This window comes from Blastococcus sp. MG754426, from assembly GCF_021699055.1.
Lineage (GTDB): Bacteria > Actinomycetota > Actinomycetes > Mycobacteriales > Geodermatophilaceae > Blastococcus.
This window is the reverse complement of record NZ_SSXC01000022.1, coordinates 1-52,203: the sequence shown is the minus strand read 5'-3', so window position 1 is coordinate 52,203 and position 52,203 is coordinate 1. Positions and strand designations below refer to the sequence as shown.

Annotated in this window: 45 protein-coding genes and 2 pseudogenes; 24 read left to right on the top strand and 23 right to left on the bottom strand. The window is 76.3% G+C overall.

Going from position 1 to position 52,203, the window contains the following annotated elements:
* The 4 genes and pseudogenes from E9549_RS09960 to serS all read right to left on the bottom strand — a co-directional run.
* A pseudogene (locus E9549_RS09960) lies at nt 1-286 on the bottom strand (MCP four helix bundle domain-containing protein); the annotation flags it as partial.
* A gap of 143 nt (nt 287-429) precedes the next feature.
* Nucleotides 430-1,233 (bottom strand): HAD family hydrolase, encoded by an 804-nt coding sequence (locus tag E9549_RS09955; protein ID WP_236826383.1) that lies wholly within the window; start codon nt 1,231-1,233, stop codon nt 430-432.
* Nucleotides 1,234-1,244: 11 nt separating this feature from the next.
* Nucleotides 1,245-2,156, bottom strand: coding sequence for an HAD family hydrolase (locus E9549_RS09950; protein ID WP_236826382.1), 912 nt, complete (start codon nt 2,154-2,156; stop codon nt 1,245-1,247).
* Nucleotides 2,153-3,448: a serine--tRNA ligase gene (gene serS, locus E9549_RS09945; protein WP_236826381.1), complete on the bottom strand. Its 1,296-nt coding sequence runs from the start codon at nt 3,446-3,448 to the stop codon at nt 2,153-2,155. The genes E9549_RS09950 and serS overlap by 4 nt, the downstream gene beginning before the upstream one ends.
* A gap of 287 nt (nt 3,449-3,735) precedes the next feature.
* On the opposite strand from serS, the gene E9549_RS09940 reads away from it, so the two are divergent.
* The 3 genes from E9549_RS09940 (at nt 3,736) to E9549_RS09930 (ending at nt 5,929) form a co-directional block, all read left to right on the top strand.
* Nucleotides 3,736-5,169 (top strand): GuaB1 family IMP dehydrogenase-related protein, encoded by a 1,434-nt coding sequence (locus E9549_RS09940; protein ID WP_236826380.1) that lies wholly within the window; start codon nt 3,736-3,738, stop codon nt 5,167-5,169.
* Nucleotides 5,166-5,513: a metallopeptidase family protein gene (locus E9549_RS09935; RefSeq protein ID WP_236826379.1), complete on the top strand. Its 348-nt coding sequence runs from the start codon at nt 5,166-5,168 to the stop codon at nt 5,511-5,513. Before E9549_RS09940 ends, E9549_RS09935 begins: the two co-directional genes overlap by 4 nt.
* Before the next feature lie 86 nt (nt 5,514-5,599).
* Nucleotides 5,600-5,929 (top strand): co-chaperone GroES, encoded by a 330-nt coding sequence (locus tag E9549_RS09930; protein WP_236826378.1) that lies wholly within the window; start codon nt 5,600-5,602, stop codon nt 5,927-5,929.
* Here E9549_RS09930 and E9549_RS09925 read toward each other — a convergent pair.
* On the bottom strand, nt 5,920-6,408 hold the full coding sequence (locus tag E9549_RS09925; RefSeq protein WP_236826377.1) for a MarR family winged helix-turn-helix transcriptional regulator: 489 nt from the start codon (nt 6,406-6,408) through the stop codon (nt 5,920-5,922). The two genes, E9549_RS09930 and E9549_RS09925, sit on opposite strands and share 10 nt — an antisense overlap.
* A gap of 77 nt (nt 6,409-6,485) precedes the next feature.
* Between E9549_RS09925 and E9549_RS09920 the strand changes: the two genes are divergently transcribed.
* Together E9549_RS09920 and E9549_RS09915 are read left to right on the top strand one after the other, a co-directional pair.
* Nucleotides 6,486-8,648 carry an MMPL family transporter gene (locus tag E9549_RS09920; RefSeq protein ID WP_236826376.1) on the top strand — a complete coding sequence of 721 codons (2,163 nt, stop codon included), beginning with the start codon at nt 6,486-6,488 and terminating at the stop codon, nt 8,646-8,648.
* A gap of 37 nt (nt 8,649-8,685) precedes the next feature.
* Complete coding sequence (locus E9549_RS09915; RefSeq protein WP_236826375.1) at nt 8,686-9,573, top strand: ketopantoate reductase family protein; 888 nt, start codon at nt 8,686-8,688, stop codon at nt 9,571-9,573.
* Between the two features lie 6 nt (nt 9,574-9,579).
* Here the strand turns inward: E9549_RS09915 and E9549_RS09910 are convergent, their stop codons facing one another.
* Together E9549_RS09910 and pheA are read right to left on the bottom strand one after the other, a co-directional pair.
* Entirely contained in the window at nt 9,580-9,852 is a 273-nt protein-coding gene (locus tag E9549_RS09910; RefSeq protein WP_236826374.1) for a hypothetical protein, read from the bottom strand.
* Nucleotides 9,853-9,875: 23 nt separating this feature from the next.
* A complete protein-coding gene (pheA, locus tag E9549_RS09905) occupies nt 9,876-10,823 on the bottom strand; it encodes a prephenate dehydratase (RefSeq protein WP_236826373.1) in 948 nt (315 codons plus the stop codon).
* A gap of 107 nt (nt 10,824-10,930) precedes the next feature.
* Between pheA and E9549_RS09900 the strand changes: the two genes are divergently transcribed.
* The 3 genes from E9549_RS09900 (at nt 10,931) to larC (ending at nt 16,481) form a co-directional block, all read left to right on the top strand.
* Complete coding sequence (locus E9549_RS09900) at nt 10,931-12,604, top strand: GGDEF domain-containing protein (protein WP_236826372.1); 1,674 nt, start codon at nt 10,931-10,933, stop codon at nt 12,602-12,604.
* 101 nt (nt 12,605-12,705) lie between these two features.
* The gene (locus E9549_RS09895) at nt 12,706-15,279 is read left to right on the top strand and encodes a diguanylate cyclase domain-containing protein (RefSeq protein ID WP_236826371.1); all 2,574 of its coding nucleotides are present in this window, start codon (nt 12,706-12,708) and stop codon (nt 15,277-15,279) included.
* Complete coding sequence (larC, locus tag E9549_RS09890; RefSeq protein WP_236826370.1) at nt 15,276-16,481, top strand: nickel pincer cofactor biosynthesis protein LarC; 1,206 nt, start codon at nt 15,276-15,278, stop codon at nt 16,479-16,481. Before E9549_RS09895 ends, larC begins: the two co-directional genes overlap by 4 nt.
* 7 nt (nt 16,482-16,488) lie before the next feature.
* On the opposite strand, the gene E9549_RS09885 is transcribed toward larC, so the two are convergent.
* On the bottom strand, nt 16,489-17,547 hold the full coding sequence (locus tag E9549_RS09885; protein ID WP_236826369.1) for an MFS transporter: 1,059 nt from the start codon (nt 17,545-17,547) through the stop codon (nt 16,489-16,491).
* Between the two features lie 269 nt (nt 17,548-17,816).
* On the opposite strand from E9549_RS09885, the gene E9549_RS09880 reads away from it, so the two are divergent.
* Nucleotides 17,817-19,316 (top strand): diguanylate cyclase domain-containing protein, encoded by a 1,500-nt coding sequence (locus E9549_RS09880; protein WP_304505745.1) that lies wholly within the window; start codon nt 17,817-17,819, stop codon nt 19,314-19,316.
* Between the two features lie 87 nt (nt 19,317-19,403).
* Nucleotides 19,404-20,000: a TMEM165/GDT1 family protein gene (locus tag E9549_RS09875; RefSeq protein ID WP_236826368.1), complete on the top strand. Its 597-nt coding sequence runs from the start codon at nt 19,404-19,406 to the stop codon at nt 19,998-20,000.
* Between the two features lie 7 nt (nt 20,001-20,007).
* Here the strand turns inward: E9549_RS09875 and E9549_RS09870 are convergent, their stop codons facing one another.
* Both E9549_RS09870 and E9549_RS09865 read right to left on the bottom strand, forming a co-directional pair.
* Nucleotides 20,008-20,895, bottom strand: coding sequence for a haloalkane dehalogenase (locus E9549_RS09870; RefSeq protein WP_236826367.1), 888 nt, complete (start codon nt 20,893-20,895; stop codon nt 20,008-20,010).
* A gap of 45 nt (nt 20,896-20,940) precedes the next feature.
* Nucleotides 20,941-21,642, bottom strand: coding sequence for a class I SAM-dependent methyltransferase (locus tag E9549_RS09865; RefSeq protein WP_236826366.1), 702 nt, complete (start codon nt 21,640-21,642; stop codon nt 20,941-20,943).
* Nucleotides 21,643-21,719: 77 nt separating this feature from the next.
* On the opposite strand from E9549_RS09865, the gene E9549_RS24120 reads away from it, so the two are divergent.
* Nucleotides 21,720-22,472, top strand: a complete 753-nt coding sequence (locus E9549_RS24120) for a MerR family transcriptional regulator (protein WP_236826365.1) — start codon at nt 21,720-21,722, stop codon at nt 22,470-22,472.
* 10 nt (nt 22,473-22,482) lie between these two features.
* Here E9549_RS24120 and E9549_RS09855 read toward each other — a convergent pair whose 3' ends face one another.
* Together E9549_RS09855 and E9549_RS09850 are read right to left on the bottom strand one after the other, a co-directional pair.
* Nucleotides 22,483-23,118 (bottom strand): NAD(P)-dependent oxidoreductase, encoded by a 636-nt coding sequence (locus E9549_RS09855; RefSeq protein WP_236826364.1) that lies wholly within the window; start codon nt 23,116-23,118, stop codon nt 22,483-22,485.
* Entirely contained in the window at nt 23,115-23,996 is an 882-nt protein-coding gene (locus tag E9549_RS09850; RefSeq protein ID WP_236826363.1) for an NmrA family NAD(P)-binding protein, read from the bottom strand. The genes E9549_RS09855 and E9549_RS09850 overlap by 4 nt, the downstream gene beginning before the upstream one ends.
* 30 nt (nt 23,997-24,026) lie before the next feature.
* Between E9549_RS09850 and E9549_RS09845 the strand changes: the two genes are divergently transcribed.
* Nucleotides 24,027-24,488 carry a MarR family winged helix-turn-helix transcriptional regulator gene (locus tag E9549_RS09845; protein WP_236826362.1) on the top strand — a complete coding sequence of 154 codons (462 nt, stop codon included), beginning with the start codon at nt 24,027-24,029 and terminating at the stop codon, nt 24,486-24,488.
* Here the strand turns inward: E9549_RS09845 and E9549_RS09840 are convergent.
* The 4 genes from E9549_RS09840 to E9549_RS09825 are packed head-to-tail and all read right to left on the bottom strand — an operon-like array spanning nt 24,475 to nt 28,082.
* On the bottom strand, nt 24,475-25,452 hold the full coding sequence (locus E9549_RS09840; RefSeq protein WP_236826361.1) for a glycine betaine ABC transporter substrate-binding protein: 978 nt from the start codon (nt 25,450-25,452) through the stop codon (nt 24,475-24,477). The genes E9549_RS09845 and E9549_RS09840 overlap by 14 nt on opposite strands.
* Nucleotides 25,452-26,267 (bottom strand): ABC transporter permease, encoded by an 816-nt coding sequence (locus E9549_RS09835; protein ID WP_236826360.1) that lies wholly within the window; start codon nt 26,265-26,267, stop codon nt 25,452-25,454. The genes E9549_RS09840 and E9549_RS09835 overlap by 1 nt, the downstream gene beginning before the upstream one ends.
* Entirely contained in the window at nt 26,264-27,448 is a 1,185-nt protein-coding gene (locus E9549_RS09830; RefSeq protein ID WP_236826359.1) for an ABC transporter ATP-binding protein, read from the bottom strand. The genes E9549_RS09835 and E9549_RS09830 overlap by 4 nt, the downstream gene beginning before the upstream one ends.
* Nucleotides 27,441-28,082 (bottom strand): ABC transporter permease, encoded by a 642-nt coding sequence (locus tag E9549_RS09825; protein ID WP_236826387.1) that lies wholly within the window; start codon nt 28,080-28,082, stop codon nt 27,441-27,443. Before E9549_RS09825 ends, E9549_RS09830 begins: the two co-directional genes overlap by 8 nt.
* Nucleotides 28,083-28,343: 261 nt before the next feature.
* Here E9549_RS09825 and E9549_RS09820 point away from each other — a divergent pair, with 261 nt between their 5' ends.
* Complete coding sequence (locus E9549_RS09820; protein ID WP_236826358.1) at nt 28,344-29,429, top strand: aromatic acid exporter family protein; 1,086 nt, start codon at nt 28,344-28,346, stop codon at nt 29,427-29,429.
* Between the two features lie 4 nt (nt 29,430-29,433).
* Here E9549_RS09820 and E9549_RS09815 read toward each other — a convergent pair whose 3' ends face one another.
* The 3 genes and pseudogenes from E9549_RS09815 to E9549_RS09805 all read right to left on the bottom strand — a co-directional run bounded on the left by E9549_RS09815 (nt 29,434) and on the right by E9549_RS09805 (nt 31,874).
* The gene (locus E9549_RS09815; RefSeq protein ID WP_236826357.1) at nt 29,434-29,610 is read right to left on the bottom strand and encodes a hypothetical protein; all 177 of its coding nucleotides are present in this window, start codon (nt 29,608-29,610) and stop codon (nt 29,434-29,436) included.
* A 107-nt stretch (nt 29,611-29,717) separates the two neighbouring features.
* Nucleotides 29,718-30,269, bottom strand: a pseudogene (locus E9549_RS09810) (class I SAM-dependent methyltransferase); the annotation flags it as partial.
* Between the two features lie 108 nt (nt 30,270-30,377).
* Nucleotides 30,378-31,874, bottom strand: a complete 1,497-nt coding sequence (locus E9549_RS09805) for a glycerol-3-phosphate dehydrogenase/oxidase (protein WP_236826356.1) — start codon at nt 31,872-31,874, stop codon at nt 30,378-30,380.
* A gap of 38 nt (nt 31,875-31,912) precedes the next feature.
* On the opposite strand from E9549_RS09805, the gene E9549_RS09800 reads away from it, so the two are divergent.
* Nucleotides 31,913-33,565, top strand: coding sequence for an FAD-binding oxidoreductase (locus E9549_RS09800; protein WP_236826355.1), 1,653 nt, complete (start codon nt 31,913-31,915; stop codon nt 33,563-33,565).
* Between the two features lie 153 nt (nt 33,566-33,718).
* Here the strand turns inward: E9549_RS09800 and E9549_RS09795 are convergent, their stop codons facing one another.
* On the bottom strand, nt 33,719-35,167 hold the full coding sequence (locus E9549_RS09795) for an FAD-binding oxidoreductase (RefSeq protein ID WP_236826354.1): 1,449 nt from the start codon (nt 35,165-35,167) through the stop codon (nt 33,719-33,721).
* A 301-nt stretch (nt 35,168-35,468) separates the two neighbouring features.
* Between E9549_RS09795 and E9549_RS09790 the strand changes: the two genes are divergently transcribed.
* Nucleotides 35,469-38,789: an AfsR/SARP family transcriptional regulator gene (locus E9549_RS09790; RefSeq protein WP_236826353.1), complete on the top strand. Its 3,321-nt coding sequence runs from the start codon at nt 35,469-35,471 to the stop codon at nt 38,787-38,789.
* 117 nt (nt 38,790-38,906) lie between these two features.
* On the opposite strand, the gene E9549_RS09785 is transcribed toward E9549_RS09790, so the two are convergent.
* Nucleotides 38,907-39,674 carry an SDR family oxidoreductase gene (locus E9549_RS09785; RefSeq protein ID WP_236826352.1) on the bottom strand — a complete coding sequence of 256 codons (768 nt, stop codon included), beginning with the start codon at nt 39,672-39,674 and terminating at the stop codon, nt 38,907-38,909.
* Nucleotides 39,675-39,780: 106 nt separating this feature from the next.
* On the opposite strand from E9549_RS09785, the gene E9549_RS09780 reads away from it, so the two are divergent.
* The 3 genes from E9549_RS09780 (at nt 39,781) to E9549_RS09770 (ending at nt 44,080) form a co-directional block, all read left to right on the top strand.
* A complete protein-coding gene (locus E9549_RS09780; protein WP_236826351.1) occupies nt 39,781-41,007 on the top strand; it encodes an arginine deiminase in 1,227 nt (408 codons plus the stop codon).
* A 134-nt stretch (nt 41,008-41,141) separates the two neighbouring features.
* A complete protein-coding gene (locus E9549_RS09775) occupies nt 41,142-42,641 on the top strand; it encodes an MFS transporter (RefSeq protein WP_236826350.1) in 1,500 nt (499 codons plus the stop codon).
* Nucleotides 42,638-44,080, top strand: a complete 1,443-nt coding sequence (locus E9549_RS09770; RefSeq protein WP_236826349.1) for a M20/M25/M40 family metallo-hydrolase — start codon at nt 42,638-42,640, stop codon at nt 44,078-44,080. Before E9549_RS09775 ends, E9549_RS09770 begins: the two co-directional genes overlap by 4 nt.
* A gap of 127 nt (nt 44,081-44,207) precedes the next feature.
* On the opposite strand, the gene E9549_RS09765 is transcribed toward E9549_RS09770, so the two are convergent.
* Nucleotides 44,208-45,140 (bottom strand): DUF5926 family protein, encoded by a 933-nt coding sequence (locus E9549_RS09765; RefSeq protein ID WP_236826348.1) that lies wholly within the window; start codon nt 45,138-45,140, stop codon nt 44,208-44,210.
* Between the two features lie 91 nt (nt 45,141-45,231).
* On the opposite strand from E9549_RS09765, the gene E9549_RS09760 reads away from it, so the two are divergent.
* From E9549_RS09760 to E9549_RS09745, 4 genes are all read left to right on the top strand, one after another.
* Complete coding sequence (locus E9549_RS09760; protein WP_236826347.1) at nt 45,232-46,440, top strand: cytochrome P450; 1,209 nt, start codon at nt 45,232-45,234, stop codon at nt 46,438-46,440.
* Between the two features lie 134 nt (nt 46,441-46,574).
* Entirely contained in the window at nt 46,575-48,191 is a 1,617-nt protein-coding gene (locus tag E9549_RS09755; RefSeq protein ID WP_236826346.1) for a long-chain fatty acid--CoA ligase, read from the top strand.
* A gap of 78 nt (nt 48,192-48,269) precedes the next feature.
* Nucleotides 48,270-48,776 carry a SigE family RNA polymerase sigma factor gene (locus E9549_RS09750; protein ID WP_236826345.1) on the top strand — a complete coding sequence of 169 codons (507 nt, stop codon included), beginning with the start codon at nt 48,270-48,272 and terminating at the stop codon, nt 48,774-48,776.
* Entirely contained in the window at nt 48,773-49,543 is a 771-nt protein-coding gene (locus E9549_RS09745; RefSeq protein WP_236826344.1) for a hypothetical protein, read from the top strand. The genes E9549_RS09750 and E9549_RS09745 overlap by 4 nt, the downstream gene beginning before the upstream one ends.
* A gap of 38 nt (nt 49,544-49,581) precedes the next feature.
* Here the strand turns inward: E9549_RS09745 and E9549_RS09740 are convergent, their stop codons facing one another.
* Nucleotides 49,582-49,911, bottom strand: a complete 330-nt coding sequence (locus E9549_RS09740) for a rhodanese-like domain-containing protein (protein ID WP_236826386.1) — start codon at nt 49,909-49,911, stop codon at nt 49,582-49,584.
* A gap of 68 nt (nt 49,912-49,979) precedes the next feature.
* Here E9549_RS09740 and E9549_RS09735 point away from each other — a divergent pair, with 68 nt between their 5' ends.
* Nucleotides 49,980-50,519 carry a PH domain-containing protein gene (locus E9549_RS09735; RefSeq protein ID WP_236826343.1) on the top strand — a complete coding sequence of 180 codons (540 nt, stop codon included), beginning with the start codon at nt 49,980-49,982 and terminating at the stop codon, nt 50,517-50,519.
* A gap of 6 nt (nt 50,520-50,525) precedes the next feature.
* Nucleotides 50,526-52,070, top strand: a complete 1,545-nt coding sequence (locus E9549_RS09730; RefSeq protein ID WP_308191118.1) for a PH domain-containing protein — start codon at nt 50,526-50,528, stop codon at nt 52,068-52,070.
* Nucleotides 52,071-52,203: the final 133 nt, after the last annotated feature.

Below are 52,203 nucleotides of genomic sequence, written 5' to 3'. Positions count from 1 at the left end.
GGGTGGGGATGGCGGCCCGCGCCACGTTGGTGGAGAGCTTCCACCAGTCGGTCTCGAGCTTCTCCAGGGCGCTCAGGGGAACGGCGCCGCGGTCGTAGACCTGCTGCGCCTGGTCGCTGATCACCGACATCCGCTGGATGCCGAACGCGCCGACGCCCACCGTGGTGAGGGCGACGACGAGGATCGAGCCGAGCAGCCGGCCACGCAGTCCGATGCCGGACACCCCCCGCCGGGTCTCGCCGGTCCCCGGCTCAGCCGTCGCCGCGGGGTCGTGCGCGTGATCCATGCCTGCTCGCTTCCGTGAGGTCGGTCGATCCTCCGAGGACCGTCGTGCTCCCTTTCGGTAGGCGATCGGCCGGAATGCAGTCGAGCGGTGTACCGACTCCACCGACGGGCGGCGAGCGGGCGCGGGGCGAGCGGCGGGGCGGATCAGAGCGAGGCCAGGAACGCCGCGACGCCGTCGTCCTCGTTGGTGCCGGTGACGTCGGTGGCGACGGCGAGCAGGTCGGGGTGGGCGTGGGCCATCGCGACCGCCCGGCCGCCGCCGTCGCGCACCCACTCGAAGGCGGCGATGTCGTTGGGCATGTCGCCGAAGACGACGACGTCCTCCGGCCCGACACCGTGCCGGGCCGCGACCCGCGCCAGTCCTGTCGCCTTGGTCACCCCGGGAGCGGAGATCTCGGCCAGCGCGTCGGTCGAGGAGGTGGTGACCGTGGCACGGTCCCCGACGACCTCGTCGACGAGGCGGACGAAGGTGTCGCGGGTCATCGACTCGTGCCGGGCCAGCAGCTTCGCGACCGGCTGCGCGACCATCTCCGCCAGCGTCGCCTCGGCCACACCGGGCGCGTCGACGTCCCACCGCGGCCGGTAGATCGGCTCGTGACGGAACTCCAGGCCGTACTCGACCGCGAACCAGGTGTCGGGCTGGCGCCGCCGCAGCTCGGTGGTGACCGACTCGAGCACCTCGGGCCCGAGCGGCTCCTCGTGCACGATCTCGAACCGCTCGAGGTCCAGCAGCACCGCACCGTTGCAGCACACCGCGGTGCCGGTGCCCAGGACCTCGCGGATGCGGTGCATCCAGCGCGGCGGCCGGCCGGTGGCCAGGACGACCGGCACCCCGTCGGCCCGCCAGCGCGCGAGCTCGGCGACCGTCGCCTCGCTCACCGTGTCGTCCCAGCGCAGCAGGGTGCCGTCCATGTCGCTGGCGATCAGCCGCGGCTTCCAGTCAGACATCGCGCAACCGGTCAGACATCGCCCAGCACCGCCTCCAGGTAGCGGGCGACCCCGTCGACCTCGTGCCCGCTGGTCAGGTCCGCGGTCAGCGCCTTGACCGCCGGGTGCGCGTTGGCCACCGCGACCGCCCGGCCACCGGCGTCCTTGACCGCCGCGAGCATCGGCAGGTCGTTGGGCATGTCGCCGAACACCAGCACGTCACCGAAGCCGACGCCGTAGCGCTCCAGCGCCATCGCCAGCCCGCTGGCCTTGGTGATCCCCGGGGGCAGCACCTCGATGAAGCCCAGCCCCGCGTGCGTGAGCTCGGCGTCGGCCGGGTCGACGACGGAGCGGGCCCGGGCCAGCAGCTCGTCCTGGCCGAGCGCCGAGGAGCGGAGGAACACCTTCAGCACGGCGCGCTCGGGCAGCACCCGCCCCCGCGGCAGCAAGTGCGCGGGCTCCGGGTAGGGCCAGTCGAAGCCGTGCTGCACGCGCAGGCGGGCGTGCACCTCGCCCTGCTCGGCGGCGTCCTCGACGGCGAGGAGCAGGTCGCCGGCCACCGCCTCGATCTGCTCGACCACCCGCTCGGCCTGCCCCCGCGGGAGCGCGACGGTGCGCAGCACCTCGTCCCGCTCCAGGTCGACGACGAACCCGCCCTGCGAGAGGACGGCGATGCCGCGGCCGTCGAGCGCCACCCGCACGCTGTCGAGCAGCCGGGGCCCGCGGCCGGTGACGCCGATGACCGGGATCCCCGCGTCCCAGCAGGCATCCAGCGCCGCGCGGGTGCGGGGGCTGACCTCGCCGTCGGGGCCCAGCAGCGTGCCGTCGAGGTCGCTGGCCACCAGCTTGGGCCGCCAGGGGCCCAGGTCGCCGAGCTCGACGACGGTGTCGGCCCCCTCGAGGACACCGTGGGCGCGGACGGCCCGCGGCGTGGTGCCCGTCATGCGGTCGGCACCGGGGCCACCAGCGTCATGCCGGGGGTGAGCTCCGCGACCCCGCCCAGCCAGGGCCGCAGCGCGACCGGCACGTGCACCGACCCGTCGGCCCGCTGGTGCACCTCCAGCAGGCAGGCGATGGTGCGGGCGATGGCGCACAGCGTGCCGTTGAGGGTGGCGGCGGTCTGGTTGCGGCCCTCGGCGTCCTTGTAGCGGATGCCCAGCCGGCGGGCCTGGAAGGTGGTGCAGTCCGACGTCGACGTCAGCTCGCGGTAGGTGCCCTGGGTGGGGAACCAGGCCTCGATGTCGTACTTGCGGGTGGCGCTGGTGCCGAGGTCGCCGGCGGCGATGTCGACCACGCGGTAGGGCAGCTCCAGGGCCTGGAGGAACTCCTCCTCCCACGCCAGCAGCCGCAGGTGCTCGGCCGCGGCGTCCTCGGGCCGGCAGAAGCTGAACATCTCGACCTTGTCGAACCAGTGCACCCGGATGATGCCGCGGGTGTCCTTGCCGTAGGAGCCGGCCTCCCGGCGGAAGCAGGAGGACCAGCCGGCGTAGCGCTTCGGCCCGCCCGCCAGGTCGAGCACCTCCCCGGAGTGCATGCCGGCCAGCGCCACCTCGGAGGTGCCGACGAGGTACAGGTCGTCCCGCTCGATCCGGTACACCTCCTCGTCGTGCTCGCCGAGGAACCCGGTGCCCTCCATGGCGCTGGGCTTGACCAGGGCGGGCGCCACCACCGGGGTGAAGCCGGCGGCGACGGCGCGGCTGATCGCCAGCTGGGCCAGCGCGAACTCCAGCAGGGCGCCGGGGCCGGTGAGGAAGTAGAAGCGGGAGCCCGAGACCTTGGCGCCGCGCTCCATGTCGATCGCGCCGAGCTTCTCGCCGATCTCGATGTGGTCGCGGGGCTCGAAGTCGTAGGTGGGCACCTCGCCGACGGTGCGCAGCGTCACCGCGTCGTCCTCACCGCCGGGCGGGACCTCGTCGGCGACGACGTTGGGGATGCGCAGGTGCACCTCGCGCAGCGCGGCCTCGGCGGCGCGCTGCGCCTCCTCGGCCTCCTTCACCTCGGCGGCCAGCGCCTTGGCCCGCTCCAGGACGGCGGGGCGCTCCTCGGGGGTCGCCTTCCTGACCGCCTGCGAGGCGCTCTTCTGCTCGGCGCGCAGGTCGTCGCCCCGCTTCACCGCGTCGCGGCGGGCGGCGTCGGCGGCCAGCAGCGCGTCGACCAGGGACTCGTCGGCGCCGCGGGCACGCTGGCTGGCACGGACGACGTCGGGGTGCTCCCGCACCAGGCGCAGGTCGATCACGGAGCCATGGTGTCATCCGGGCCCGGGCGGCGTGCCCGGCAGCAGGGCGCGGCGGGCACGCAGGGCGTCGCCGGGCGTCCCCCCGTGCGCACCGGCTCGGCAGGACCTCGTCGTCGCCGGCGTCGCGGGGTCCCTACCCGACCGTGCCACCGCGGCGCTCCCGGCCGACCCGCCGGCGGGGCACCGCAGACCCCCGGGCAGTCGCGCTCTGCCCACACCGGCGGGGCAGAGCGCTACTGCCCCGGACTCACCCCGGGCGTTCCTGCGGATCGGGGACAATGGCCGCCATGCGCTTCCTGCAGCGGCCCTCGCACGACCTGACCTACGCCGACGTCTTCATGGTGCCGGCGCACTCGACCGTCGGGTCGCGGCTGGAGGTCGACCTGCGCACCCCCGACGGCGTGGGCACCACGATCCCGATCGTCGTCGCCAACATGACGGCGATCTCCGGCCGGCGCATGGCCGAGACCGTCGCCCGCCGCGGCGGCCTCGCCGTCCTGCCGCAGGACATCCCGGTCGACGTCGTCGCCGAGGTCGTCTCGTGGCTCAAGACCCGGCACCCGGTCTACGACACCCCGATCACCCTCTCCCCCACCTCGACGGTGGGCGAGGCTCTGTCACTGCTGACCAAGCGCGCGCACGGCATCGTCGTGGTCGTCGAGGGCGGCGCCCCGGTCGGCGTCGTCACCGACGGGCAGTGCCAGGGGGTCGACCGGTTCACCCAGCTCTCCGAGGTGATGACCCGCGAGCCGCTGACCATCCCGGCCGGCACCGATCTCACCAAGATCTTCGACGTGCTCTCCGGCGAGCGGGTCAGCGCGGCGCCCGTCGTCGAGGGTGACCGGCTGGTCGGCGTCATCACCCGCAAGGGCGCGCTGCGCTCCTCGCTCTACACCCCGGCCGTGGACGACCGCGGCCACCTGCTCACCTCGGCCGCCGTCGGCATCAACGGCGACGTCGCCGGGAAGGCCGGCGCGCTGCTGGCCGCCGGGGTGGACGTGCTGGTGGTCGACACGGCGCACGGGCACCAGGAGAAGGCGATCGAGGCGGTCCGCGCGGTCCGCGCGGTCCGCTCGGTGGCCGGTGCCGCGCCGGTCGTCGCCGGCAACGTGGTCACCGCGCAGGGCACGCGCGACCTGATCGAGGCCGGCGCCGACGTCGTCAAGGTCGGCGTGGGCCCCGGCGCCATGTGCACCACCCGCATGATGACCGGCGTCGGCCGGCCCCAGTTCTCCGCCGTCGAGGAGTGCGCCGCCGAGGCGCGCTCGCTCGGCAAGCACGTGTGGGCCGACGGCGGCGTGCGGCACCCCCGGGACATCGCGCTCGCGCTCGCGGCCGGCGCGGCGAACGTGATGGTCGGCTCCTGGTTCGCCGGCACCTACGAGTCCGCCGGCGACGTGCACGACGACGGCGGCCGGCTCTACAAGGAGTCCTTCGGCATGGCGTCGGCGCGGGCGGTCAAGGCCCGGACGGCGACCCAGACCGGGTTCGAGCGGGCGCGGGCCGGGCTGTTCGAGGAGGGCATCTCGTCGTCCCGGATGTACCTGGACCCCCAGCGCCCCGGCGTCGAGGACCTGATCGACCAGATCGTGGCCGGCGTGCGCTCCTCCTGCACCTACGCGGGCGCGCGCACCGTCGACCAGCTGCACGAGCGGGCGGTGCTGGGGGTGCAGAGCTCGGCCGGCTACGAGGAGGGCCGGCCGCTGCCGACCAACTGGTGAACGCGCTCCCGCTCCAGCAGTTCGAGGAGCTGGTCGCCGACGCGCTGGACCAGGTGCCGGTCGAGCTGATGGCGCTGCTGGACAACGTCGTCGTCCTGGTCGAGGACCGCAACCCCGACGAGCCCGAGCTGCTGGGCCTGTACGAGGGCTACGCGCTGACCGAGCGGGGCTGGGACTACGGCGGGGCGCTGCCGGACCGGATCATGATCTACCGCGAGGCGATCTGCGACGTCTGCGAGACCGAGGACGACGTCGTCGACGAGGTCACGATCACCGTCGTCCACGAGATCGCGCACCACTTCGGCATCGAGGAGGACCGCCTCCACGAGCTCGGCTGGGGCTGACTGCGGCGTTTTGTGCACATAACGCCCCGGGGGCCGATCACACGTCGGCCCCGGCCGCTCCGAGGGCCCTAGTAGCGTTCGAGGACGTGCCCGAGAACAGCGCCGGCCGGCTGCCCATCAAGATGCTGCACGACCGCGTCCTGGTGTCGCTGCGCAAGGAGGACGGCGAGCGGCGCTCGACCGGCGGCATCCTCATCCCGGCGACCGCCCAGGTGGCCAAGCGGCTGGTGTGGGGCGAGGCCAAGGGCGTGGGGCCGTCGGTGCGCCAGGTGAAGGTCGGCGACCAGGTGCTCTTCTCGCCCGAGGACCAGCACGAGGTCGAGGTGCACGGCGAGGACCTGGTGATCCTGCGCGAGCGGGACGTGCACGCCGTCGCCGCCGAGCGCATCGAGGAATCGACCGGCCTCTACCTCTGAGCCGCCCCGGGTTCGGGCCGGGTCTCGCGGGCGTGCGCCTCGATCACCCCGGTCATCCCGGTCAGGAACCGGCGGACGACGGCGAGCTCGTCGTCGGAGAACTCCTCCATCGCCACCAGCAGGTCCCGCTGCAGCCCGCCGAAGAACTCCGCCCCCGCGGCCATGGCCTCCGGTGACATCTCCAGGGTGACCCGGCGGCGGTCGGCGTCGTCCCGGACCCGGCGCAGGTGCCCGGCGCGCTCCAGGCGGTCCACCAGCGCGGTCACCGAGGCCGAGCTGAGCTCCACGGCCGAGCCGAGCCGCCCGGCGGTGAGCGCCTCCCCGCGGCGGGCGGCGTCCATGACCGCGACCAGCGCCCGGACGTCGGTGCGCCCCAGCCCGTGCAGCCCGGCGAACCGCTGGCCGACTGCATCCAGTTCCACGGTCAGCCGGCGAAGGAGCAGCGCCAGCTCCTGCCGCGCGGGATCGACCTCGCCCACCGCACCTCCGTTCGCGCGCGGCCCGGGACCGCTCTAATCTCTCGATCATCGAGATGATCGACCGTCAAGGAAACACGATGCCGCGCCGCACCTCAGCCCTCCGCTGGATCCTCCCCGCTCTCGTCGCCCTGCTGTGGCTGGGGCTGGCCGGCCCGCTGGGCTCGTTCAGCGGCAAGCTGGCCGAGGTCTCCGAGAACGACTCCGCCGCCTTCCTGCCCGACAGCGCCGAGTCCACCCGCGTCACCGAGCTGCAGCAGCAGTTCCGCACCGAGCGCACGCTGCCGGTCATCCTGCTCTGGGAGAGCGAGGACGGCGCCCTCGACCGGGCCGCGCTGGCCGAGGCGCAGCAGCGGGTCGACGAGGCGGCCGCGATCGCGGAGCAGGCGGGCGCCCTGGTGGGGCAGCCGTCCCCGCCGATCCCGTCCGAGGACGGCGAGGCGCTCCAGGCCGTCCTGCCCTTCGACCCGGACCTGGGCGAGGCGCTCCCCGAGGTCATCGGCGACCTGCGCGACCTGCCCGGGATCGACGGCACGACCGCGTACGTGACCGGCCCCGGCGCCATCTTCTCCGACTTCGCCGAGGGCTTCTCCGGCATCGACGGGCTGCTGCTGGTCGCCGCGTTCGGCGTCGTCCTGCTCATCCTGCTGGTCGTCTACCGCAGCCCGCTGCTGCCGCTGCTGGTCATCGGCACCGCCGGCCTGGCCCTGGTCGTCTCGCTCGCGGTCGCCTACTTCCTGGCCGACCAGGGCTGGATCACCGTCAACGGCCAGAGCCAGGGCATCGCCTCGATCCTGGTCGTCGGCGCGGCCACCGACTACGGGCTGCTGCTGGTCGCCCGCTACCGCGAGGAGCTGCGCCGCGAGCAGTCCCCGGCCGCCGCGATGCGGGTGGCACTGCGGCAGTCGTGGGAGCCGGTCCTCGCCTCGGGCGGCACGGTCATCCTCGGCGTCCTCTGCCTGCTCTTCTCCGACCTGGGCTCCAACCGCGCCCTCGGCCCGATCTCCGCGGTCTGCATCGCCTTCGCCATGCTGGCCGCCCTCACCTTCCTGCCGGCCGTGCTCGTGCTGCTGGGCCGCGCGGCGTTCTGGCCGTTCCGCCCGAAGTACGGCGAGGAGCACGCCCGCGGGCGCGGCTGGGAGCGGGTGGCCTCCTCGGTCGGCCGCCGCCCGGGCCGGTACCTCGCCGGCAGCGGCGCCCTCCTCGTCGTCATGGCGCTCTTCCTCCCGGCCTTCGACGCGGACGGCATCCCGCTGTCGGAGGCGGTACGCGGCGGCTCCGAGTCCGGCGCCGGCCAGGAGGCGCTGGCCCGCCACTACGAGGCCGGCTCCGCCAGCCCCGCGGTGATCATCACCCCGGCCGACGGCTGGCCCGCCGTCGCCGAGGCCGCGTCCCAGGTCGACGGCGTCGCCGGGGTGGCGCCGTTCACCGGCGAGCCGGGCGGTCCGCCCGGGGCCGGGGACGCCGAGCCGGTCGACGTGGACGGGCTGGTCCGGCTCGACGCCACCCTCGCCGACGCCCCGGACAGCGAGGCCGCGCAGGACACCGTCGCGCAGCTGCGGACGGCGGTGGGCGGCATCGACCCGGAGGCCCTCGTCGGCGGCTCCACCGCCCAGGACCTGGACACGCAGGAGACCGCCGCGCGCGACCTGGCGGTGATCGTGCCGCTGGTGCTGCTGGTGATCACCGTGGTCCTGGCCCTGCTGCTCCGGGCGGTCGTGGCGCCGCTGCTGCTGGTGGCGACGACCGCGCTGAGCACCGCGGCGACGGTGGGGGTCGCCGCGCTGGTCTTCGAGCACCTCTTCGACTTCCCGGGCAGCGACCCGCAGGTGCTGCTCATCGGGTTCGTGTTCCTGGTCGCGCTGGGGATCGACTACAACATCTTCCTGATGACCCGGGCCCGGGAGGAGTCGGTCCGGCACGGGGCGCGCGAGGGCGTGCTGCGGTCGCTGGCGGTCACCGGCGGGGTCATCACGAGCGCCGGGCTCGTGCTGGCGGCCACCTTCGGCGCGCTCACCGTGCTGCCGCTGGTCATCCTCATCCAGCTCGGCTTCCTCGTCGGCTTCGGCGTCCTGCTCGACACGTTCGTCGTCCGGTCGCTGCTCGTGCCGGCGGCCGTGCACCTGATCGGCGACACGGTGTGGTGGCCCGGAAAGCTCGCGCAGGGCCCCACCGCGCCGCCCCCGCGCGAGCACGGCGCCGTGACCACCGGTCGGAGCCCGCGAGCGGTCCCGGCACCGTGATCGCGGGGCGGGGGCGCCGGGGTGACAGGCTGGGGGCGTGACCTCTGCGGAGCAGCTCCGGATCGCGGTGCTCGGACCGGGCGGCGTCGGCGGGCTGCTGGCCGCCCTGCTGGCGCGGGCGGGGCACGCGGTCACCTGCCTGGCCCGGCCGGCGACCGCCGCGCACCTTGGCGAGCAGGGCCTGCACGTGACCAGCGACCGGTACGGCGAGCTGACGGCCCGGGTCCGCGGCGCCGAGCGGCTGGACGGGCCGGTCGACGTGCTGCTGGTGACGACGAAGGCCACCCAGCTGGACGAGGCGCTCGACCGCGTGCCGGCCGGGGCGCTGGGCGGCGCCGTCGTCGTGCCGCTGCTCAACGGCGTCGAGCACCTGGCCGCGCTGCGCGGGCGCTACCCGGCCGCGCGGGTGGTCGCCGGCACCATCCGTGTCTTCGCCTCCCGCCCCGCGCCGGGCGAGATCCGGCACGAGGGGCAGCTGTGCGCGGTGCAGCTCGCCCCGGGCGCCGAGCCGCTGGCCGCTGCCCTGACCGCGGCCGGGGTGGACGTCGCCGTCCGCCCGGACGAGGCCGGCCTGCTGTGGGACAAGCTCTGCTTCCTGGCCCCCATGGCGCTGCTGACCACGCGGCACGCGGCCGACCTGGGCGCCGTCCGCGAGCAGCACGGCGCGGAGTTCACCGCCGTCATCGCCGAGGTGGCCGCGGTGGCGCGGGCCGAGGGGGCCGCCGGCGACGCCGCGGCGACGCAGGAGTTCGCCTGGTCGCTGCCCGGCGGCATGCGCTCGTCGATGCAGCGCGACGCCGAGGCGGGGCTGCCCACCGAGCTGGAGGCGATCGGCGGCGCGGTGCTGCGGGCGGCCGACCGGCACGGCGTCGACGTCCCGGCCACCCGGCTGATCGTCGAGGAGCTGCGCGCCCGCCTGCACTGATCGGGCTCAGCCGGCGGTGGAGACCCAGGTCAGCACGGCACCGCCGACGACCACCCAGAGCAGCGGGACCCGGTTCACCCAGCGGGCGGCGACCTCGTGGCGGGTGCCGAACAGCACCCAGGCGGTGACCGCCGTCCCCACGGCGACGAACGGGTAGCCGAACCAGGCGTAGACCAGCAGCGCCGCGAGCGTGGTGCCCGCGCTGCCCGCCGCCATGACCCCGCCGACGGCGACCATCGACCACGGCAGCAGGAACAGCACGTACAGCCCCTGCAGCACGCCCAGCTCGATCGCGCCGCGGCTCAGCTGCCGCCGGCGCGGACCCCGGCCAGCCACTCCCCGGCCTCGACGAACGCCGCGTCGGAGGACCCCGGCGGCACCGCCCGGTTCTCCCGGCCGTCGGCGCGGGCGTAGGACCCGAGGAAGCGGACGTCGTCGCACACCCGGTGCAGCGCGGCCAGCGCCTCGCCCACCCGCGCGTCGGCGACGTGCCCCTCGCAGTCGAGGGAGAACGAGTAGACGCCGAGCCGCTGCCGGGTGGGCCGCGACTCGATGCGGGTCAGGCTGATGTCGCGGACGGCGAACTCGCGCAGCACGTCCAGCAGCGCCCCGGTGCGGTCCCCGACGACGACGGTCAGCGAGGTCTTGTCGTTGCCGGTCGGCGCGGGCAGCCGGCCGGGCGGCCGGACCAGCACGAACCGGGTGACGGCGCCCGCGGTGTCGGCGACGTCGTCGGCGAGGACCTCGAGCCCGTACCGCTCCGCCGCGATCGCCGCGCAGACGGCGGCGTCCACCTCGCCGGCGGCCACCGCCGCCGCGGCCGCGGCGGTCGAGGCGGTGGGCAGCGGCCGGATCCCCGGCAGCAGCCCGGCCAGCCGCCCGGTGGTCTGGGCGAGGGCGTGCGGGTGGCTGGCGACCGACCGGACGTCGGAGAGCGATGTCCCCGGCCGGACGGCGAGGACGAACGCCACCTCCAGGTACACCTCGCGGGTGATCACCAGCGGGTCGCCGTCGGCCAGCCCGTCCATGGTCGCCGGCACCGACCCCTCGACGGAGTTCTCCAGCGGCACGAGGGCGGCGTCGGCGTCCCCCGAACGGACGGCCGCCAGCGCCGCGGCGACACTCGGGTGGGGGTCCCGCCGTCCCCCGGCGGTGGCGATCGCCCTGCTCAGGGCCGCTTCGGCGAAGGTACCCTCGGGCCCCAGGTAGGCGAACCGCGTCGGCGGCGGACTGGGTGGCATCCCGGGCATCCGACGAGGGTAGTGCGCACGGAACGACGTGGTCGCCCGGCCCGGGTAGGGGTGCCGGGGACCGGTACCACCGGCCCTCCGGGGCCCCGCCGCGGAGGGAGGGATGCGTGAGCCCCGGACCGGCCCGCGTCGCCCCCGGCGACCTGCAGAGCGCCCTCTGGCGGCTGCTCGACGCCAGCGACCGGGAGGACCCCGCCCCGTTCCTCGCCCTCGCCGACCGGGTCGACGAGGCCTTCCCCGAGACCTCCTGGCCGACCTGGCAGGCCTGGCGGCACGCCTTCGGCGCCCGGCGCGCCCTGGTGGACGGCGACACCGCCGCGGCGTCGTCCGCGATCGCCGCGGCCCGCGAGCAGCTCGACGCCTGCCCCGTGTCCGCCGGGACGGCGCTGCTGATGGCCTACCTGGCGCACGTCGAGACGACCGCCGACCACCTCGACGCCGCGATGCTGCTCGCCGTCGACGCCAGCCTGCTCACCGACAGCCCGTCGCTGCCGCCCTCCCGCGCCCTGCTGCAGGCGCACCGCTGGCTGTCGCTGACCCTCTCCGCCCTGGACCTAGAGGAGCTCGCCGTCCACCACGCGGTCCGCGGGCACCAGGTCGCCGCGGCGCTGCCCGACGTCGGCGACCGCGGGCTGCTGCTCCTGCTCGCGGCCCGCCAGCACGTCGAGCTCGCCCAGACCATGCGCCGCCGCGGGGAGGCCGAGCGCGCCGCCGAGCTGGCCGGCGAGGCGATCACCTGCGCCACCGCCGCGCGCGAGCTGGACTGGTCCCCCGAGCAGGCCGACGCCGACCTGCTCGACGTCGTGCAGGCCTGGGCGCTGATGTGCAGCGGCGACCCCGACGCCGCGCTGGGGCCGCTCCGCCGGGTCCGGCGGGCGCTGCAGCGGGACGGCGGGCTGTGGCTGCGCGGGTACGCCGACCTGGCGCTGGCCCGCGTGCTCTCGGCCGTGGCCGCGCGCGACGGCCGCACCGCCCCCGGCGAGGAGGCCATCGACCTGCTGGTCGACGCGTCCGGGGCGTTCGCGGCCGCCGGCGACCGCCGCCGCTACCGGCAGAGCCTGCTGGAGCTGGGGCAGGGCAACGCCGACCTGGGCCGCCCCGCGGAGGCGCTGCACTGGCTGGAGGCCTACCGCGCCGACACCGGCCGCGCGCACGCCCGCAGCCGGGAGCTGTGGGCGGAGATGTTCGTGCGCCGCAGCCGGCTGCGCGAGGCCGAGCGGCAGGAGGCGGTGCTGCGCCGGCACGCGCTGGAGGACCCGCTCACCGGGCTGGGCAACCGGCGCAGCGCCGAGCGCCGGCTGGGCTCGATGCGGCTGGGCGAGGAGCCGCTGTCGCTGGCCGTCGTCGACGTCGACCGGTTCAAGAAGGTCAACGACGACACCTCGCACACCCACGGCGACGCCGTGCTGCGGCGGGTGGCCGACCTGCTGCGCGAGCACAGCCGCACCGGGGACGAGGTCTACCGCTGGGCCGGTGACGAGTTCCTCGTGGTGCTGCCCACCGCCACCGAGGCCCAGGCCGTGGTGGTCATGGAGCGGCTGCGGTCGGCCGTCGCCGGGGCCGACTGGGGCGACCTGGAGCTCTCGTCGCCGGTGACGGTCAGCATCGGCGTGGCGACGGCGCCGGCGGCGGCCGAGGGCCAGCCCAGCCCGGTCGCCGGCTGGCGGTCGCTGTTCGACACCGCCGACCTGCACCTGTTCTCCGCCAAGCGCCTGGGCCGCAACCGGGTGCGCGCGCACGGCCCCGCCGAGGCTCCCCCGGACCGGGGGGCGGGCGGGTGACCACGCTGCACGCGTGGGACGGGAGGGACGCGTCGGACGGGGGACGGCGCGTTTCCCGTGACGTCCTCGACACGCTCGGTGACGACATGCACAGTGCGCTCGTGCCACCGGGAGCCCTGCACCAGCGGGTGACCGCCGCCCTCAGCAACTGGCAGCTCGACGACGCCGAGCGGCTGCTCGCCGGGGTCGAGCGGGACCCCTCGCCCTACGTCGCCGCCACTCCTGCGCCCGACGCGCCCGAGGGCGCCCCGGCGTCGCTGGGCCGCGCGTGGGCCGACACGCTGCGCGCCGAGCTCCTGGTGCGCCGGCTGCGCGTCGCCGGGTTCACCCTCGTGGGTGAGCCCGTCTCCCCCGCAGGGCCCGCCCTCGACCTGCACGCCGGTGTCGCCGGGCTGATCGACGGCTCCCCCGACGACCCGGACGCCGACCCGCGCGCGGAGCAGGCCTCCCGCGCCGCCCTCGCGATCGCGCTGGTCCGCTCGGCGAAGGCCGCGTTCGACGCCGCCGACGACGCCCTCCAGCGGGCCGCGGGCCTCGCTCGGCACGCGCGCATCGAGCTGCTCTCGCGGCGCATCGACGCCGCGATGGACGAGGCGGTGGAGGCCGCGAGCCTGCTCGACCCGGAGCTCACCCCCAGCCCGCTGCTGGTCGACACGCTGGGCACGCTGGCCGGGGTGCTCGCCGACCTGGAGCTCATGCCGCTGGCGCTGGACTACCAGCGGCGCGCGCTGGAGGCCGCGCAGGCGGTCGCGGCCGGCCCCGCCGCGGAGCCCGACCGCGACGTGCTCGTCGCCGTGGCCGCCACCCGGCTCGGGGAGCTGTGCGCCGAGCTCGGCGAGGGGCTCCTGGACGACGGCGCCCCCGAGTCCGCCGCGCCCTACTTCGCCGAGGCACGCGCGCTGGCCGAGCAGGCGCTGGTGCAGCTGCCGCCGGAGTCGCCCGGCGTCGTGGCGGCCCAGGTCGTGCACGGGTGGGCCCTGGTGGGCATGGGCGAGCAGGTGGCGGCGGTCGGGCCGCTCCGCGCCGCCGTCCGGCAGGCGACCGCCACCGCCGACCGCGACCGCACCGCCTCCGCCGAGCTCGCCCTGGGCCGGGCGCTGCGCCGGCAGGGCGAGGGGCGGGCGGCCGACGAGCACCTGGTCGCCGCGCTCACCCTGGCCACCGAGCACGGACTGCCCCGGGTGCGCCGGGCCGCGCTCCGCGAGCTGTGCACCCTGCACGCCGACCTCGACGACGCCGGGCGGGCGCTGCCGTACCTGCAGGCCTACCTGGCCGACGAGCTGGACCGGGTCGACGAGCGGCGCACCCGCTGGGTGGAGCTGTTCGGCCGGCGCAAGAGCCTGCTGGAGACCGAGCGCGCCGCCGGGCAGCTGCGCCGGCAGGCCTACGAGGACCCGCTCACCCACCTGCCCAACCGGCGCTACGCCGAGGCGCGGCTGGACGGGCTGCTCGCCGCCGGCGACGTGCCGGCGCTGGCCGTGGTCGACGTCGACAACTTCAAGGCGATCAACGACACCGCCGGGCACCCGGCCGGCGACGCCGTGCTGCGCACCGTCGGCGAGCTGCTGGTCGCCGGCGTGCGCGACACCGACGAGGTGTGCCGCTGGGCCGGCGACGAGTTCGTCATCCTGCTGCCCGAGACCACCGCGGAGCAGGGTGAGCGGGCGCTGGAGCGCATCCGGGCCGCGGTCGCGCGCTACCCGTGGGTGGACCTCGGCCTCGACGTCCCGGTGACCATCAGCGCCGGCATCGCCTCGGCCACCCGGGGCGACGACCGCAAGACCCTGTTCGCCGCCGCCGACGGCGTGCTCTACGACGCCAAGCGCAGCGGCCGCGACCGCGTCGTCCGGCTCTCCGCGCTCACCCAGACCCGGGCGGCCGACGGCGCCGCCCCGGCCCCCGCACCCGGGACGCCGGCCCCGCGGACCACCCCGGACGGCGACGCCGCCCGCGCCGTCGCCGCCGTCCGCGAGGAGGCCGCCGGGTTCGCCGCGCTGCTGGGCGAGCCGCACCCCCCGCTGGGGCGTCCCCACCCGGGCGAGCCGCTCCTCGTGCCCGATGCGACCGTGCGCCGCCCCGCCGAGGAGGTCGGCCCGGCGGTGGTCCGGGCAGCCGGCCGCAGCACCGAGCAGGTGCTGGCCCTCGTCCGCGACGCCCGGCGCGACACCCCCGACCGCCCGGTGCTCGTCGTCCGGGCGGCACCCTCGACCCTGGTGGCGCTGGCCACCGAGCACGGCTCCGGCACCACCGTGGACGGCGCCGCGGAGGCCGCCGCCGTCGGCCCGCTGCCGCGGCCGGCCGGCCGCACCGCCGTGCTGCGCACCGACGGGGCCGACCCCGTCGCCACCGCGGAGGCCGCCTTCGTGGCCCGGGTCGCGGGCACCGAGGTGGTGCTGGTCGAGGGCGACCCGCTCCCGGAGGACGCCGACTGCCTGGTCGTCGTCGCCGGCGCCGACGCCGCGCAGGTCTCCTCGATCGCCGCCCGCACCGACGTGCCGGTGGTGGCGGTCCCGACGTCGGCCGCGCACCCCGGCGGGCTGGGCGGGCTGGGCGCGCTGGTGTCGATGCTGCACCCGGCGGGCTCCGGTGTCGTCGTCACCGCGGTGGACGACGGCTGCTCGGCCGGCATCTTCGCCGCCCGCGTCGCACGCAGGAGCGCGCGGACGTCGTCATGACCATCGGGTGGCTGGACCTGGCGGCGGGCGCCTCGGGGGACATGCTGCTGGGTGCCCTGGTCGACGCCGGGGTGCCGCTGGACGTGCCGGCGCGGGCGGTGGCCGCGCTGCCGGTCGAGCCGGTGCGGCTGACCACCGAGCAGGTCACCCGGCACGGCCTCGGCGCCACCCGGGTGCACGTGCACGCCCCGCCGTCGGACGTGCGGCGCACCTGGGCCGACGTCCGGGAGCTGCTCCGGTCCGCGGCGCTGCCGGCACCGGTGCGCGACGGCGCGCTCGACGTGTTCGAGCGGCTGGCCGTCGCGGAGGGCCGGGTGCACCGCGTCGACCCGGCGGAGGTGCACTTCCACGAGGTCGGCGCGCTGGACGCCCTGGCCGACGTGGTGGGCGTGGTCGCCGCCTTCGAGCACCTGGGCCTGTCGCGGCTGACCGCGTCGCCCGTCGCGCTGGGCAGCGGCACGGCGCGCGGGTCGCACGGCGTCGTCCCCGTCCCCGGCCCGGCCGTGCTGGAACTGCTCGCCGGGGCGCCGGTGCACGCCGGGGCGGTCCCGGCGGAGACGTGCACGCCCACCGGCGCCGCGCTGCTCGCCGCCCGGGTGGAGGAGTGGACGACGCTGCCCGCCCTCCGCGTCGAGCGGGTCGGCGTGGGCGCCGGCGCGCGCGACCCCGAGCAGCAGCCCAACGTCGTCCGGCTGGTCCTGGGCCACGCCGGCGACCCCGCGCCGGCCCGCCCGGTCGTGCTCGAGGCCAACGTCGACGACCTCGACCCGCGGGTGTGGCCCGGCGTCCTCGACGACCTCCTCGCCGCGGGCGCGTCCGACGCGTGGCTCACCCCGATCCTGATGAAGAAGGGCCGCCCGGCGCACACCCTGTCGGTCCTCTGCCGGCCCGAGGTCGTGCCCGCCGTGCAGGCCGCGGTCTTCGCGACGACGTCGACCATCGGGCTGCGGGTGGTCGAGGTCGGGAAGGTCGCCCTGGAGCGGGTGCAGGCCACCGTGGAGGTGCTCGGCGCCCCGGTCGGCGTGAAGCTCGCCGTCTCCGGCGGTGAGGTGGTCAACGTGAGCGTCGAGTACGAGGACGTCGCCGCGCTGGCCCGCGCCCGCGAGCTGCCGGTCAAGGAGGTGCTGCGGGCCGCCACGGCCGCCGCGGAGGCGGCCCACCCGGTGGGCCCGCGCGCCGCGCCGCCCCCGCTCTGGGGTTGATCCCGGCTCACCGCGCCCGCAGCCCGGCAGCCGCCACCGGTCCCACCGCGAGCACGAGCAGCCCGACGGCGCCCGCGCCGCCCACCGCCCACGCGGCGAACACCAGCAGCGAGGACAGCTCCACGCCCACCCCGGCCACCGAGGTGATCGTCGCCCGGTACGGCCCGCTGATCCGCCGCTGCAGCTCGGCCTCCGCGGCCACCAGCACCGCCAGGTAGACGCCGTAGGCCACGGCGAGCACGGCGACCACCAGCAGGCCCGCCGTCGCCGCGGCCAGCAGCAGCCCCGCGCCCGCCGCCAGGAGCAGCGCCCCCAGCAGCCGGCCCGGCGGCCGCACCAGCCGCCCGCCCGCCGCCGCGCCGGCGGCCCCGGCGAGCGAGACGGCCAGCACCGCCACCGGCACCGCCACCGCGGGCACGCCGCGGTCGGCCACCAGCACCGGGAAGTACTCCTCCACCCCGTCCAGCCCGCCGACCAGCGCCACGGCCACGACGGCGGCCAGCAGGGCGGGGCGGCGCAGCGCGACGCCCGGGCGCGCGGCGGGCTCCTCGTCGTCCGCGCCGCCGGCCACGGCCTCGGGGAACCGGAGGGCGAGGCCGGCGGCGGCCAGGCAGACGGCGGCGCTCGCCCAGCCGACCAGCGGGAAACCGCCGAGGGCGTGCAGGGCGGTCGCCGCCAGCGCCGTCGGCACCTGCACGAGCAGCTCGGCGGCGGTCATGGCGGCGTTCACCCGGGCGAAGCAGCCCGCCGCGCCGACCGCGGCCAGCCCGTCGTGCACGAGCGCCTCCGCGGTGCCCGACGTGCCGGCACCGGCCAGGCCCCACAGCACGAACCCGGCCGCGAAGGCGCCGGTCGAGGGGGTCGCCGTCCACAGGGCGAAGGCCGCCGCCTGCAGCACGCCCGCGAGGGCCAGCACGCCCCGGCGGGACCACCGGTCGGCGAGCAGCCCGGCCGGGACCTCGGCCAGCAGGCCGGTGACCGACCAGAGGCCGAACAGCAGCGACAGCTCGGCGGCGGAGACCCCGGCGTCGAGGAACAGCAGGGCGTAGAGCGGGTACAGCGGCACCCACTCCGACAGCGCGGCCCAGCCGATGGCCAGGCGGGTGAGCGGTCTGGCCGCCGGGGGCAGCGGGGGCGGTGCGGATCAATGTCGGCGCATGACCGGCACGGTAGACCCGGGACGGCCCGAGCGCACCGGTGTTCCACGGGAAACCGCCGGACGCGGATGACCCGTGCGGGGGAAGTGACACGCCGGGGCTCAACCGCCGTAGCGTGCGCGCCGTTGCGAAACTGGACGGACCGGAAGCGCCGGTCCTGCCCGCGGGGGGACACGAGATGACGAGCACGGCCGAGCCCGCGCCGGTGCCCACGCGTCCGGACGCCCGCGAGGCGGACTCCGAGCTGCCCGTCATGGACGCCGACCCCGCGCTCCAGGGCCTGGTGCGGGTGGCCGCCGCGGTCACCGGGACGCCCTGGGCCTCGGTGATCACCATGGACACCGCCGTCATGCACGTCCTGGCGGTGCACGGCTTCCGCGGCGCCTCCTGGCCGCGCGAGGGCTCCATGGTGGCGACCGTGCTCGAGCGGGGGCCGGGGGTGCAGACCTGCGACGACCTCGCGCTGGAGCCGGCGTTCGCCGGCAGCCCCTGGCTGGACGGGCGCCGCGCACGGATGCGCGCCTTCGGCACCGTCCCGGTGGTCGTGGACGGCCGCACGGTGGCGGCGGTCTGCGTCTTCGACGTGGTGCCGCACGCCTTCACCGACACCGAGCGCGCCCGGCTGGCCGACGTCGCCGCCGCGGTGGCCGCGCTGCTCCGCGCGGGGCAGCAGGCGCGCGAGCTCGCCGACCTCGCCGCCGCCAGCCAGCTCGCCCGGGCCGAGACCGCCCGGGCGCACCAGGAGCTGGCCCGCTCGACGGCCTTCACGCGGTCCCTTCTCGAGGTGCTGCCCGTCGGCGTGGTGGGCGCGGACGCCGCGGGTCGGGTGACCCTCTTCAACGCCGCCAGCCGCCGCTGGCACGGCCTCGACGCCGACCCGACGGTGGAGCCGGCGGACATCCCGGTCACCTTCGGCCTCACCGACGTCACGGGGCAGCCGCTGACCCCCGAGCAGGTGCCGCTGCGCAGGATCTACGCCGAAGGGCGGATCGACGACGCCGAGATGGGCATCGCCCTGCCGGGCCGGCCGTTCCGCCGCATCTCCTGCTCCGGCGTGCAGGTGCACGGCGCCGACGGCGACCTGCTCGGCGCCGTCGTCACGCTCTCCGACGTCACCGAGCAGCGGGCCCTCGAGGACGCGCTGCGCGACGCCGCGCTGCACGACCCGCTCACCGGCCTGCCCAACCGCAACCTGCTCCTCGACCGGCTGGACCAGACCCTCGCCGCCGCGGAGCGGGCCCGCCGTCCGATGGCGGTGCTCTACTGCGACCTCGACGGGTTCAAGCCGGTCAACGACACCGCCGGGCACGCCGCCGGTGACGAGGTGCTCGTGGAGGCCGCCCGCCGGCTGGCCGCGGCGATCCGCCCCGGCGACACGGTGGCGCGGATCGGCGGCGACGAGTTCGTCGTCCTCTGCCCGGAGGCCGGCTCCGAGCGGGCCGCCCAGGTCATCGCCGACCGGATCACCGCCGCGTTCGACGCCCCCCTCCGCCGCCCCAACGGCGATGTGCACGCCGTCGGCATCAGCATCGGGGTGGCGCTCTGCGGGCCCGGCGAGACCCCGGACTCCGCGCTGGCCGCCTCCGACGCCGCGATGTACCGGGTGAAGGCGGCCCGCCGGGGCGCCCGCGTCCCGGCGCCCCGCCCGGTGACCGATCCCACCGTCCCCGCTCCCTGACCCGGCCGTCCGGCGGCCGCTACCGTGGACCGCCGAGAGGTCGCCTGCCCGAGCCCCGCCCGGCAGAGCCGTGCGAGGAGGGTTCCCGTGATCTGGTCGGTCGTGCTGGCCGCCTTCGTCCTGGTGCTGCCGGTCGAGCTGCCCGACAAGACGCTGTTCGCCAGCCTGGTGCTGGCCACCCGCTTCCCGCCGCTGCCGGTGTTCGTCGGCGTCGGCACCGCCTTCGGCCTGCAGGTGGCGATCGCGGTCACCGCGGGGTCGCTGCTCTCGCTGCTGCCCGAGGCGCTGGTCACCGGCGTCGTGGCGCTGCTGTTCCTCGTGGGCGCGGTGATCCTCTGGCGCAGCGCCACCGCGGGCGCCGAGGACGCCGGCGCGGCCGCGGACGCCCGGGAGCGGACGTCGTTCCTGAGGGCCGCGGCGATCTCCTTCGGCGTGCTGTTCGCGGCCGAGTGGGGCGACCTCTCCCAGCTCGCCACCGCCGGGCTGGCCGCGCGCTACGAGGAGCCGCTGTCGGTGTTCGTCGGCGCCTGGGCCGCGCTGCTCGTGGTGTCCGGGCTCGCCGTGTTCCTGGGCAAGAAGCTGGCCGACCGGCTGCCGATCCCGCTGATCCGCCGGGTCGCCGCGGGCCTGTTCCTCGTGTTCGCCGTGGTCGCGGCCGTCGAGACGGTCCGCGCGCTCACCTGACCGGCGATCAGGGCAGCGTCGGTATCCAGTCGGCCACCGCGCGGCCGATCTCGTGCGGGGAGTCCTCCGGGACGAAGTGGCTGCCCGCGACGGTGACCTCGGTGAGCGCCGGCCAGGTGCGCACGAACTCCCGCTGCCGCCCGACCAGGATCGACCCCGGATCGGCGTCGATGAAGAGCTTGGGGACGTCGCTGCCGGCGAGCCACGCCCCGTAGCGCCCCACCACCTCGACGACCGCCGTCGGCTCCCCCTCGATCGGCAGCTGGCGGGGCCACTCGAGGGTCGGCCAGCGGTCCTCGCGCCGGGCGAACGGGGCCCGGTAGCGGTCGTGCGCCCCGGGGGTGAGGCCGCGGGCCACCGACGCGGGCAGCACGCGCTCGACGAAGACGTTCTTGTCCAGCACCGCGGCCTCGCCGTCCGGGCCGCGCATGACCTGGAAGACGTTGCGCGCCGCCGCGGGCCAGTCGTCCCAGGTCACCGGGGCGACGATCGCCTCGGTGAACGCGATGCCCCGGACCCGGTCCTGGTGGCGTTCGGCCCAGTCGAAGCCCAGGCCCGACCCCCAGTCGTGCAGGACCAGCGTGACGCGGTCGCCGACGAAGACCCGGTCGAGGAACTCCTCCAGGTAGGCCGCGTGCGTGGCGAACGAGTAGGTGCCGGGACCGGCGTCGGGCAGCTTGTCCGACTCACCCATGCCGACGAGGTCGGGGGCGATGCAGCGGCCGAGGTGCTGCACGTGCGGGATGACGTTGCGCCAGAGGTAGGACGACGTCGGGTTGCCGTGCAGGAAGACGATCGACTCCCCGGTGCCGACGTCGACGTAGGCCATCTCGGCGTCCCCGACGGTGATCCGCGTGCGGGGGAACGGGTCCTCGGGCGAGACGTCGTCGGCCATGCCGCCGATCCTCACACCGCCCGGCGATCCCCGCCGGTCGCCGTCTCAGGCCGGCCGTGCGACCAGCACGCGGAACAGGTTGCGCAGCCGGTAGCCGCCGTCGCCGGTGCGGTGGGGCGCCAGGTGCTCGAGCAGGCTGTCCCGCACCGCCTCGGGCTCGGCCCGGCGCGCCGCCGAGCGGGCGACCGGCGTGGCCATGAGGGGCCCGAGCAGCTCGTCGGCGTCCGCGTAGCCGAACGGCACGACCACCTCGTCGAGCCGCTCGACCACCAGCCCCGCCCGTCCCGCCATCGCGCGCAGCCGCGCCGGCTCGCTCACCGCGGGCCCCCGGCCGGGCCGGCGCGGCGCCAGGGCCTCCTGCAGCACCCGCAGGTCGCACTCCCGGTCGCGGCCCCAGACGGTCGCGACGACGACACCGCCGGCCCGCCCGGCCCGGTGCAGCACCGCGACCGGGTCGGCCACGTGCATGAGCAGCTGGACGGCGGTGACGACGTCGAACGGCCCGGGCGGCGGGTCCTGCGCGTGCCGCACGAGGAACGTCCCGCCGGGGACGGCGGCGGCCGCCTCCGCGACGGCGTCCGGGTCGGTGTCGACGCCGGTCACCCGGGCACCGCGGTCGGCCGCGCGCCGCGCCAGCCCGCCTGCACCGCAGCCCAGGTCGAGCAGCCGGGTGCCGGCGGCCACCGCGGCGGCGTCCAGCACCGCCTCGTGCAGCACCGCGCCCCAGCCGTCCGCTCCCCCGCTCACCGGACCGACCATAGAGGCTTGACCCTGACGCGACGTCAGGCCGCACGCTCGTCGTCGTCACGGAGAGGAGGGATCCGGTGAACGTGGGAGAGGTGGCCGCGCTGGCCGGCGTCACGGTGCGCACGCTGCACCACTACGACCGGATCGGCCTGCTGCGGCCGTCCGGGCGGACGTCGGCCGGCTACCGGCGGTACGCGCCGGCCGACCTCGACCGGCTGCACCAGGTGCTGCTGTACCGCGAGCTCGGGTTCCCCCTCGAGGAGGTCGCGGCCCTGCTGGACGACCCGTCCGCCGACCCCGCCGAGCACCTGCGCCGGCAGCACCGGCTGCTGCGGGACCGGCTGGAGCGGACGCAGGCCATGGTCGCGGCCGTCGAGAAGGAGATGGAGGCACGGGACATGGGGATCGACCTGACCCCGGAGGAGCGGTTCGAGGTGTTCGGCGAGCACGACCCGGAGCGGTACGAGGCCGAGGTCCGGGAGCGCTGGGGCGAGACGGACGCCCACGCGGAGTCGAAGCGGAGGACCGCGGCGTACGCCAAGGAGGACTGGCTGCGCATCAAGGCCGAGGGGGAGGACCTCGAGGCCCGTTTCGCGGCCGCCCTGGCCGACGGCGCCCCGGCCGACTCGGAGCGGGCGATGGACCTCGCGGAGGAGCACCGGCAGCACATCGGCCGGAACTTCTACGACTGCCCGCCCGAGATGCACGCCGGCCTGGGCCGGATGTACGTCGAGGACGAGCGGTTCACCGCCCACTACGAGCGGATCGCGCCCGGCCTGGCGCGGTACGTGGGCACCGCCGTCGAGGCCAACGCCGCGCGCCAGGGCTGAGCGTGTGCGGTCAGGCCTTGGCCGCGGCCACCAGCGGCGCCTGGCGCCGGTAGAGGTCCTGCTCGACGCAGTCGACGAGGAACGCCGCCAGGTCGGCGCGGTCGATCCAGGTCGCCCGCGCCGACCGGTGGGCGTCGTGGTCGACCGCGCCGGTCGGGCTGCCCTCCTTGAGCCGCGGCGGCCGCACCAGGGTCCACTCCCGGTCGCTGGCCGCCCAGCGGGCGTGCTCGGCCGGCTTGTCCTGCACCACCTCGCCGCCCAGCTTCTGGATGAGCAGGGAGATGATCCGCGCGGTGGGGGACTTCCGGTCGCCCGGCACGTCGATCCCGGCTCCGGAGACGCCGACGAAGCGTGCCACCCCGGTCCGTTGCATGACCGGGACCAGCGCCGCGGCGGTGTCCCGGTGCAGCGTGTGGTCTCCGCCCACCGGGCCCAGGGCGGAGACGACCGCATCCGCACCCGAGACCAGCTCGGTGAGCGCGGCCTCGTCCCGGCTGCTGCCGGGGACGAGGCGGACCCGCCCCGCCGTCTCCCCCAGCTTCGCCGGGTCGCGCACGAGCACGGTGACCTCGTGCCCGCGGCGGAGCAGTTCCTCGACCAGCGGGCGGCCGGTGCGCCCGGTGGCCCCCAGCACGGCGACCTTCACGACGACTCCTCCCGGGGGACGGTCTCCGGGCGGCGCCACGCCCCCGCCTCGCGCCGCACGGTCTCGAGCACCGGGCGCGGGTCGCGCCCGGTCACCTGCCGCACGTCACCGGTCAGGCCGGCGGCCAGCCCGAGCCGCGCGGTCGTGTAGATGCCGGCGGTCACCCACGCCATCCCGGCGCCCATCCCGAGCGCCGTGCGCGCGTGGCGGACGTACCGCAGCACGCCTGTCGGGCGGTAGGTGATGCGGCGGCCGAGGACCTCGGACAGCGCGTCCGCCACCTCGCCGTGGGTCAGCGCCTCCGGCCCGGTGACCGTCCACGCCCGCCCGCGGTGCGCCCGCGGCTCGGCGAGGACGGCGGCGACGACGTCGGCGACGTCCAGCGTGTCCACGAACGCCGTGCGCCCGTCCCCCGCCGGCAGGACCAGCTCGTCCCGGTCGCGGATGTCGGCGGCGTGGGTGGTCGAGAGGTTCTGCGTGGAGAAGGACGGGCGCACGAACGTCCACGACATGCCGGAGCCGCGCAACCAGCGCTCCACGGTCGCGTGCGGGACGACGGGGATCCGCTCGGCGCCCTGCAGCGACAGGAAGACGACGTGGCCGACGCCGGCGTCCCGGGCCGCGGCCACCGCGGGCAGCAGGTCGCGCCGGACGTCCCCGAGCGCCGGCGGGCGGACCAGGAAGACCGTCTCGACGCCGGCGAAGGCGGCCGGCCACGTGGACGGATCGGTGAAGTCGAAGCGGACGGCCTCGGCGCCGGGCCCGGCATGATCGGCGGGGCTGCGGTCCGCGCGGCGGACGGCGATCCCGCCGGCCACGAGGCGGTCGACGACGGGCCGGCCGACGTTGCCGGAGGCGCCGGTCACCAGGACGGTCATATGTGTACGGTACATGTGAAGGAGGGCGCCGTGTCCGATCTCGAACGCCTCGACCGGGCGCTGCTGCGGCTGCGGCGCGTCTGGGACGCCCCGGCGGGGATCGAGCACGAGGGGCGCACCGTGGAGGGCTCCACCCTGCTGGTGAGCCTGGCCGTCGAGGAGCACGGCCGGGCCGGCGCCGACGCCGGCGTCACCGAGGTCGCGGGCACGCTCGGCGTCACCCACTCGACGGCGAGCCGGCTGGTCGGCCGGGCCGTGGCGGCCGGCATGGTCGCGCGGCGGCCGCACACCGGGGATCCGCGGCGGGTGGCCCTGTCGCTCACCGCGGACGGGGAACGGCTGGTGGCGGCGTCGCGCGCCTTCCGCACCGCCCGGCTGCGCGGCGCGCTCGACTCCTGGCCGGAGGACGAGATCGGCACGCTGGCCGACCTGCTGACCCGCTTCGCCGAGGCGATGGCCCCCGCTCCGGGGGCGCGGGTCAGCCGCGGGTGACCAGCCCCTCGGAGACCAGCCAGTCCAGGGCGACGTCGGCGGGTTGCTCCCCGCCGACGTCGACGCGGCCGTTGAGCTCCACCATCACCTCGTCGGTGAGCCGCGGGGCGATCCGGGCGAACACGTCGGCGATCGCCGGGTTCTCCTCCAGGACGTCGGTCACCACCACCGGGGCCGCGTTGTAGGCGGGGAAGTAGCCGCGGTCGTCCTCCAGGACGGTGAGGTCCAGCGCCGCGATCCGGCCGTCGGTGGTGAAGACCTCGCCGAAGTTGCACGCCCCGTCGTCGGTCGCCGTGTAGACCGCACCGGTGTCCAGGACGCGGACGTTCTCCCGCGGCACGCCGTCCGGGTCGCCGAGCGGGATGCCGTACGCCTCGAGCATCGGCTCGAAGCCGTCACCGCGCGTGGCGAACTCCGACTCCACGCAGAACGTCCGCTGCTCCACCGGCAGCTCGGCGACGTCGGAGAGGCTGGCGACCCCACCGAGCTCCGGCACCGCCTCGGAGCGGACGGCGAAGGCGTACGTGTTGTTCAGCGGGGCCGGCGGCAGCCAGGTGAGCCCGTTGGCCGCATCGGCGTCGCGCACCGCCTCGTACTGCTCCTGCCGGTCGGGGATCCCCTCCGGCATCCCCAGGTAGTTCAGCCACCCGGTGCCGGTGTACTCCCACTGCACCTCGACCTCGCCGTCGAGCATCGCGGCCCGCGCCGGGGCGGCACCGGGGATGCCGCTGCGGTCGACGACGTCGAAGCCCGCCACCTGCAGGGCGATCACGGCGATCTTGCCCAGGAGCAGCGCCTCGGTGAAGTTCTTGGTGCCGACGACGACCTGCGCGCCCTCCTCCGCGACCGGCTCGATCGCGCCCGGCGCGGCCTCCGGGGTGAAGGTGTTGGCGCTCTCCAGGCCGCAGCCGGCCACCAGCGCGGTGGACAGGACGGCCGCGGCGGCGGCAGCGGGGGCGCGCATCACAGCCCCTTCGGCCGGGCGACGTGCTCGACGACCCTGCCCAGCCAGTCCACCGCCAGCGCGAGCAGCGCGACGAGCACCGCCCCGCTGATCAGCAGCGAGTCCAGCGAGAGGGTGATCCCGGTGTTGATCAGGACGCCCAGCCCGCCGCCGTCGATGAAGGTGGCCAGCGTGGCCGTCCCGACCAGCAGGACGAGGGCGGTGCGCACGCCGGCGAGCAGCACCGGCACGGCGAGCGGGAGCTCCACCCGCAGCAGCACCGCCAGCGCGCTCATCCCCATGCCGCGCCCCGCCTCGACCAGCCGTTCGTCGACCCCCTGGATGCCGACCATGGTGTTGCGCAGCACGGGCAGCGCCGCGTACACGACGAGCGCGACGACCGTCGTCCCGAAGCCGAAGCCCAGCCAGGTGGCCAGCAGGACGAACAGGCCGATCGCGGGGGCCGCCTGCCCGGTGTTGGCGATGCCGACGACCAGCGGGCTGAGCCGCCGCAGCGGGCGCCGGGTCAGCGCGATGCCCAGCGGCACCGCGATGAGCAGCACGATGACCGCGGCGACGACGGTCAGGGCCAGGTGCTCGCGGATGCTGTCGCCGAGCACGCCCCAGCCGAGCTGCCGGGCCTCGGTGTCGCTCAGGTCGGCGGTCAGCCGCCACACCAGGAAGGCGGCCACCCCGAGGACGACGAGCGCCGGCTGCAGCAGCAGCGCCCGCCAGCCACCGCCGCCCGCGGCGGAGGGGTCGGCGTGCCGCGCGGTCTCCTCGGCGGGGGCGGGTTCCGGTGCGCCGCCGGCGCGCACCTCGGGGGCGGCGGTCATCCGGCCGTCTCCGTGCGGGACCGCTGGATGGCGGCCATGACGGTCTCCACCGCCATCACCCCGGCGAGTCCGTCACGCCGTCCGGTCACCACGACGCCGCCCTGGCTGGCCGCGAGCATGGTGTCCAGCGCGTCGTTGAGCGTCGACCGCAGCCCGACGACCGGGAGCCGCTCGTCCACCGTGTGCGGCACCGTGGTCGTCCGGGTCAGCTCGGCCACCGTCGGCCAGCTGATCGGCCGCCCCCTCGAGTCCAGCACCACCACGAAGTCGTCGCCGGCGGCCTGCGCCGCGGCCACCGCCTCCGCGGACGGGGAGCCCGCGACCGCCGTCGTCACCTGCACGAGGTCGACGTCGCCGACCCGGGTCAGCGTGAGCTGCTTGAGGGTGGCGCCCGCGCCGACGAAGTCGGCGACGTAGTCCTCCGCCGGCTCGGCGAGGATCCGCTCCGGGGTGTCGTACTGGACCACCCGCGCCCCGACGTCGAAGACGACGATGCGGTCGCCCAGCTTCACCGCCTCGTCGAAGTCGTGGGTGACGAACACGATCGTCTTCCCCAGCTCCTCCTGGATGCGCAGCAGCTCGTCCTGCAGGCGCTGGCGGGTGACCGGGTCCACGGCGCCGAACGGCTCGTCCATCAGCAGCACCGGCGGGTCCGCGGCCAGGGCGCGGGCCACGCCGACCCGCTGCTGCTGCCCGCCGGAGAGCTCCCGCGGGTACCGGTCGCGGTAGACGGCCGGGTCCAGGCCGACCAGCTCGAGCAGCTCGTCGATCCGGGCGGCGGTGCGCTGCTTGTCCCACCTGAGCATCCGGGGGACCATCCCGACGTTCGTCGCGACGGTCATGTGCGGGAAGAGCCCGCCGGCCTGGATGACGTAGCCGATCCTCCGGCGCAGCTGGTCGGCGTCCTGGTCCGTGACGTCCTCGTCGCCCAGGTGGATGCGCCCGCTGGTCGGCTCGATGAGCCGGTTGAGCATCTTGAGCAGGGTGGTCTTCCCGCAGCCGGACGGGCCGACGAACATCACCGTCTCGCCGGCGGCGATCTCCAGGTCGACGTCGTCGACCGCCGGCCGGTCCTGCCCGGGGTAGCGCTTGGTGACGCCCTCCAGGCGGATCGGCACCCCGCTGATGCGCCGGTCGTCGCCCGCCGTCCCGGCGGCGGCTGCGGATGCGGTCTCAGGCACGGATCCCCCTGGGGGTGGTGAGCCGACCCACCAGCACGAGCAGCAGGTCGAGGACGAGCGCGAGCAGGACGATGGCGATCGTCCCGGTCAGCGCGGAGTTGAGGGCGTTCGCGCCACCCAGCCGGGAGAGGCCGGAGAAGATGAAGCCACCGAGCCCGGGCCCGAGCACGTAGGCCGCGATCGCGGCGATGCCCATGACCATCTGCGTGGCGACGCGGATGCCGGCCAGGATGACCGGCCAGGCCAGCGGCAGCTCCACCCGCAGCAGGGCGGCGGCGCGGGTCATGCCGATGCCCCGCGCGGACTCGACGGTGGCCCGGTCGACCCCCGCCAGCCCGACCACGGCGTTGCGCAGCACCGGCAGCGCCGCGTAGAAGGTCACCGCGATCACCGCGGGCGTGATGCCGAAGCCGAACGGCGCCAGGAGGATGCCCAGCAGCGCGAAGGCGGGGATGGTCAGGCCCACGGCCGACACCCCGTTGGCCAGGGCCGTCGCCGTGGGGTTGCGGTACACCAGGACCGCCAGCGCGACCCCGATCAGCGAGCCCAGCAGGACGCACTGCACGACGAGGCTGACGTGCTGGACCGCCTGGAAGGTGATGAGGTCGGCCCGCTCGGTCACGTACTCCCACATGGGCCGCACCTCCCCTGGCCCGCGTCGGGGCCGCGTCCTCGTCGTCCGGCAGTGCGAGCCGTCCCGCCGATCGGCGGGGCGGGCGATCTTCGGCGCTCCAGGCAGCCGGCGAGCCACGACACGCGGCCATCGACTCTCGCACAGCTCACCGGGGCCGGCGACCCGCCGCCCATGACGGTTCCGTGACATCGCGCGGCGGGGCCGCCGCCGGCGTCCCCACCCCGGGGAGGGGACGCCGGGAGGGGAGCGCATCCTGGCGGGGTGGGACAGGTGGTCGCGCGGCTGCAGCAGCCGTGGGTGCAGCGAGCGGTCCGGGCAGCGCTGGCAGCGGGCCTGGCGTGGCAGGTGGCCCTGCTGCTGCCCGGGAGCCTCTCCGACTACGCCTACTACGCCCCGCTCGGCGCGGTGATCGCCGTCAGCCCGACCGTCGCGGACTCCGCGTCGGCGGCGTGGCGGAGCCTGCTGGCCATCCTGCTCGGCTTCGCGCTCGCCGTCGGGGTGTACGAGCTCACCCGGGCGGTGCCCAATGCGCTGAGCATCGCGCTGATCGTGCTGCTGGCGATCGTCGTCGAGCAGTGGCGGGTCCTGAGGGAGCAGGCGAGCTGGGTCAGCTTCGCGGCCGTCCTGATGCTCACGGTGGGCACGGCCGACCCCGCCGACTACGCGGTCCGCTACGCCGGGCTGACCTTCCTGGGGGCGGCGATCGGCGTCCTGGTGACCACCGTGCTCTTCCCGCCGCTGCAGCTCACCACGGCGGTCCAGCGGATCCAGGCGGCCCGGGCGCTGATCGCCGACCACCTGGGCACCATGGCAGCCGCCCTGCGCAGCGGCCGGGTACCGGCGCCCGACGAGTGGGACGCCCGCGGGACCGAGCTCGACCGGGCGCTGGAGCGGATGCGGCACGCGGAGCTGGTGGTCGAGCGCGCGCGGCGGGCCAACCCGCGGGCGCGGAAGTGGCACGGGACCGCCGCCAGCATCCGGGAGCAGTCCCGGGCCCTGGACCGCGTCGCCGTCCTCATCGACGACCTCACCACGCTGGTCGTCGAGTTCCAGCCGCACCGCCGCGGGCTGGACCGCGTCGACGACGGGACCGGCTGGGTGCTGGCCGACGCCCTCGACGGCCTGGCCGGCGTCGTCCGCACCCCGTACCACGCCGCGGGCGCCGGGCCGGACGAGCGCGACCGCGCCGTCGACGGCGCGCTCGCCGCGGCCGGGCGGCTCACGGCGCTGGTGCGCGACTCCGCCATCGGTGACGACCAGGGCTTCTTCGCCCTCGGGGCGGTGGCCGTCGGCCTCCGGCGCAGCCTGGCGACGCTCGGTGCGCACCAGCGGCAGGAGGTGGCCTGAGGGGTCACACGCGGACCAGCAGCTCCCCGTGCAGCATGCCGAGCCAGCCGTCGTCCGCGGCGGCCCAGCGCAGCCACGCGTCCGCGATCCCCCGCAGCTCCCCCGGCGTCGCCAGGCCGTACGCGACCGCCTGCTCGGCGAACGCCGACGCCGTCGCCGCCCCGCCCACGAGCGGCCCCACCACTCCCGCTCCGCCGGGGTGGCGAAGCACCAGGACGACGTCGTCGCCGTGACGTCGCGCAGGCCCGCCGCGTGGGCCCAGGACAGCAGCCGCCGCCCGGCGTCGGGCTCGGCGTGGTTGCGGCGGGCCACCTGCCGGTAGAGCGACAGCCAGCGGTCCAGCCCGTCGTCGGCGGGGAACCAGGTGGTCGCCGCGTAGTCGACGTCGCGGACGGCGACCAGCCCGCCCGGCCGGCACACCCGCGCCATCTCCCGCAGCGCGGCCACCGGGTCGGTGAGGTGCTGCAGCACCTGGTGGGCGTGGACGACGTCGAACGAGGCGTCGGGCAGGTCGAGGGCGTGGACGTCGCCGACCGCGAAGGTGACCGCGACCCCGGCCCGGTCGGCGGCGGCCCGCGCCTCGTCGAGGGGGTCGGCGGAGAGGTCCAGGCCCAGCACCCGGCCGGGCGCCACCCGTGCGGCCAGGTCGACGGTGATCGTGCCCGGCCCGCAGCCGACGTCGAGCAGGTCGAGGCCGGGGCGCAGCGCGGGCAGGAGGTGCGCGGCGGAGTTCCCGGCGGTGCGCCACCGGTGCGACTGCAGGACCGGCTCGGCGTGCCCGTGCGTGTAGGTGTCCACGGCCGCAGTGTTCTCCTCCGTCTCGCAGAGTGGAACCAGCATCTCACTGCACGAGATACGCCTGTCCTCCCTCGGCGCAGCGCGTCCTCGCCCAGCGCCCACGGTGAGGGAGGGCGCGCCATGACCGGGGGACCTGGTCGTCGCGGCGGGTCAGGCCTCGGCGAGCACCTGCTCGGCCACCGGCACCGCGCGCTCCCTGTCTGCGGGCACCAGGCCGATGCGGGTGCGGCGGTCGAGCAGGTCGGCCACGGTGCGCGCCCCCTCGTGGCGGACGGCGAACCGCAGCTCCCCCACCGTCTCCGGCCGTCCCGCGACCACCAGCGCCGGCCCCAGCGCCTCGACCGCCGGCGCCTCGGTGCCGTACCGGGCCACCAGCCGCGGCGGCGCGACCAGCCGGTCCAGCGCCACCCGCGGCGCGGCCCCGACCAGCGCCAGCCGCGCGGTGACCGACCGCGCAGCGCCCCGGCCGAGCCGCGCCACGACGGCGTCGACGGCCTCCTCGGCCATGGCGCGGTAGGTGGTGAGCTTCCCGCCGACCACGGAGAGGACCGGTCCGTCCCACGCCAGGAGGTGCCGGCGGGAGAGGTCTGCGGTCGCGCTGCCGGGGGTCGCCGCCGCGGGCAGCACCAGCGGCCGGTAGCCCGCGTAGGCGCCCACCACGTCGCCAGGGGTCAGCGGCTCGGCGAGCACCCGGTTCACGGTGCCCAGCAGCTGCGCCACCTCGGCCTCGGACGGCGTCGCGTCGTCGTCGGGCACCGGCCCCTCGACCGGCTCGTCGGTCAGCCCCAGGTAGACCAGCCCATCGGCCTGCGGCAGCGCGAACACGTACCGCGAGCGCGAGCCGGGCAGCGGCACGGTCAGCGCCGCCGAGGGTGACCCCAGCCGCACGCCCGGCACCACGAGGTGCGAGCCGCGGGAGGGCACCAGCCGGAGGCCGGGCGCGAGCCGCTGCGCCCAGACCCCGGCCGCGTTGACCACCGCCCCCGCCCGCACGGTGACCGGCCCCTCGTCGGTGGCCACGTGCACGTCCGCGCCGTCGACGGCGGTGACCGCGGCGCCGGTGAGCACGCGGGCGCCGTGCGCGGCCGCCGTCCGGACCAGGGCGACGACGAGGCGCGCGTCGTCGACCAGCTGCCCGTCCCAGAAGACGACGCCACCGCCGCCGGGCCGCACCCCCGCGACCAGCCGGCCCACCTCGGCGGCGCCCACCCGCCGGGTCGGGGGCAGCGACCGCCGCCCACCGGGCACCGAGAACCGCACCGCGTCACCCAGCCGCCCGCCCAGCTCGGCGAGGGCGGTGACGTCGCGGCCGGCGGCGTCGGGGACGAGGAAGGGCAGCGGGCGCACCAGGTGCGGCGCCGTCGCCCCCATGAGGACGGCGCGCTCGCGGGCGCTCTCCCGCGCCAGGCCGAGCTCCCCGTGGGCCAGGTAGCGCAGCCCGCCGTGCACCAGCTTCGAGGACCACCGGCTGGTGCCCGCCGCGAGGTCGGCCCGCTCGCACAGCAGCACCGAGAGCCCGCGGGACGCCGCGTCCAGCGCCACCCCGGCGCCGGTGACGCCGGCGCCGACCACGACCACGTCGACGGCCGCCCCGGCGACGGCGGCGAGGTCACGGGCCCGGCGGGCGGGCGACAGGGAACCGATCACCCGGTCCTCCACCGCTGCGGCACCGGCAGACTGTAGCCGTGCCCGAGCAGCCGGAACTGACGATCCAGGGCTGGGGCCCGCGCCCCGCCACCCCCGGGGACGAGGGGCCCGACGGCGTCCTGACCAAGGCCGCGCGCCGCCACCTCACCCGCGAGCTGGGCTGGGAACCGCGGGCCACGCCCCCCGCGCCGGTGGACGGGATCCGGCTGGCGCCCTGCCGGCTGCCCGAGGAGGACCGCGCCGCGCTGGCCGGCCTGCTCGGCGAGGACCACGTGCGCACCGACCGCGGGTCGCGGCTGCGCCGGGCCGGGGGCAAGAGCTACCTGGACCTGCTGCGCCGGCGGGAGGGCGACGCCTCCGACGCCCCCGACGCCGTGGCGCTGCCCGGCACGACCGAGGAGACGGCCGCGCTGCTGGCGATGTGCAGCGAGCGCGGCATCGTCGTCGTGCCGTTCGGCGGGGGCACCAGCGTCGTCGGCGGGCTGGCCGGCGTCGATCCCGACGACCGGCCGGTGCTGGCGGTCGACCTGACCCGCATGGCCTCGGTGCAGGCGCTGGACGTGCACTCGTCGCTGGTCACCGTCGGGCCGGGCATGCGCGGGCCGGCCCTCGAGCGGGCGCTGGCCCGGGAGGGGCTCACCCTCGGCCACCTGCCGCAGAGCTGGGAGTTCGCCACGCTCGGCGGGTACGCCGCGACCCGCTCGGCCGGCCAGTCCTCCACCGGCGTCGGCCGGTTCGACGAGCTGGTCGCCGGCCTGACCCTGGCCACGCCGTCGGGGGTCCTCGAGCTCGGCCACCCGCCGGCGTCGGCCGCGGGGCCCGACCTGCTGGGCCTCGCGCTGGGCTCGGAGGGGACGCTCGGGGTGATCACCGAGCTGACGCTGCGGGTGCGCCCCAAGCCCTCGGCCAGCGCCTACGAGGGCTGGTCCTTCCGCACCTGGGCGGACGGGCTGGCCGCGCTCCAGCAGCTCGCCCGGCACGACCTGCTGCCCGACGTCGTCCGGCTCTCCGACGCCGACGAGACGCGGGCCAACCTGCTCATGGCGGCCGGGGCCGGAGCGAAGGCGCTGCGCGGCAGCCTGCGGGCCCGGGGGCGCGCCGAGGGCTGCATGCTGGTCGTGGGCTGGGAGGGCGTGCCCGACCTCGTCCGCGCCCGGGTGCGGGCCGCGTCGTCGCTGCTGCGTGACGGCGGCGCCGTCCGGCTGGGCCGGCGGGTGGGCGACTCCTGGCGCCGGCACCGGTTCGAGGCGCCCTACCTGCGCGACCGGCTCATGGACGGCGGCCTGCTGGTCGAGACGCTGGAGACCGCGGCCACCTGGACGGCGCTGCCCACCGTGTACGACACCACCCGCCGGGCGCTGCGGGAGTCGCTCGCCCGCGGCGGGCACCGGCCGCTGGTGATGGCGCACGTCTCGCACGGGTACGCCACCGGCGCCTCGCTCTACTTCACCGTGCTCGCCGACCGGGACGACGCCCTGCCCATCCAGCAGTGGCTCTCCGCGAAGCGCGCCGCCACCGACGCGCTGCTGGCCGCGGGCGGCACGCTCACCCACCACCACGCCGTCGGCGCCGACCACCGGCCGTGGCTGGAGCGGGAGGTGGGCTCGCTGGGCGTCGAGGTGCTGCGGGCGGTCAAGCAGCGGCTGGACCCCCACGGCATCTGCAACCCCGGCGTCCTGCTCCCCGACTGATCGGCCATGGTGATCAGGTGACCTGATCGTCTGCGGTCCTGGCTCACCACCGGTGGTGAGCCAGGACCCGGAACGACCAGGTCACCTGATCGACAAGGGGCCGGTGGGGCGCCGGGAGGGCCGGGGTCAGGGGCCCGTGACGCCGCCCGGCTCTCAGAAGGCGTGGCCGAAGGAGAAGACGCGCTCCGGGTCGACCGCCGCCTTCACCTCGGCCAGCCGCTGGGAGACGCCGGGCGGGTAGGCCGCGGCCACCTCACCGGGGCCGGAGACGTCCCCGAGGAAGTTGGTCAGGCAGCCCGGGGCCTTCCACGGCGCCATCGCGGCGAGCACGGCGCGCCCGACGGCCGGCACCACCTCGGCGAGCTCCGGCACGCCCGGCCCGAGCACGAGCATCGAGAACGCGCCGTCCCGGCCGGCCACCGCGTTGGGCACCTTCGGCCGGCGCGCGAACGCCCCGCCCAGCATCCGCAGCTCGACCATCAGCAGCGGGATCTGCGCCTGCGGGCCGGCCACGGCCAGCAGCGCGTCGACGCCCTCGACGGTCAGCTCGGTGAGCAGCTGGCCCTTCTCCCACGCCGGCAGCGGGTCGACCGGGTCCATGTGGATGGCGTCCATCTCGTCGGTCCGCATCGGCCCGGTGAAGCCGAGCAGGATCCGGCCGGCCTGCTTCATCGGCTCGACCAGCCGCTCACCGTCGGCGAAGTCGGTGCCGCAGTAGGCGTAGCGCAGGTGGACGGCGGTCTGCCCGCGCAGCGGCGGCGGCAGGAACTCCATGTCCGGCAGCCGCATGACGGCGATCGAGGTGCTCACCTCGTCGGGCAGGTGGCGGGACCAGCGGCGGAAGGCGTGCAGGACGTCGGCCATGTCCTCGCCGGCGAAGAAGATGCCGCCCCCGTACAGGCCGGTCAGCGGTACCAGGTCCATCTCCAGCGCGGTGACCACGCCGAAGTTGCCCTTGCCGCCCCGCACCGCCCAGAACAGCTCCGGCTCGGAGTCCGCCGACAGCGTGCGCTGCCGGCCGTCGGCGGTGACGATCTCGACGGCGCGCACGTGGTCCGCGGCGAAGCCGTGCTTGCGGCCCAGCGACCCCACCCCACCGCCGAGCGTGTACCCGACCGCCCCGACGTCGGACGACGACCCGCACAGCCCGGCGAGGCCGAACTCGGCGGCGGACTCCATGAGCCGCTTCCACTTCACCCCCGCCTCGACGCGGACGGTCCGCCGCTCGGGGTCGATGAACAGGCCCTGCATCCGGCGGGTGGTGATCATCATGGACCCGGCGGCGTTGCGCACCGGGCCGTGGCCGGTGGCCTGGACGGCGACGCGCAGGCCGCGGGCGACGGCCCAGGAGACGGCGGCGGCGACGTCGGCGGCGCAGGTGGCGCCCACCGCGATCGCCGGCGTGTGGGTGACCGCGACATTCCAGGTGGCCACCTCCGCGGCCAGCCCGTCGTCGCCGGCGGCGTAGACGGGGCCGTGGACGACGCCGCGGAGCTCGTCGACGTCGGCCGCGGGGAAGGGCGGGACGAGGCTGTCGACGGCCGCCGCGTCCAGGAGGGCGACGGGCTGCTCGGGCTCGCGGGGGAGCTCGGTGAGGGACATGCGGATTCCTCTTCGCTGCCGCGGCGGTCACCGCGGGAAGGGCACCGCGGTCGGGCCGCGGCTTCTCGGGACAGGGGGAGCGTGCGCGGCCCCGCTTGCCGGGCACTTGGAGCCGACTTGGACGCCGGCTTGCAGCGCGCCGACCGCTCCCTGCGCGGGGTCAGGACGGTCCAGCGACCGTCCAGCCGCGCCGTGGCCCGGCCGGACGTCCGGCGGTCCGGCTCGACCCGCCCCGGCCGGAGGACTCGTCGCGCGCGGAAAGGGGTGCCCCGCGCCGCACCGCGCTGAGAGCATCCGCGGCGTGCGCTTCCGAGTCCTCGGGCCGCTCGAGGTCACCGGTCCCGACGGCCGCCCCGTCGACGTGGGCGGCGCCAAGCCCCGGGCGCTGCTGACCCTGCTCCTGGCGGACGCCGACCGGGTCGTCGGCGTCGACCGGATCGTGAGCACCCTCTGGGGCGAGGAGCCGCCGCCGACGGTCACCGGCACCCTGCAGGCCTACGTCTCGCACCTGCGCCGCGTGCTGGAGCCCGGCCGCGGCCCGCGCGAGGCGCCGTCCGTGCTCATCACCCGCCCACCGGGCTACCTGCTGCGCGCGGGCGCCGAGGACCTGGACCTGCTCCGCTTCACGCAGCTGATCGAGGCCGGCGACCGCGCGGTGGCCGACGGTTCACCCGCCCGCGGGGTGGCGTTGCTGGACGAGGCCCTGGGCCTCTGGCGCGGGGAGCCGCTGGCCGAGCTGGGCGACCTGCCGGCGGCCGCGAGCGACCGGCTGCGGCTCACCGAGCTGCACGTGCGCGCACGCGAGCGCCGCTGCGACGCGCTGCTGGCGGTGGGCCGCCCGGAGGCCGCCGTCCCCGACCTGCAGCACCTGGTGACCGAGCACCCGCTGCGCGAGCGGCTGTGGGCCCGCCTGGTCACCGCCCTCTACGCCGCCGACCGGCAGGCCGAGGCCCTGGACGCCTGCCGCCGGTGCACCGAGCTGCTGCGCGACGAGCTGGGCATCGACCCCGGGCCGGAGCTGCGCGACCTGGAGCAGGCGGTGCTGCGGCAGGACCCGCGCCTGCTGGAGCGGCTGCCCCGGCCCGTGCTCCCGTCCGCCCCCGCTCCGGCGCCCAGCACCTCGGCCGACGCGCTGGTCGGCCGGCGGGCGGAGCTCGACCAGGTGCGGGCGGTCGCCGAGCAGGTGGCCGGCGGGCGCTCCGCCGTCGTCGTGGTGGAGGGGGAGGCCGGCATCGGGAAGACCCGGCTGGCCGGGGCGGTCGCCGACGGCGCCCGGCTGCTGGGGTGGCCGGTGGCGTGGAGCCGGTGCGCCGACGACACCGGCGCGCCGGCGCTGTGGCCGTGGACGCAGGTGCTCGAGCAGCTGGACCAGCCCGAGCTGGTCCCCGACGCCGCCACGCCCGGCGACGACGCCGACGCCGCCCGCTTCCGGCTGTTCCAGGACCTGCGGGCCCGGCTCACGGCGGCCGCGTCCCGCCCCGTGCTCGTCGTCCTCGAGGACCTGCAGGGCGCCGACACGACGTCGGTGCAGCTGCTCGGGCTGCTCGTGCGCCACCTCCCCCGGGCGCCGGTGCTGCTGGTCGTCACCGCCCGGACCGTCGGCGAGCCGCTGCCCGAGGCGGTCGCCGACTGCCTGGCCCGGCTGGCCCGCGAGCCGGCGGCCACCTGCCTGCGGCTCCGCGGGCTGGACGCCGACGACGTCGCCGCGCTGCTGACCGCCCAGCTGGGCTCGCCCGGCGACCGGGCGCTGGCCACCGCGGTGCACGACCGCACGGGCGGCAACCCGTTCTTCGTCGTCGAGCTGTCGCGCTGGATGGTGGGCGCCCACGACCTGCACCTGGACGCCGTCCCGGTGCCGCCGTCGGTCGGGGAGGTGCTGCGGACGCGGCTGGCCCGGCTGCCCGCGGGCGCCCGCGAGGTGCTCGAGGTGGCCGCCGTCGCCGGCCGCGAGGTGCCGCTGGCCCTGCTGGAGGCTGCCGGCACCGCCGTGGACGACGCCCTCGCCGCGATGGACTCCGCCCTCGCCGTCGGCCTGGTGGTGGAGGGCGGGCGGCCGTGGAGCTGGCGGTTCGCCCACGCGCTGGTGCAGGAGGTGCTCGCCGGCGACCTGCCCGCGCTGCGGCGGGCACGGCTGCACGCCCGCGTCGGCGAGGCGCTGGAGCGGCAGCTGGCGACGTCGACGGACGACGGGGTCGTCGAGCGGCTGGCCCACCACTTCGTCGCGGCGCTCCCGGTGGTCGGTCCCGGGCCGGCGCTGCTCTACCTCGGCGCCGCCGCCCGCGCCGCCCGGGCCCGGCTGGCCCACGGGGAGGCCGCCGCGCACGGCCGGCGGGCCCTGCAGCTGCTCGACCCCGAGGCGCCGGACGCCGCCCGCACCCGGCACGACCTGCTCACCGCGCTGGGCGGCGACCTGCTGCGCAGCGGCCAGCTCACCGAGGCCCGGGAGGTGGTGGCCGAGGCGATCGGCCTGGCCCGCCAGCTCGACGACCGGGAGTGCCTCGCGGAGTCCGCGGCGGTCTGGGGCAGCGTCACGCTGTGGAACTGGCGGCCGCACGGGGTGGTCGACGAGGACATGGTCGCCGTCCTGGAGGACCTGCTCGCCGAGCGCGGGGGCGGCGACGACCCGACCACCGCCCGGCTGCTGGGCACCCTGGGCGTCGAGCTCGCCTTCGACCCGGACGACCGCGGGGTGCAGGCGGCGCAGCGGGCGGTCGCGATGGCCCGCCGGATCGGCGACCCGGAGCTGCTGGGTCGCACGCTGAACAACTTCAGCCTGGCGGTGTGGGGGCGGCCCGGGGCGGCCGAGCTGCGGCTCGCCGCGGCCGACGAGTCGCTGGAGCTCGCCGGCCGGGGGCTGCCGCGGCGCACCGAGTTCCTCGCGCACCTGCACCGGGCGGCGATCCGGCTGCACCTGGGCGACCTGGCCGGCTTCGAGGCCGACCACGCCCAGGCGCGGCGGCTGGCGGTGTCGCTGAGCGGGCCGGAGGTGCGCCCGCACGTGCTCTGGCAGGCCGCTGGGCTGGCCTGGCTGCGCGGCAACGCCGCCCGCGCCGAGGAGCTGACCACCGAGGCCTACGAGCTGTTCCGGCGGGTGACCCCGCACGCGCGGCACGCCTACGCGGCGCACCAGTTCACCCTGCGGCGGGCCGACCACCGCGAGGCCGACGCGCTGCCGCTGCTGGTCGAGACCGGCGACGAGGGCAACCCGCTGCTTCAGGAGATGGCGGTGCTGGCCGCTGCGGAGTCCGGGGACGTCGCGGAGGCCCGCCGGCTGCGCGCCCGCTGGGGCCGCACGCTGGTCCGGGACTGGGCCAGCGACGTCGCCCTCTACCTGCAGGCGGAGAGCACGCTGTGGCTGGGCGACGAACCGGACTGCGCGGCGGCGCTGGCCTCGCTGCTCCCCTACCGCGGCCGGCAGGCGGTGCTCGGGACGCCGTCGCTCACCCTCGGCGCCTACGACGAGCTGCTGGGCCGGATCGCCGAGCGGCTCGGTGACCTGGAGGGCGCGCGGCGGTGGTGGACGGCGGCCCGGGAGCAGGGCGGGCTCGTCGGCTCACCGCACCAGGTGGCCCTGGCCGAGGCCCACCTGCACCGGGTCGCGGCCGAGCCCAGCCCCGCCTGAGGCCCGGCCCGCGGCTCCGCGCACCGTCCTGGCTCACCGTTCGGGGTCCTGGCTCACCGTCCATGCTGAGCCAGGACCCCTGACGATCAGGTGACCTGATCATCGCGGGCCCCCGCGCTACGCCGTCGTCGCGATGCCGCCGTCCACGGGGATGACGGCGCCGGTGACGTAGGCGCCCGCCCGCGAGGAGAGGTAGACCACGACGCCGGCCATGTCGTCGGGGCGGCCGATGCGGCCCAGCGGCGACTTCGCGGCGATCTCGGCGCCGAAGGCGTCCAGCGTGGCGGCCATCATCTTCGACTCGAACGGGCCGGGGGCGACGGCGTTGACGGTGACACCCCTCGGCCCGAGCTCCTTGGCCAGCACGCGGGTGAGCTGGTGCAGCCCGGCCTTGCTCGCGGCGTAGGAATAGGTCGGCATGGAGCTGACGTGCAGGCCGTCGATGCTGCCGACGTTGACGATGCGCGCCGGGTCGCCGTCGGACGCCGCGGCCTCCAGCTTCGGCAGGAACGCCCGGGTGAGGAAGAACGGCGACTTCAGGTTCAGGTCGAGCAGCTTGTCCCAGGCCGACTCGGGGAAGGTCTCCAGCGGCTCGCCCCAGGTGGCGCCGGCGTTGTTGACCAGGACGTGCACCCGCTCCTCGGCGCGGCCCACCTCCTCGGCCAGCCGCCGGCACTCGGCCTCGGTGGAGAGGTCGGCCGGGATCGAGACGACCGTGCCGAACTCGGCCAGCTCCGCGGCCGCGGCCTCGCCGGCCTCGGCCTTGCGGGAGCTGATGTAGACCTTCGCCCCCGCCTGCAGCAGGCCCCGGGCCATCATCAGGCCGATGCCGCGGGTACCCCCGGTGACCACAGCCACCTTGCCGGTCAGGTCGAACAGGTCCACGGGTACCTCCGGTTCGGCGTCGCGGCGCCGTCGTCGGCACCGACCCCGGCACCCTAACGAGGCGTCCACGACGCCGTCCCCGCCGACCTGTGCCAGCCTGGCGGTCATGATCGGATCCGCCGCGACCCCCGGGGCGACGAGCGAGGTCGGCCCGCTGCGCACCGTGATGCTGCACCGGCCCGGCCCCGAGCTGCGCCGGCTGACGCCGCGGAACAACGACCAGCTGCTCTTCGACGGCGTCCCGTGGGTGGCGCGGGCGCAGGACGAGCACGACGCCTTCGCCCAGGCCCTCCGCGACCGCGGCGTCGAGGTGCTGCACGTGGCCACGCTGCTGGCCGAGGTGCTCGCCGTCCCCGCCGCCCGCGACGAGCTCATCGCCGCCGCCGTGGACGACCCCCGGCTCGGCGCCACGCTGCAGCGCGACGCCACCCGGCACCTGGCCGCCCTCGCGCCGGACGACCTGGCGACGGCGCTCATCGCGGGGCTGGCGCACGAGGAGCTGCGCGGATCCGGGCTGGCCTACCAGCTCATGGACCGCTCGGACTTCGTCGTCCCCCCGCTGCCCAACCTGCTCTTCACCCGGGACTCGTCGGTGTGGATCGGCGACGAGGTCGCGGTGACCTCCCTGGCCATGCCCGCGCGGCACCGGGAGAGCACGATCACCGCCGCCATCTACACCCACCACCCGCGCTTCGCCGGGGCCCCGCAGCTGTACGGGCCCGAGCTCGAGCACCTCGAGGGTGGGGACGTGCTGCTGCTGGCCGAGGGCGTCGTCGCCGTCGGGGTGGGGGAGCGGACGACGCCCGGCGGCGCGGAGCGGCTGGCGCGGCGGCTGTTCGCCCGCGGGCTGGCGCACACCGCGCTCGTCGTCCCGATCGCGCAGGAGCGGGCGACGATGCACCTGGACACGATCGCCACGATGGTCGACGTCGACGCGATGGTCATGTACCCCGCGGTCGCCGACTCGCTGGTCGCCTGGACGGTGCGCGCGCCCGAGGGCTGCTCCCCCGAGGACGCCGACACCACCGACCTCGCCGTCGCCGGGCCCGAGCCGTTCGTCCGCGCCGCGGCGCGCGCGATGGGCATCGACAGGCTGCGGGTGATCGACACCGGGCTGGACCCGGTGACCGCCGAGCGCGAGCAGTGGGACGACGGCAACAACACCCTCGCCCTCGCCCCGCGGCTGGCGGTGGCCTACGAGCGCAACACCGTCACCAACGCCGCGCTCGAGGCGGCCGGCATCGAGGTGGTCCGCATCGCGGGCTCCGAGCTCGGCAGCGGCCGGGGCGGCCCGCGCTGCATGTCCTGCCCCGTCTCCCGCGATCCCCTCTGACCCACCCCGGCCTTTTGTGCACATAACGCCCGACAGGGGCGTCATGTGCTGCTCGCAGGCGGCCACGGTGATCCCGGCCACTACGCTGCTGGCTCTCCGCGCCGGGCCCGGCGCCTCGGGGAAGGGACGGCGCGGTGGCGACGACGGGGACGGCGCGCGGGGCGGGGCGCATCGCGGGCATCGGCGGCGGGCTCGTCGGCTACCTGGTCTTCGTCGAGTTCACCAGCGGCGTGCTGCAGGGCTACTACATCCCTCTGCTCACCGACATCGCCCGCTACCTCGGGGTCAACGACGCCGACGTCAACTGGCTCGAGGCCGCGCAGCTGGTGCTGTCGGCGGTCGCCGTCCCCGTGCTCGCCAAGCTCGGCGACCTGCACGGGCACCGCAGGGTGCTGCTGTGGTCGGCGGTCGCCACGGCGCTGTCCACCGTCGCGCTGGCGTTCGCCACGAGCTTCCCCGTGTTCCTGGTCGCCTGGGCGCTGCAGGGGCTCTACGTCGTCTGGCTGCCGCTGCAGGTGGCGCTGATCTGGGACCGGTCGCGCCGCACGCCGGGGGCCGCGGGCCAGACCCGCCGCGCCACCGGGCTGATCGTGGCCGCGCTGCAGGCCGGGGCGATCGCGGGCGCGCTGGGCGGCGGCCAGATCGGGCAGAGCCTCGGCGACTCCCTGGGGCTGGTGCTGGTGCTGCCCGCGGTGCTGGTCGTCGGCGTCTGCCTGGTCGTGGCCTTCCGGGTGCCCGAGAGCGAGGACCGCACCGGCGGCAGCGTGGACGCGACCGGCGTCGCCCTGCTCAGCGTGGTCCTGCTGGTGATCACCGGGGGTCTGAGCTTCGTCCGGCTCAACGAGGGCGCGCTGTGGCCGTGGGCGGTGGCCGCCGTGGGGGTCCTGCTCGTCGTCCCGTTCGTCGCCTACGAGCTGCGGCAGGACGACCCGCTGGTGGACTTCCGGGTGCTCCGCAGCCCCGCGATGTGGCCGGTGCAGCTCACCGCCGGGCTGTTCGGGGTCAGCGTGCTGGGCGCCCAGGGCCCGCTGTCGACCTACGCGCGCACCGACCCGGCGGTCTACGGCTACGGGCTGGGGCTGTCGACCAGCGAGGTCTCGGTCGTCATCGGGGCCTACGTCGTCTCGATGCTGGTCGGCGCGAGCCAGTTTTCCCGGGTGAGCCGGCGGACCACGCCGCGGAGCACGCTCATCGGCGCCGCGACGCTCACCGGCACCGGCTACCTGCTGCTGGTCCCCTTCCACGGCACGCTGGCCCAGATGCTCTCCTGCATCGCCATCGCGGGCCTGGGCTCCGGCGCCCTGGTGGCGGCGCTGCCCGCGGCGGCCGCCGCCGCCGCGCCGGTGGGTCGCACCGCGGTCGCGACCGGGCTGACCAACACCACCAAGGTGATCGGCGGGTCGTTCGCCTCGGCGGTGTTCGCGATCGCGCTGGCCTCCGACGTCCCGCTGCTGGCCGACGGGTCGGCAGGCACCGCCGGCTCGCTGTCCGGTTACATCACCGTGTGGGTGGTCTGCGGGACGACGGCGCTGCTGGCCGCGGTGGCGCTGCTCGTCGTCCCCCGGCTGGCCTTCTCCGACCCCGCCGTCCCCGAGACCACCGTCCCCGAGACCGCCGAGGAGTCCCGAGCATGAGGCGCGCGCTGGCCCTGGCCGTCACCGGAGCCGCCACCGGAGCCGCCGCCGCGGCCGCCCGCCGGGTCGCCCGGTTCCGGCCGGTCGAGCAGCCCGTGGCACCGGTCGACCTCACCGGCCTGGACGCCGACGCGGCGGCGCAGCGGCTCGCCGAGCTCATCCGCATCCCGACGGTCTCCTCGCGCGACCCGGGCCAGGTGGACGCCGCGGCCTTCGAGACCTACCGCGCGCGGCTGGCCGAGCTGTACCCGCGCACCCACGAGGCGCTGGATCGCGAGGTGCTCGGCGACGGCGCGCTGCTCTACCGCTGGCGCGGCACCACCGACGAGCCGCCGCTGGTGCTCATGGCGCACTACGACGTCGTCCCGGTGGCGGGCCAGGAGTGGAGCCGCGACCCGTTCTCCGGGCTGGTCGAGGACGGCTGCGTGCACGGTCGCGGCGCCATCGACGACAAGGGCTCGATGGTGGCGATCCTCGAGGCGGTCGAGGCGCTGGTGGCCGAGGGCTTCACGCCCCGGCGCGACGTCCACCTCTCCTTCGGCAACGACGAGGAGGTCGCCGGGGTCGGGGCCCGGCTCGCCGTGGAGGCGTTCACCGCCCGCGGCATCCGGCCCTGGGCGGTGGTCGACGAGGGTGGCGCCGTGGTGAGCGGCATGTTCCCGGGTGTGCCGGGGCAGGTCGCCGTCGTCGGGCTGGCCGAGAAGGGGCTGCTGGACGTCGAGCTGGTCACCACCGACGCGGGCGGCCACGCCTCCTCCCCCGCCCGCGACGGTGCGCCGGCGCGGCTGGCCAGGGCGATCCTCGCGCTGGAGGCCGAGCCGTTCCCCGCCCGGCTGCACGACGTCGTCCTGGGCATGATCGACGCGGTCGGCCGGCAGGCCCCGCTCGGCCACCGGGCGCTGTTCGCCCACGCGGGCCGGCTGCGCCCCGTGCTCGCATCGGTGCTGGCGCGGGCGGGCCGCGAGGCCGGCGCCATGGTGCGGACGACGGTGGCGGTCACCCGGCTCGAGGGCAGCCGGGCGTCCAACGTGCTGGCGACCCGGGCGCTGGCGCACCTGAACATCCGGATCGCGCTGGGCGAGACCGTGCAGTCGACGGTGGCGCGCCTGCACCGGGTCATCGGCGACCCGTCGGTGGAGGTGCGGGTCGTGTCCGGCAACGACCCCTCGCCGGTGTCGCGGTCGGACAACGAGGCGTTCGCGCTGCTCTCGGCAGCCGCGCGGGCGACGTACCCCGAGGCCGTCGTCGCGCCCTACGTGATGGTGCAGGCCAGCGACGCCCGGCACTTCAGCCGGATCTGCGACAGCGTCTACCGGTTCATGCCCTTCGACCTGAGCCGCGAGGAGCTGTCCGCGCTGCACGCCGCCGACGAGCGCATCTCGATCGCCGCCCTGCACCGCGGCGCGGGGTTCTTCCGGCACCTGATCCGCAGCGTCTGACGCCGCCACGTCCCGCCCGCACCCCGGGGGGCTTCCGGATCAGCAGGTCTCTGCCCACACCCGCGGGGCAGAGCGCGACTGTCCGCGGCCCCCTGGGGGTGCGGGGCTCAGGCGCCGGAACCGCTCATCAGCGCAGGGTGATCTGGCGGGAGAGCAGGCCGGCGCGGGCGCGCCGCTCGTCGGCGGTCAGCGGCGCGGTCTCGGCGAGCGCCTTCTCCAGCCGGGCCTGGAACTCGGTCGCGGGGCCGGCCCAGTCCGCGGCCGGGACGTCGGCGGGGAGGTCCCACACCGGGACGACGAGGCCGTGCGCGCGGAAGGCCCCGGCGTAGCGGGTGCCCTCGCCGAGCAGGATCTGCTCGGCGGCCGAGAGCCGGGCCAGCGCGTCGAGGAGCTGCTCCTCCTTCTCCGCCCGCACCCAGCGCAGGTGCGCCCGCTCGTTGCCCGGGCGCACCCAGTAGGCCGCCTCCAGGCCCTCCAGCCGCACCGTCGGCAGGATCGCCTCGTTGGCCTGCGCCAGACCGGCGCGCGCCTGGGGGCTGGGGTCGGTGCCCTCCAGCCAGAAGTCGAAGGTCTCGTGGACGGTCACCTCGAGCGGCGCGGTGAGGTCGAGGACCTCCTGCAGCCGCGGGCCCGCCGAGCCGGCGCCACCGATCGGGCCCGGGTCCACGGGCGCGCCGGCGGGGGCCTCCAGCGCCGCGGCGATCGCGGTGCCGAGGTCGCGACTGACGTCGTCCGACGAGGTCGCCAGCTGCGCGCCGACGAGGATCTGGCCGTTGGCGCGGACCAGCCCGGGCGCACCGCCGGGCAGGACGCTGGCCAGCGTCAGCTCCCGGCCGTCGGCCGAGCGGAGCGTCGCCGTCGCCGCCGGGACCAGCTCCCGCAGCGCCACCCAGTCGGCCTCGCCGGGCAGCCCCTCGAACGGCCGCGTCACCGGCGGGGCGTACCCCGAGCCGTGGCAGTGCTTGTAGCGGCGGCCCGACCCGCAGGGGCAGGGCGCCTTCGGGTTGACGCCGCCCTCGGCGACGGCGGCGGGAGCGGCGGGGCGCTTGCGGGAAGCCATGCGCAGCAGCGTAAGCGGCCCCTTCCCGGGGCCGACCGCGAGCCCGCGCGTGGCGGGGAGCACACCGGCCGGGTCGCTAGGGTCCGGTGGCGTGACCGTGTCCGTCGACGCGCTCGACCTCCGCGCCCCCTCGTTCGTCGCCGACCCGTACCCGGCCTTCGCCCGTGCCCGGGAGAAGGCGCCGGTGCAGTGGCACGAGGGGCTGGGGTTGTGGCTGGCCTTCACCCACGCCGAGTCCAACGCCGTGCTGCGCGACCGGCGGCTCGGCCGCATCTGGCGGGACAAGGAGCCGGCCGAGCGCTTCGGCAGCTTCAACCTCATCCACCGCAACGCCATCCTGGAGATGGAGCCGCCGGACCACACCCGCCTGCGGCGGCTGATCACCAGCGCGTTCGCCCGCGGGCACGTGGAGCGGCTGCGGCCGTGGGTGGAGGAGCTCGCCGGGCGGCTGGCCGACGAGCTCGTCGAGCGCTCCGCGGGGTCGGCGCCGGTCGACCTGCTCACCGGCATGGCCGAGCAGCTGCCGGTCGCCGTCATCGCCGAGCTGCTGGGCGTGCCCGAGGCCGACCGCCCGCTGCTGCGCCCGTGGTCCAACGCGATCGTGAAGATGTACGAGTACGGGCGGACGGCGGCCGTCGAGGAGGCGGCCGAGCGCGCGGCGGACGAGTTCGTCACGTACCTGCGCCGGCTGGCCGCCGAGCGGCGGACCACGCCCGGCGACGACCTGCTCTCCCACCTCGTCTCCGTGCGGGACGCCGACGGCGACAAGCTCACCGAGGACGAGCTGGTCACCACCTGCATCCTGCTGCTCAACGCCGGCCACGAGGCGACCGTCAACGTCACGGGCAACGGGATGCTCGCGCTGCTGCGCCACCCCGACCAGCTGGCCGCCCTGCGCGAGGACCGCGACCTGCTGCCCGCGGCGCTGGAGGAGCTGATGCGCTTCGACCCGCCGCTGCAGCTGTTCGAGCGGACCGCCACCGCCGACGTCGAGATCGGCGGCGTCACGGTGCGCGAGGGCCAGAAGATCGCCGCGCTGCTCGGTGCGGCCAACCACGACCCCGCCGTCTTCGCCGAACCGGAGACGCTCGACGTGCGGCGCACCGACAACCCGCACATCGCCTTCGGGGCCGGCATCCACTTCTGCATCGGTGCGCCGCTGGCACGGGTGGAGCTGCAGGCGACGTTCGGCGCGCTGCTGGACCGCACGTCGGTGCTCGAGCTCGGCGGGGAGCCGGCGCGCCGCCCCGAGTTCGTCATCCGCGGCCTGGAGACGCTGCCCGTCGTCCTCGGCCGCTGACGGCGACGCCGCCCTCCCCCACCGCACGGCGTCCTCCCTCACCACCCACCGCGAGGGAGGACACCCCGTGATCGGGGAAGCCGATCGTCGCCGCACCGGTAGAAGGTGAGCGCGGTCACTGGCAGGATCCGGCCATGCGCGGCTTGATGCAGGACTACCCCCTCACGATCGATGCGATCTTCCGGCACGTCGAGCAGCACTACGGCGACGGGACGATCGTCACCAACAACCCCGGCGGGGTGACCCGGGCGACCTACGCGGAGTGGGCGGAGCGCACCCGCAGGCTGGGCGGCGTCCTCGACACCCTCGGCATCAGCGCCGACGGGCGGGTCGGCACCTTCGGCTGGAACAGCCAGCGGCACCTGGAGCTCTACTTCGCCGCGCCGTGCACCGGCCGCGTCCTGCACACCCTCAACGTCCGGCTGTTCCCCGAGCAGCTCACCTACATCGCCAACCACGCCGAGGACGAGGTCGTCTTCGTCGACCGCACCGTCCTGCCGCTGCTCTGGCCGCTGATCGACACCATGAAGACGGTCAAGCACGTCGTGGTCATGGACGACGGCGGCGACAACGAGATCCCCGACGACTCCCGGGTGCTCGACTACGAGACGCTGCTGGCCGACGCGCAGCCGGTCGAGTTCTCCGTCACCGACGAGTGGCGGGCCGCCTCGATGTGCTACACGTCGGGCACCACGGGCAATCCGAAGGGCGTCGTCTACTCGCACCGCTCGACGTTCCTGCACACGATGGGCGTGATGGCGCCCAACGCCTTCGGCCTGGGCATCAACGACGTCGCGATGCCGGTCGTCCCGATGTTCCACGCCAACGCCTGGGGCATCGCGCAGGCCGCCCCCGCCGCGGGCGCCTCGCTGGTCATGCCCGGCGCCCTCATGCAGCCCGAGGCGCTGGCCAAGCTGATCGTCGAGGAGGGCGTCACCTTCACCGCCGGCGTCCCGACCATCTGGCAGGGCGTGCTCCCCCACCTGGCCGGCCGGCCGCACAAGCTCCGCGACATCGGCTGCGGCGGCTCCGCAGTGCCCAAGGCGCTGAGCGAGGCCTACCGCGAGCAGGTCGGCATCCCGATCCTGCAGGCGTGGGGCATGACCGAGACCCACCCGGTCGCCTCCTCCGGCGTGCTGCCCAAGCGGTACCAGGACGCCGACGACGAGACCAAGGCCGCCCAGCGCGCCCGCGCCGGCATCCCCTTCCTCGGCGTCGAGGCCCGCATCGTCGACTCCGACACCCTCGAGCCGCAGCCGTGGGACGACACCGCCACCGGTGAGCTCCAGGTGCGCGGCCCCTGGTGCGCGCAGGACTACTACAACCCCGACGCGGGGGTGGAGCTCACCACGGCCGACGGCTGGATGAAGACCGGCGACGTGGCTGCCATGGACGCCTTCGGCTCGATCCGCATCGCCGACCGCACCAAGGACCTCATCAAGTCCGGCGGCGAGTGGATCAGCTCGGTGGACCTGGAGAACGCGATCATGAGCCACCCGAAGGTGAAGGAGGCCGCGGTCGTCGGCATCCCGCACCCGAAGTGGGACGAGCGCCCGCTGGCCTGCGTCGTCCTCAAGGAGGGCGAGGAGGCGACCGAGGAGGAGATCCTCGAGCACCTCAAGCCGCTGGTGGCCAAGTGGTGGATGCCCGACGCCGTCGAGTTCATCGACGAGGTGCCCAAGACCAGCGTCGGCAAGTTCTCCAAGAAGGACCTGCGCACCCGGTTCGCGGAGTACGAGCTGAAGAGCTGACCCCCGGGGCGGGCGCGGTGGAACCGCGCCCGCCCCCTCACCCGTCATGCTCACCGGAGGACGACTTCCGGAGGGCGAGTGGAGCGGGACGAGGCGTTCACGCGGTACGTGGACGAGCGCTGGCCGGTGCTCGTCCGCTCCGCCGTGCTGCTCGGCTGCGCCCGCCCCGAGGCCGAGGACCTGGTGCAGACGGCGCTGGTGCGCTGCTACGTCGCCTGGGACAAGGTCGGCAGCGCCGGGAACCGGGACGCCTACGTCTACCGGGTGCTCGTCAACTGCCACCACGACAGCCGCCGCCGGCGCTGGTGGGGCGAGCGGCCGACCGCCGAGGTGCCCGACGTCGCCACCGACGACGGCACCGCCCAGGTGGACGACGCCGACGCCGTCCGCCGCGCGCTGGCCCGGCTGAGCCCGGCGCACCGCGCGGTCGTCGTCCTGCGCTACTACGCCCACCTGGGCGAGCAGCAGATCGCCGAGGCGCTGCGCATCGCACCCGGGACGGTGAAGAGCCGGCTGTCCCGCGCGCTGGCCCAGCTGCAGACCGATCTGGACGTCGCCGAGCTGCGGGGAGGGAGGGCATCGTGACCGACCGGGAGACCTCGACGTTGCTGGGGGAGGCCGCCGACCGCGTGCCGGTCGGCCCCGCACCCGTGGGGCAGCTGCTGAAGGCGGGGCGCCGCGCACGCCGGCGCCGGACCGCCGGTGTCTCGCTCGCCGTCGCGGCGGGTGCGGCGGTCATCGCCGGCGGCGTGGTCACCGTCGTCGACCTGCCGGACGGGCAGGGGGACGCCGCCGGCTCGGCGGCGGCGCTGAGCGCCGAGGAGCCCCGGGAGGGCGGCCCGGAGGCGGCCGACGCCGCGCCGGGCACCGGCATGCCCCCGGCCGACGGCGGCGACGCAGCGTCGGGCAGCCAGCTCGCCCCGCCCGCCCAGGACCCGACCGCCGGGCGCACCGGGCCCCTCGACAGCACCCCTGCGAGCTCCTGCGCCGTCGAGTACAGCCCGGCCGCGCTGGCCAAGCGAGACTTCGCCTTCGCCGGCGTGGTGGTGGGCATCGGACCCGCCGTCACGACGCAGCCGCGCTCACCCGGGCCGCCGGAGGACCTGGTCGGCGTCACCTTCGCCGTGCAGGAGTGGTTCACCGGCGGGTCGGGGGAGACGGTGACCGTGGACCTCCCGGCGCCCTACGACCCGGCCGCGGGCAGCACCACGCCGGGCCCGGTCTACGGCATCGGGTCGCGCCTGCTGGTCAGCGGCGCCGACCGGTGGGAGGGCGCACCGCTGGAGCCGATCGCCTGGCTGTGCGGCTTCACCCGGTACTTCGACGAGGAGACCGCGGCCGCCTGGCGCTGACCCCTCCTGGCGTTTTGTGCACAGAACGCCAGGAGGGGTCAGCGGACGAAGGGCTCCTCGCCGGTCTCGCTGACCATCGGCTTGCCGGCCGCCTGCCACTCGCCCATGCCACCGCCGACGTTCACCGCGTCGAAGCCGTTGGCGTTCAGCCAGGCGGCCACGCGCGCCGACCGGCCACCGCCCCGGCAGGTGACGTAGAGCGGGTCGCCCTCGGGCAGCTCGTCGAGCCGCGCCGGGACGTCGCCCATCGGGATGTGCGTGGCGCCCTCGATGTGGCCGTGCACCCACTCGTCGTCCTCGCGGACGTCGAGGACGACGGCGTCCTCGGGCAGTTCGGAGGCGGGCACGGTCGGGACCTGCTGCGGCATCACGCCCCCATCGTGGCACGGGGACCGGTTGCGCGACCGGCGCCGACCGCACTGGGAGGATGGGGCCGATGTCCCCCAGCCACCGGGCCGCCCCGAGCAGCGCCCGCCCGACGCCCGTGCGCGAGCCCGCCTGGGAGCTGCCGCGCTCGGCGATCGGGCTGTGGGTGGTCGAGAGCCTGATCAGCACCGCGTTCGTGTGGCTGGCGATCGGCGCCTTCCTGCTCTTCGTGCCCGCCGACGCCGGCGACCCGCTGCCGCTGATGCGCCGGCTGGTCCCGATCGCGGGCGCCGTGTACGCGGTGGTCGCGCTGAGCATCCGCCCGTGGTTCAAGCACCGGGTGTACCGGTGGGAGATCACCAACGAGGCCGCCTACACCCGCACCGGCTGGCTCACCCAGACCTGGACGCTGGTGCCGATCTCCCGCATCCAGACCGTCGACGTCACCCGCGGCGTGCTGCAGCAGCTGTTCGGTCTGGCCACCGTCGCGGTGCTCACCGCCTCCAGCCAGGGCACCGTGCGGATCTGGCACCTCGAGCACGACGTCGCCCAGCGCGTCGCCGACGACCTCGCCCGCCGGGCCGAGCTGGTCCGCGACCAGGCCACCTGAGCCGCCGTGCACCCCGCGCCCCCACCCCCGCGCCGGCCGGCCGGCCCGCTCCCGCCCTGGCCACCGCCCCTCGGCCCGCCACCGGCCCCGCCGACCGCCGGCGCGCCGCGGCGGCTGTCGCCCCGCGTCATCGCCGTCCACACCGCGACGTTCCGGCAGGCCCGCTCGTTCGTCCCCGCCGTCATCCCGCTGATCGCGGCCACCGGCTTCGACGGCGGGATCCGCACGATCGCGGTCCTCGTCGTCGGCGTCACGGTGCTCTCGTTGCTCACCGCGACGCTGAACTGGTGGCGGTTCAGCTACGCCGACGGTCCGGCCGCGGTCGTCATCACCCGCGGGCTGCTGGCCCGGTCGGTGCGCACCGTGCCGAACGACCGCATCCGGGGTGTCGACGTCGAGGCGCCGCCCCTGCACCGGCTGTTCGGCCTGGTGCGCGTCCGCATCGACGCCGCCGCGGGGGCGGTCACCGACGGCGACGAGGAGCTGCTCGTCGACGGCATCCCGCGCGCGGAGGGCGACCGGCTGCGCGTCGCCGTCCTCACCCACCGCGCCGCCGCGACCCCCGCGACCGGCCCGGACGGCGCCCCCGCGGCCGAGCCGGTCGAGGAGGAGTACGCCCGCTTCGACCACCGCTGGCTGCGCTACGCCCCGCTGGTCGGCACCTACCTCGCCGTCCCGCTCGCCGCCGTCGGCGCGCTCTTCCGGCTGGCCGAGGAGCTGCCCGAGCAGTGGACCCCCGAGTTCCGGGAGCCCGACCTCTCCGACGTGCGGCTGCTCGCGGCCGGGCTGGTCATCGCGCTGCTGGTGCTGCTGGCCGGCTCCGTCGTCGGCGCGGCCCTGGTCAACTGGCGCTTCCGGGTGGTCCGCCGCGGCGGCTCGCTGATCGCCTCCCGCGGTCTGCTCACCCGCCGGCACACCGAGCTGGAGATCGACCGCATCCGCGGCGTGACGGTCACCGACGGGCTCGGCATGCGGCTGGTCCGGGCCGCCCGGGTCAGCGCCCTGGTCACCGGCCTCGGCGACGCCGCCGGGCGCGGGCAGCTGTTCCCCCTGGGGCCGCGCACGGAGGCGTGGGCGCTGGCCCGGCGGGTCGCCGACGACCCCGGCCCGCTCGTCGCGCACCCGCCCGCGGCCCGCCGCCGCCGGGTGCTGCGCGCCGTCGCCTCGGGCCTGCTGGTCACCGCGGGCGGCGGCGCGCTCCTGGCTGGCGACGGCGCCTGGTGGCTGCTGGCCGCCGGCGCCGGGCTGACGGTGCTGGGCGTCCCGGTGGGGCTCGCCCGCTACCGGTCGCTCGGGCACGCCGCCGGGCCGCGCACCTTCGCCGTCCGCAGCGGCTGGCTGGTGCGGGAGCAGGCCGTGCTGGAGCGGCGGGCCGTCGTGGGCTGGCAGGTCCGGCAGTCGTTCTTCCAGCGGCGGGCGGGTCTGGCCACCGTCACCGCCTGCGTCGGCGCGGGCAGCGGGGGCTACGCGGCCGTCGACATGGCCGCCGACGAGGTGCCCGGCTTCGCCCTGGCCGCCTCCGAGCCGTGGGCGGGCACGCTGGGCCGGTGAACGACCGGGGGTAGGGAAGGCGAACCTTCCGAGACCGGCGGTTGTCGATCACCGCCCCGGGTAGCTGGCCCCGCGATGACGTCCTGGGGAGCTCAGCGCACCCGGCCACCGGTGTGCCGCACGGGCTCCGCGG

Bases quoted from the DNA above. Each gene is read 5' to 3' on its own strand.
- E9549_RS09955 (WP_236826383.1), bottom strand. From the start codon at position 1,233: ATGTCTGACTGGAAGCCGCGGCTGATCGCCAGCGACATGGACGGCACC.
- E9549_RS09950 (WP_236826382.1), bottom strand. From the start codon at position 2,156: ATGACGGGCACCACGCCGCGGGCCGTCCGCGCCCACGGTGTCCTCGAG.
- E9549_RS09940 (WP_236826380.1), top strand. From the start codon at position 3,736: ATGCGCTTCCTGCAGCGGCCCTCGCACGACCTGACCTACGCCGACGTC.
- E9549_RS09920 (WP_236826376.1), top strand. From the start codon at position 6,486: ATGCCGCGCCGCACCTCAGCCCTCCGCTGGATCCTCCCCGCTCTCGTC.
- pheA (WP_236826373.1), bottom strand. From the start codon at position 10,823: ATGCCCGGGATGCCACCCAGTCCGCCGCCGACGCGGTTCGCCTACCTG.
- larC (WP_236826370.1), top strand. From the start codon at position 15,276: ATGACCATCGGGTGGCTGGACCTGGCGGCGGGCGCCTCGGGGGACATG.
- E9549_RS09880 (WP_304505745.1), top strand. From the start codon at position 17,817: ATGACGAGCACGGCCGAGCCCGCGCCGGTGCCCACGCGTCCGGACGCC.
- E9549_RS09870 (WP_236826367.1), bottom strand. From the start codon at position 20,895: ATGGCCGACGACGTCTCGCCCGAGGACCCGTTCCCCCGCACGCGGATC.
- E9549_RS09850 (WP_236826363.1), bottom strand. From the start codon at position 23,996: ATGACCGTCCTGGTGACCGGCGCCTCCGGCAACGTCGGCCGGCCCGTC.
- E9549_RS09840 (WP_236826361.1), bottom strand. From the start codon at position 25,452: ATGCGCGCCCCCGCTGCCGCCGCCGCGGCCGTCCTGTCCACCGCGCTG.
- E9549_RS09835 (WP_236826360.1), bottom strand. From the start codon at position 26,267: ATGACCGCCGCCCCCGAGGTGCGCGCCGGCGGCGCACCGGAACCCGCC.
- E9549_RS09825 (WP_236826387.1), bottom strand. From the start codon at position 28,082: ATGTGGGAGTACGTGACCGAGCGGGCCGACCTCATCACCTTCCAGGCG.
- E9549_RS09795 (WP_236826354.1), bottom strand. From the start codon at position 35,167: ATGTCCCTCACCGAGCTCCCCCGCGAGCCCGAGCAGCCCGTCGCCCTC.
- E9549_RS09780 (WP_236826351.1), top strand. From the start codon at position 39,781: ATGATCGGATCCGCCGCGACCCCCGGGGCGACGAGCGAGGTCGGCCCG.
- E9549_RS09770 (WP_236826349.1), top strand. From the start codon at position 42,638: ATGAGGCGCGCGCTGGCCCTGGCCGTCACCGGAGCCGCCACCGGAGCC.
- E9549_RS09765 (WP_236826348.1), bottom strand. From the start codon at position 45,140: ATGGCTTCCCGCAAGCGCCCCGCCGCTCCCGCCGCCGTCGCCGAGGGC.
- E9549_RS09755 (WP_236826346.1), top strand. From the start codon at position 46,575: ATGCGCGGCTTGATGCAGGACTACCCCCTCACGATCGATGCGATCTTC.
- E9549_RS09740 (WP_236826386.1), bottom strand. From the start codon at position 49,911: ATGCCGCAGCAGGTCCCGACCGTGCCCGCCTCCGAACTGCCCGAGGAC.
- E9549_RS09735 (WP_236826343.1), top strand. From the start codon at position 49,980: ATGTCCCCCAGCCACCGGGCCGCCCCGAGCAGCGCCCGCCCGACGCCC.